Source organism: Bradyrhizobium sp. IC3195, assembly GCF_020193585.1.
GTDB lineage: Bacteria > Pseudomonadota > Alphaproteobacteria > Rhizobiales > Xanthobacteraceae > Bradyrhizobium > Bradyrhizobium yuanmingense.
This window is the reverse complement of the sequence record NZ_JADYVG010000017.1, coordinates 1-55,817: the sequence shown is the minus strand read 5'-3', so window position 1 is coordinate 55,817 and position 55,817 is coordinate 1. Positions and strand designations below refer to the sequence as shown.

Annotated in this window: 55 protein-coding genes (1 of these 55 running past the window's edge); 24 read left to right on the top strand and 31 right to left on the bottom strand. The window is 65.3% G+C overall.

Going from position 1 to position 55,817, the window contains the following annotated elements:
- Positions 1 to 1,091, top strand: partial view of a diguanylate cyclase gene (locus tag I6F09_RS26695; RefSeq protein ID WP_225189446.1) — the 3' portion only. Its footprint begins 613 nt before the window's first position; only the last 1,091 of its 1,704 coding nucleotides appear in the window; its start codon lies beyond the left edge, outside the window; the stop codon is at positions 1,089 to 1,091.
- Between the two features lie 58 nt (positions 1,092 to 1,149).
- Here I6F09_RS26695 and I6F09_RS26690 read toward each other — a convergent pair whose 3' ends face one another.
- Entirely contained in the window at positions 1,150 to 2,196 is a 1,047-nt protein-coding gene (locus I6F09_RS26690; protein WP_225189474.1) for a GGDEF domain-containing protein, read from the bottom strand.
- A gap of 187 nt (positions 2,197 to 2,383) precedes the next feature.
- Here I6F09_RS26690 and leuS point away from each other — a divergent pair, with 187 nt between their 5' ends.
- From leuS to holA, 3 genes are all read left to right on the top strand, one after another.
- The gene (leuS, locus tag I6F09_RS26685; protein ID WP_225189445.1) at positions 2,384 to 5,023 is read left to right on the top strand and encodes a leucine--tRNA ligase; all 2,640 of its coding nucleotides are present in this window, start codon (positions 2,384 to 2,386) and stop codon (positions 5,021 to 5,023) included.
- Positions 5,010 to 5,561 (top strand): LPS assembly lipoprotein LptE, encoded by a 552-nt coding sequence (gene lptE, locus I6F09_RS26680; RefSeq protein WP_036003091.1) that lies wholly within the window; start codon positions 5,010 to 5,012, stop codon positions 5,559 to 5,561. Before leuS ends, lptE begins: the two co-directional genes overlap by 14 nt.
- Before the next feature lie 65 nt (positions 5,562 to 5,626).
- The gene (holA, locus tag I6F09_RS26675) at positions 5,627 to 6,655 is read left to right on the top strand and encodes a DNA polymerase III subunit delta (RefSeq protein WP_036003093.1); all 1,029 of its coding nucleotides are present in this window, start codon (positions 5,627 to 5,629) and stop codon (positions 6,653 to 6,655) included.
- A 195-nt stretch (positions 6,656 to 6,850) separates the two neighbouring features.
- Here the strand turns inward: holA and I6F09_RS26670 are convergent, their stop codons facing one another.
- The 7 genes from I6F09_RS26670 to hemJ all read right to left on the bottom strand — a co-directional run bounded on the left by I6F09_RS26670 (position 6,851) and on the right by hemJ (position 15,592).
- Positions 6,851 to 7,738 (bottom strand): ParB/RepB/Spo0J family partition protein, encoded by an 888-nt coding sequence (locus I6F09_RS26670; RefSeq protein ID WP_225189444.1) that lies wholly within the window; start codon positions 7,736 to 7,738, stop codon positions 6,851 to 6,853.
- Positions 7,739 to 7,875: 137 nt separating this feature from the next.
- The gene (locus I6F09_RS26665; RefSeq protein WP_025033064.1) at positions 7,876 to 8,742 is read right to left on the bottom strand and encodes a ParA family protein; all 867 of its coding nucleotides are present in this window, start codon (positions 8,740 to 8,742) and stop codon (positions 7,876 to 7,878) included.
- Between the two features lie 29 nt (positions 8,743 to 8,771).
- Positions 8,772 to 9,377 (bottom strand): 16S rRNA (guanine(527)-N(7))-methyltransferase RsmG, encoded by a 606-nt coding sequence (gene rsmG / locus I6F09_RS26660; protein ID WP_225189473.1) that lies wholly within the window; start codon positions 9,375 to 9,377, stop codon positions 8,772 to 8,774.
- 191 nt (positions 9,378 to 9,568) lie between these two features.
- A complete protein-coding gene (gene mnmG, locus I6F09_RS26655) occupies positions 9,569 to 11,449 on the bottom strand; it encodes a tRNA uridine-5-carboxymethylaminomethyl(34) synthesis enzyme MnmG (protein WP_225189443.1) in 1,881 nt (626 codons plus the stop codon).
- Between the two features lie 531 nt (positions 11,450 to 11,980).
- A complete protein-coding gene (gene mnmE / locus I6F09_RS26650) occupies positions 11,981 to 13,336 on the bottom strand; it encodes a tRNA uridine-5-carboxymethylaminomethyl(34) synthesis GTPase MnmE (RefSeq protein WP_225189442.1) in 1,356 nt (451 codons plus the stop codon).
- Between the two features lie 300 nt (positions 13,337 to 13,636).
- Entirely contained in the window at positions 13,637 to 14,902 is a 1,266-nt protein-coding gene (gene rho / locus I6F09_RS26645; RefSeq protein ID WP_008133567.1) for a transcription termination factor Rho, read from the bottom strand.
- A 255-nt stretch (positions 14,903 to 15,157) separates the two neighbouring features.
- Positions 15,158 to 15,592, bottom strand: a complete 435-nt coding sequence (hemJ, locus tag I6F09_RS26640) for a protoporphyrinogen oxidase HemJ (protein ID WP_225113153.1) — start codon at positions 15,590 to 15,592, stop codon at positions 15,158 to 15,160.
- A 461-nt stretch (positions 15,593 to 16,053) separates the two neighbouring features.
- Here hemJ and I6F09_RS26635 point away from each other — a divergent pair, with 461 nt between their 5' ends.
- From I6F09_RS26635 to dnaQ, 4 genes are read left to right on the top strand one after another with little or no spacing between them, the layout of a single operon-like run.
- Positions 16,054 to 16,899, top strand: a complete 846-nt coding sequence (locus I6F09_RS26635) for a pyruvate, water dikinase regulatory protein (RefSeq protein ID WP_036003121.1) — start codon at positions 16,054 to 16,056, stop codon at positions 16,897 to 16,899.
- A 9-nt stretch (positions 16,900 to 16,908) separates the two neighbouring features.
- A complete protein-coding gene (locus tag I6F09_RS26630; RefSeq protein WP_225189441.1) occupies positions 16,909 to 17,517 on the top strand; it encodes a Maf family nucleotide pyrophosphatase in 609 nt (202 codons plus the stop codon).
- 23 nt (positions 17,518 to 17,540) lie between these two features.
- The gene (gene coaE / locus I6F09_RS26625) at positions 17,541 to 18,140 is read left to right on the top strand and encodes a dephospho-CoA kinase (RefSeq protein ID WP_036024292.1); all 600 of its coding nucleotides are present in this window, start codon (positions 17,541 to 17,543) and stop codon (positions 18,138 to 18,140) included.
- 29 nt (positions 18,141 to 18,169) lie between these two features.
- On the top strand, positions 18,170 to 18,892 hold the full coding sequence (gene dnaQ / locus I6F09_RS26620; protein ID WP_036024295.1) for a DNA polymerase III subunit epsilon: 723 nt from the start codon (positions 18,170 to 18,172) through the stop codon (positions 18,890 to 18,892).
- On the opposite strand, the gene secB is transcribed toward dnaQ, so the two are convergent.
- Complete coding sequence (gene secB, locus I6F09_RS26615; protein ID WP_036003132.1) at positions 18,883 to 19,371, bottom strand: protein-export chaperone SecB; 489 nt, start codon at positions 19,369 to 19,371, stop codon at positions 18,883 to 18,885. The genes dnaQ and secB overlap by 10 nt on opposite strands.
- A 397-nt stretch (positions 19,372 to 19,768) precedes the next feature.
- On the opposite strand from secB, the gene I6F09_RS26610 reads away from it, so the two are divergent.
- Genes I6F09_RS26610 through I6F09_RS26600 form a run of 3 tightly spaced genes read left to right on the top strand, consistent with a single transcriptional unit; the run spans position 19,769 to position 22,576 of the window.
- A complete protein-coding gene (locus I6F09_RS26610) occupies positions 19,769 to 20,476 on the top strand; it encodes a Tim44/TimA family putative adaptor protein (RefSeq protein ID WP_036003134.1) in 708 nt (235 codons plus the stop codon).
- Entirely contained in the window at positions 20,454 to 21,989 is a 1,536-nt protein-coding gene (locus I6F09_RS26605; RefSeq protein WP_225189440.1) for an MltA domain-containing protein, read from the top strand. The genes I6F09_RS26610 and I6F09_RS26605 overlap by 23 nt, the downstream gene beginning before the upstream one ends.
- Positions 21,986 to 22,576: a Smr/MutS family protein gene (locus tag I6F09_RS26600; RefSeq protein ID WP_225189439.1), complete on the top strand. Its 591-nt coding sequence runs from the start codon at positions 21,986 to 21,988 to the stop codon at positions 22,574 to 22,576. The genes I6F09_RS26605 and I6F09_RS26600 overlap by 4 nt, the downstream gene beginning before the upstream one ends.
- 396 nt (positions 22,577 to 22,972) lie before the next feature.
- Here the strand turns inward: I6F09_RS26600 and I6F09_RS26595 are convergent, their stop codons facing one another.
- The 5 genes from I6F09_RS26595 to hslV all read right to left on the bottom strand — a co-directional run bounded on the left by I6F09_RS26595 (position 22,973) and on the right by hslV (position 27,327).
- Positions 22,973 to 24,097 (bottom strand): hypothetical protein, encoded by a 1,125-nt coding sequence (locus I6F09_RS26595; RefSeq protein WP_225189438.1) that lies wholly within the window; start codon positions 24,095 to 24,097, stop codon positions 22,973 to 22,975.
- A 28-nt stretch (positions 24,098 to 24,125) separates the two neighbouring features.
- Positions 24,126 to 25,430, bottom strand: a complete 1,305-nt coding sequence (gene hslU / locus I6F09_RS26590) for an ATP-dependent protease ATPase subunit HslU (RefSeq protein WP_036003145.1) — start codon at positions 25,428 to 25,430, stop codon at positions 24,126 to 24,128.
- A gap of 49 nt (positions 25,431 to 25,479) precedes the next feature.
- The gene (locus tag I6F09_RS26585) at positions 25,480 to 26,097 is read right to left on the bottom strand and encodes a DUF2585 domain-containing protein (RefSeq protein WP_225189437.1); all 618 of its coding nucleotides are present in this window, start codon (positions 26,095 to 26,097) and stop codon (positions 25,480 to 25,482) included.
- Positions 26,094 to 26,576 carry a GNAT family N-acetyltransferase gene (locus tag I6F09_RS26580; RefSeq protein WP_036024303.1) on the bottom strand — a complete coding sequence of 161 codons (483 nt, stop codon included), beginning with the start codon at positions 26,574 to 26,576 and terminating at the stop codon, positions 26,094 to 26,096. The genes I6F09_RS26585 and I6F09_RS26580 overlap by 4 nt, the downstream gene beginning before the upstream one ends.
- Before the next feature lie 190 nt (positions 26,577 to 26,766).
- Positions 26,767 to 27,327 carry an ATP-dependent protease subunit HslV gene (gene hslV / locus I6F09_RS26575; protein ID WP_036003154.1) on the bottom strand — a complete coding sequence of 187 codons (561 nt, stop codon included), beginning with the start codon at positions 27,325 to 27,327 and terminating at the stop codon, positions 26,767 to 26,769.
- Positions 27,328 to 27,518: 191 nt separating this feature from the next.
- Between hslV and hisB the strand changes: the two genes are divergently transcribed.
- The 8 genes from hisB (at position 27,519) to I6F09_RS26535 (ending at position 32,620) form a co-directional block, all read left to right on the top strand.
- Positions 27,519 to 28,112, top strand: coding sequence for an imidazoleglycerol-phosphate dehydratase HisB (gene hisB, locus I6F09_RS26570; RefSeq protein WP_036003156.1), 594 nt, complete (start codon positions 27,519 to 27,521; stop codon positions 28,110 to 28,112).
- Between the two features lie 64 nt (positions 28,113 to 28,176).
- Positions 28,177 to 28,707, top strand: a complete 531-nt coding sequence (locus I6F09_RS26565) for a DUF2628 domain-containing protein (protein WP_109141959.1) — start codon at positions 28,177 to 28,179, stop codon at positions 28,705 to 28,707.
- Complete coding sequence (gene hisH, locus I6F09_RS26560) at positions 28,704 to 29,354, top strand: imidazole glycerol phosphate synthase subunit HisH (protein ID WP_157285169.1); 651 nt, start codon at positions 28,704 to 28,706, stop codon at positions 29,352 to 29,354. Before I6F09_RS26565 ends, hisH begins: the two co-directional genes overlap by 4 nt.
- Positions 29,351 to 30,088 (top strand): 1-(5-phosphoribosyl)-5-[(5-phosphoribosylamino)methylideneamino]imidazole-4-carboxamide isomerase, encoded by a 738-nt coding sequence (gene hisA / locus I6F09_RS26555; protein WP_225189436.1) that lies wholly within the window; start codon positions 29,351 to 29,353, stop codon positions 30,086 to 30,088. Before hisH ends, hisA begins: the two co-directional genes overlap by 4 nt.
- Before the next feature lie 3 nt (positions 30,089 to 30,091).
- On the top strand, positions 30,092 to 30,865 hold the full coding sequence (gene hisF, locus I6F09_RS26550; RefSeq protein ID WP_018646048.1) for an imidazole glycerol phosphate synthase subunit HisF: 774 nt from the start codon (positions 30,092 to 30,094) through the stop codon (positions 30,863 to 30,865).
- A gap of 97 nt (positions 30,866 to 30,962) precedes the next feature.
- Entirely contained in the window at positions 30,963 to 31,286 is a 324-nt protein-coding gene (locus I6F09_RS26545) for a phosphoribosyl-ATP diphosphatase (RefSeq protein WP_036044993.1), read from the top strand.
- Positions 31,287 to 31,322: 36 nt separating this feature from the next.
- Positions 31,323 to 32,279 carry a type I pantothenate kinase gene (coaA, locus tag I6F09_RS26540; protein WP_036003185.1) on the top strand — a complete coding sequence of 319 codons (957 nt, stop codon included), beginning with the start codon at positions 31,323 to 31,325 and terminating at the stop codon, positions 32,277 to 32,279.
- 101 nt (positions 32,280 to 32,380) lie between these two features.
- Positions 32,381 to 32,620 carry a hypothetical protein gene (locus tag I6F09_RS26535; RefSeq protein ID WP_036003274.1) on the top strand — a complete coding sequence of 80 codons (240 nt, stop codon included), beginning with the start codon at positions 32,381 to 32,383 and terminating at the stop codon, positions 32,618 to 32,620.
- Between the two features lie 45 nt (positions 32,621 to 32,665).
- Here the strand turns inward: I6F09_RS26535 and I6F09_RS26530 are convergent, their stop codons facing one another.
- From I6F09_RS26530 to I6F09_RS26510, 5 genes are all read right to left on the bottom strand, one after another.
- On the bottom strand, positions 32,666 to 33,724 hold the full coding sequence (locus tag I6F09_RS26530) for an AI-2E family transporter (protein WP_225189435.1): 1,059 nt from the start codon (positions 33,722 to 33,724) through the stop codon (positions 32,666 to 32,668).
- A 71-nt stretch (positions 33,725 to 33,795) separates the two neighbouring features.
- Positions 33,796 to 34,425 carry a histidine phosphatase family protein gene (locus tag I6F09_RS26525; protein ID WP_225189434.1) on the bottom strand — a complete coding sequence of 210 codons (630 nt, stop codon included), beginning with the start codon at positions 34,423 to 34,425 and terminating at the stop codon, positions 33,796 to 33,798.
- A gap of 85 nt (positions 34,426 to 34,510) precedes the next feature.
- The gene (locus tag I6F09_RS26520) at positions 34,511 to 36,754 is read right to left on the bottom strand and encodes a PAS domain-containing hybrid sensor histidine kinase/response regulator (RefSeq protein ID WP_225189433.1); all 2,244 of its coding nucleotides are present in this window, start codon (positions 36,752 to 36,754) and stop codon (positions 34,511 to 34,513) included.
- A 228-nt stretch (positions 36,755 to 36,982) separates the two neighbouring features.
- A complete protein-coding gene (locus I6F09_RS26515; RefSeq protein WP_036024312.1) occupies positions 36,983 to 37,450 on the bottom strand; it encodes a hypothetical protein in 468 nt (155 codons plus the stop codon).
- 108 nt (positions 37,451 to 37,558) lie between these two features.
- Positions 37,559 to 39,097 carry a YifB family Mg chelatase-like AAA ATPase gene (locus I6F09_RS26510; protein WP_225157693.1) on the bottom strand — a complete coding sequence of 513 codons (1,539 nt, stop codon included), beginning with the start codon at positions 39,095 to 39,097 and terminating at the stop codon, positions 37,559 to 37,561.
- Positions 39,098 to 39,325: 228 nt separating this feature from the next.
- On the opposite strand from I6F09_RS26510, the gene I6F09_RS26505 reads away from it, so the two are divergent.
- Entirely contained in the window at positions 39,326 to 39,571 is a 246-nt protein-coding gene (locus tag I6F09_RS26505) for a PilZ domain-containing protein (protein WP_018644993.1), read from the top strand.
- A gap of 80 nt (positions 39,572 to 39,651) precedes the next feature.
- On the top strand, positions 39,652 to 40,449 hold the full coding sequence (locus I6F09_RS26500) for a tetratricopeptide repeat protein (RefSeq protein WP_109141931.1): 798 nt from the start codon (positions 39,652 to 39,654) through the stop codon (positions 40,447 to 40,449).
- Positions 40,450 to 40,568: 119 nt separating this feature from the next.
- On the opposite strand, the gene I6F09_RS26495 is transcribed toward I6F09_RS26500, so the two are convergent.
- From I6F09_RS26495 to rsmI, 7 genes are all read right to left on the bottom strand, one after another.
- On the bottom strand, positions 40,569 to 41,858 hold the full coding sequence (locus I6F09_RS26495) for an AAA family ATPase (RefSeq protein ID WP_036003204.1): 1,290 nt from the start codon (positions 41,856 to 41,858) through the stop codon (positions 40,569 to 40,571).
- Positions 41,855 to 42,586 (bottom strand): CpaD family pilus assembly protein, encoded by a 732-nt coding sequence (locus tag I6F09_RS26490; protein ID WP_225189432.1) that lies wholly within the window; start codon positions 42,584 to 42,586, stop codon positions 41,855 to 41,857. Before I6F09_RS26490 ends, I6F09_RS26495 begins: the two co-directional genes overlap by 4 nt.
- A 49-nt stretch (positions 42,587 to 42,635) precedes the next feature.
- Entirely contained in the window at positions 42,636 to 44,153 is a 1,518-nt protein-coding gene (locus I6F09_RS26485) for a type II and III secretion system protein family protein (protein ID WP_225113139.1), read from the bottom strand.
- Between the two features lie 10 nt (positions 44,154 to 44,163).
- Entirely contained in the window at positions 44,164 to 44,985 is an 822-nt protein-coding gene (gene cpaB / locus I6F09_RS26480; RefSeq protein WP_036024324.1) for a Flp pilus assembly protein CpaB, read from the bottom strand.
- A gap of 359 nt (positions 44,986 to 45,344) precedes the next feature.
- Positions 45,345 to 46,289 (bottom strand): glutathione synthase, encoded by a 945-nt coding sequence (gene gshB / locus I6F09_RS26475; RefSeq protein WP_036024326.1) that lies wholly within the window; start codon positions 46,287 to 46,289, stop codon positions 45,345 to 45,347.
- 10 nt (positions 46,290 to 46,299) lie between these two features.
- Positions 46,300 to 46,701: a YraN family protein gene (locus tag I6F09_RS26470; protein ID WP_036003220.1), complete on the bottom strand. Its 402-nt coding sequence runs from the start codon at positions 46,699 to 46,701 to the stop codon at positions 46,300 to 46,302.
- Entirely contained in the window at positions 46,688 to 47,638 is a 951-nt protein-coding gene (gene rsmI, locus I6F09_RS26465; protein WP_225189431.1) for a 16S rRNA (cytidine(1402)-2'-O)-methyltransferase, read from the bottom strand. Before rsmI ends, I6F09_RS26470 begins: the two co-directional genes overlap by 14 nt.
- 354 nt (positions 47,639 to 47,992) lie before the next feature.
- On the opposite strand from rsmI, the gene I6F09_RS26460 reads away from it, so the two are divergent.
- Positions 47,993 to 49,225 carry a penicillin-binding protein activator gene (locus tag I6F09_RS26460; RefSeq protein WP_051056860.1) on the top strand — a complete coding sequence of 411 codons (1,233 nt, stop codon included), beginning with the start codon at positions 47,993 to 47,995 and terminating at the stop codon, positions 49,223 to 49,225.
- A 100-nt stretch (positions 49,226 to 49,325) separates the two neighbouring features.
- On the opposite strand, the gene hemW is transcribed toward I6F09_RS26460, so the two are convergent.
- The 3 genes from hemW to rph are packed head-to-tail and all read right to left on the bottom strand — an operon-like array spanning position 49,326 to position 51,830.
- Positions 49,326 to 50,483: a radical SAM family heme chaperone HemW gene (gene hemW / locus I6F09_RS26455; RefSeq protein ID WP_036024335.1), complete on the bottom strand. Its 1,158-nt coding sequence runs from the start codon at positions 50,481 to 50,483 to the stop codon at positions 49,326 to 49,328.
- Positions 50,470 to 51,105 carry an RdgB/HAM1 family non-canonical purine NTP pyrophosphatase gene (gene rdgB / locus I6F09_RS26450; RefSeq protein WP_225142246.1) on the bottom strand — a complete coding sequence of 212 codons (636 nt, stop codon included), beginning with the start codon at positions 51,103 to 51,105 and terminating at the stop codon, positions 50,470 to 50,472. The genes hemW and rdgB overlap by 14 nt, the downstream gene beginning before the upstream one ends.
- 11 nt (positions 51,106 to 51,116) lie before the next feature.
- Positions 51,117 to 51,830, bottom strand: a complete 714-nt coding sequence (gene rph, locus I6F09_RS26445) for a ribonuclease PH (RefSeq protein WP_036024340.1) — start codon at positions 51,828 to 51,830, stop codon at positions 51,117 to 51,119.
- Between the two features lie 168 nt (positions 51,831 to 51,998).
- Between rph and hrcA the strand changes: the two genes are divergently transcribed.
- Complete coding sequence (gene hrcA, locus I6F09_RS26440) at positions 51,999 to 53,087, top strand: heat-inducible transcriptional repressor HrcA (protein WP_036003234.1); 1,089 nt, start codon at positions 51,999 to 52,001, stop codon at positions 53,085 to 53,087.
- Between the two features lie 94 nt (positions 53,088 to 53,181).
- Positions 53,182 to 53,799, top strand: a complete 618-nt coding sequence (gene grpE, locus I6F09_RS26435) for a nucleotide exchange factor GrpE (protein ID WP_036003237.1) — start codon at positions 53,182 to 53,184, stop codon at positions 53,797 to 53,799.
- A 152-nt stretch (positions 53,800 to 53,951) separates the two neighbouring features.
- Here the strand turns inward: grpE and pncA are convergent, their stop codons facing one another.
- Both pncA and I6F09_RS26425 read right to left on the bottom strand, forming a co-directional pair.
- Positions 53,952 to 54,674: a bifunctional nicotinamidase/pyrazinamidase gene (pncA, locus tag I6F09_RS26430; protein ID WP_225189430.1), complete on the bottom strand. Its 723-nt coding sequence runs from the start codon at positions 54,672 to 54,674 to the stop codon at positions 53,952 to 53,954.
- Between the two features lie 179 nt (positions 54,675 to 54,853).
- Entirely contained in the window at positions 54,854 to 55,795 is a 942-nt protein-coding gene (locus I6F09_RS26425; RefSeq protein ID WP_225189472.1) for a hypothetical protein, read from the bottom strand.
- Between the last annotated feature and the right edge of the window lie 22 nt (positions 55,796 to 55,817).

The window sequence follows — 55,817 nt, the reverse complement described above, 5'->3', positions numbered from 1 at the left end:
TCACTGCGGTGCTGGTCGACAGCGCGGGCACCGTGCTGGCGGCCGCGGCCGATCAGCACAGCGCGGTCGGCCGTCCGCTCGACAACATGCCGCTGATGTCCGCGATCGCCGACAAGGCGCTGCGCTCTGATCAGGATGAGGGTTCGCTGTCCTTTCTCGCCGCCGACGGCTCCCGCCGCGCGGTCAGCTATATCCGCATCGCCGGCACCAATGCCCGCCTGATCGCCAGCATCGACGAAGACAAGGTGTCCGCAGCGGTCAGCCGCGACATCCGCACCGCCTATCTGCAGCTCGCCTTCGTGCTCATGTTCGTCCTGCTCGGCGCGCTGATCGCCGCCGAAAAGCTCGTGATCAAGCCGATCGAGATGCTCGCCGACATGGCCAAGCGGCTCGGCGAGGGCGACCTGTCGGCGCGCGCCGCGCGCAATCGCCTGCCCGCCGAGTTCGTGCCGCTGGCCCGCGCGTTCAACGCGATGGCCGCGCAGCTGAGCCAGCGCGAGCGCGAGCTGATCGCAAGCAACGACCGCCTGACGGTGATGGCTTCGATCGACATGCTGTCCGGTCTCGCCAACCGCCGCGGCTTCCAGAGCCGGCTGGATTTCGAATGGATGCGCGCGCAGCAATATGGCAGCGAGCTGGCGCTTCTGATGATCGACGTCGACCATTTCAAGCTGTTCAACGACACCTACGGCCATCTCGAAGGCGATTCCTGCCTGACGCGGCTCGGCGAATCACTGTCCGGCATCGCCGCCGACACGATGGGCTTCGCGGCCCGCTACGGCGGCGAGGAGTTCTGCCTGCTGCTGCCGAACACCGACGTAACGCGCGCCGTCGCGATCGGCGAGCAGGTGCGTTCGTCCGTGCTGAGGCTCTGCCTGCCTCACATCACTTCGAACCACATGATCGTCACGGTCTCGATCGGCGTCGCCGCGACCAAGCCGAGCGAATCCTTGCGTCCCGGCGACCTGATCGAAGCCGCCGACGCCGCGCTCTACGCCGCCAAGCATCGTGGCCGCAACAATGTCGTCGAGCACGGCGTGCAGGCGATCGCGACCGGCACGGCCGAGATGATGATGGTGGCGAGCGCCTAAAGCGCTGGTCATCACCTCTCCCTGCTTGCGGGGAGAGTGAGCATACCGTCGCTGACCGCTAGCCCGCAGCCCCGGCGCGATCGAGCTCGATCTCCGTCACCACACGATTGCGGCCGCCGCCCTTGGCGAGATAGAGCGCACGGTCGCAGCGTTCGATCAGATCCGTGATCGCCTCGCCGACCCGGTATTGCGCCACGCCGATCGACACGCTGATGCCGGGCAGGGTCTCGCCGGTCGAGCGACGCGTGATCGTGCAATCTGCGATCGCGCGCCTGATCCGTTCGGCGATCTCGGCGCAAGCGGCCAGATCGGCGTCCGGCAGCACCGCGATCAGCTCCTCGCCGCCATAGCGGGCCGGCAGATCTTGCGCGCGAACCTTCTCGCGCAGGACCTTGGCCATCAGGCGCAGCACCTGGTCGCCGACACCGTGGCCGAAATTGTCGTTGAACGACTTGAAGTGGTCGATGTCGAGCATCAGCACGCTGAGCGGCTCGCCCCATTCCGCCGTCGTCTGCGCCTTGCGCAGGAATTCGTCGAGGGCCCGCCGGTTCGCCAGCCCGGTCAGCGTGTCGGTCCGGGCGCGCTGCTCGGATCGCGACAGCGAATCGCGGATCACGTCGAGCTCGCGGGTCTTTTCCGCAAAGCCTGCCTCCAGCCGCGTCGCCCGCGTGGCCGCCCGCGCCAGCTCGTTCATGAGCTGGGCAACCAGCAGCTTTGGATCGACGCCGGCCTTGCCTTGGTCGGCCACCTGGCTGATGACCTGCATCTGCGAATGATTGTCGGCGATCGCCGTCGTCAGAAACTCCTTCGCCGTCCCCATCAGCGCCTGCAGCCGCTCGGACGTGTCGACCACGACGGCACTCACCTGGGGCGCGACGTAGGTCTCGAACAGATCCTGATTGGTTTGGGCGTCGAAGGGACGATTGTGGTCGATCAGGAGATCGATCGCGTTGCGCAGATCGTCATGGCTGCCCGCGAAATACTGGAACCAGACGGCAAAGTTGGCCGGGGTCGGTGCAATCCGCTGTTCGGCCATGCTCCGCATTGCCCGCCCGGCGACGGACGCGGCATAGTCGTAATCGGGATCGTCGAAGCTGGAATCCATGTGCGGTAACGCGGCCTTGTCGGGCTGCAACTTGGCATCGACGCCTTAATCACACCCCAACGCGGACCCTCGTAGTTATGCGGAGGGGTCAAAGTTCCAAAACGCGGCAACCCATTGACCCCTTAAGGGCTTCTATGGCCTAGTCCGCCGTCTTGAGACGGCCGAACCACGAAAACCCAACGATTCCATGACCTCCGAACGCTATAACGCCCGCGACGCCGAACCGCGCTGGCAACGCCTCTGGGACGAGCAGGCGATCTTCGTCTCCAAAAACGACGATCCGCGGCCGAAATATTACGTGCTCGAGATGTTCCCCTACCCGTCCGGGCGCATCCATATCGGCCATGTCCGGAATTACACGCTCGGCGACGTGCTGGCCCGCTTCATGCGCGCCAAGGGGTTCAACGTGCTGCATCCGATGGGCTGGGACGCCTTCGGCCTGCCGGCCGAGAACGCCGCGATCGAGCGCAAGGTGGCGCCGAAGGCCTGGACCTACGACAACATCGCCGCGATGAAGAAGCAGCTCCGCTCGATCGGGCTGTCGCTGGACTGGTCCAGGGAGATCGCGACCTGCGACCCCTCCTACTACAAGCACCAGCAGAAGATGTTCCTGGATTTCCTGCGCGCAGGGCTTGCCGAGCGCGAGAAGCGCAAGGTGAACTGGGACCCCGTCGACATGACCGTGCTCGCCAACGAGCAGGTGATCGACGGCCGCGGCTGGCGCTCGGGCGCCGTTGTCGAGCAGCGCGAGATGAACCAGTGGGTCTTCAAGATCACGAAGTACTCGCAGGAGCTGCTGTCGGCGCTCGACGGGCTGGACCGCTGGCCCGACAAGGTGCGCCTGATGCAGCGCAACTGGATCGGCCGCTCCGAGGGCTTGTTGATCCGCTTCGCGCTGGATGCGGCGACGACGCCGGCCGGCGAGAGCGAGCTGAAGATCTTCACGACGCGGCCGGATACGCTGTTCGGCGCCAAGTTCATGGCGATCTCGGCGGATCATCCGCTGGCACAGGCCGCCGCCGCAAAGAACCCTGAGCTTGCGGCGTTCGTTGCCGAGATCAAGAAGATCGGCACCGCGCAGGAGATCATCGACACCGCGGAGAAGCAGGGTTTCGACACCGGCATCCGCGCGGTGCACCCGTTCGATCCCTCCTGGAAGCTGCCGGTCTATGTCGCCAATTTCGTGCTGATGGAATACGGCACCGGCGCCATCTTCGGCTGCCCGGCGCACGATCAGCGCGACCTCGACTTCGTCAACAAGTACGCTCTCGGCAACACGCCCGTCGTATGCCCGGAAGGCCAGGACCCGAAGAGCTTCGTCATCACCGACACCGCTTATGACGGCGACGGCCGCATGATCAATTCGCGCTTCCTCGACGGCATGACCATCGAGCAGGCGAAGGAAGAGGTGGCGAAGCGGCTCGAGACGGAGCTGCGCGGCAACGCGCCGGTCGGCGAGCGCCAGGTGAATTTCCGTCTGCGCGACTGGGGCATTTCGCGCCAGCGCTATTGGGGCTGCCCGATTCCCGTCATTCACTGTCCGAAATGCGACGTGGTGCCGGTGCCGGATGCCGACCTGCCCGTGAAGCTGCCGGACGATGCGACCTTCGACAAGCCGGGCAACGCACTCGATCATCATCCGAGCTGGAAGCACGTCACCTGCCCGCAATGCGGCGGCAAGGCTCAACGCGAAACCGACACCATGGACACGTTCGTGGATTCGTCCTGGTACTTTGCGCGCTTCACCGATCCCTGGAACGAGGCTTCGCCAACCACGCCTGCGGTCGCCAACCGGATGCTGCCGGTCGACCAATATATCGGCGGCGTCGAGCACGCGATCCTGCATCTGCTCTACAGCCGCTTCTTCACCCGCGCGATGAAAGCGACCGGGCATATCGCGCTGGACGAGCCGTTCGCCGGCATGTTCACGCAAGGCATGGTGGTGCACGAGACCTACCAGAAGGCCGACGGCAGCTATGTGCAGCCGGCCGAGGTGAAGGTCGAGGTCGGCGGCAACGGACGCCGCGCCACGCTGCTGACGACGGGCGAAGACATCGCGATCGGCCCGATCGAGAAGATGTCCAAGTCGAAGAAGAACACGGTCGACCCCGACGACATCATCGAGACTTATGGCGCCGACGTCGCCCGCTGGTTCATGCTGTCGGACTCCCCGCCCGACCGCGACGTGATCTGGAGCGACGAGCGCGTCCAGGGTGCCTCGCGCTTCGTGCAGCGGCTGTGGCGGCTGGTGAACGATGCCGCCACCCTCGGCAAGGCTGCGCCGGCGGCCCGGCCGGCCAGCTTCGGCCCGGACGCCACGGCGTTGCGCAAGGCCGCCCACGGCGCGCTGGACAAGGTCACCGCCGGCATCGAGCGGCTGCACTTCAACGTTTGCCTCGCCCATATCCGCGAATTCACCAATGCCTTCTCGGAGGTGCTCCAGCGCCCCGGCCAACCTGCCCCGGACCTCGCCTGGGCGATCCAGGAGGCCAGCCAGATCCTGGTCCAGCTGTTCTCGCCGATGATGCCGCACCTCGCCGAGGAGTGCTGGCAGGTGCTTTTTGAGAATGGTCTTGGCCGAAAGGGGCTGGTTTCGGAGGCCGATTGGCCGCAAATCGAACGCGATTTGCTGGTTGAAGACAGCGTGACCCTGGTGGTGCAGGTCAACGGCAAGAAGCGGGGTGAGGTCACAGTTGCAACAGCGGCCCAAAATCCGGAAATCGAGGCTGCCGTTTTGGCCCTCGATGCGGTAAAGCTGGCCCTGGACGGCAAGCCCGTCCGCAAGGTGATCATCGTTCCCAAGAGGATCGTGAATGTTATCGGCTAGGACCCGTATCGCAGCCCGCTTGCTGGCAGTTGCCGCGCTGGCGGCGCTGACGGCCGGCTGCTTCCAGCCGATGTATGCCGAGCGCAGCGACGGCACCCCGGGCCTGCGCGAGAAGCTGATGGGGGTCGAGCTGCCCCCGATCAACAAGCCCAATGCTTCCCGCGAGGCCCGCGTCGGCGTCGAAATCCGCAACGCGCTGGCCTTCAAGCTTTACGGCACGGCGACGGGCATGCCGCCGACCCACCGGCTCGACATCCGCTTCACCACCAGCCGCTCCTCCCTGATCGTCAGCTCCGCAACGGGATTGCCGACCAGCGAAAATCTCGGCATCGACGCCCAGTACAATCTGGTCGAAGTCGTAACCGGCAAGTCTGTGATGACCGGCTCGACCTTCTCGCGCGTGTCCTATGACATGCCGGGGTCCTATCAGCGCTTCTCGCGCACCCGCGCCGTGCGCGATGCCGAAGACCGGGCCGCCAACGAGATCGCCGAGAACATCACCACCCGGCTCGCCTCGTTCTTCACCGCGGGAACGTAATACGCTTCCGTCATTCCGGGTTCGCCTTCTGACGAGGCATTCCGGAATGACGAGTATCGGACGATATGGTCGCACTGCGCGGAAAAGAGATCGACGCCTTCCTCGCCCGCCCCGATGCGGGCCGTCCGATCATCCTGCTCTACGGTCCCGATGCCGGCCTCGTGCGCGAGCGCGCCGACGCGTTGATCGCGTCCGGCGTCGACGATCCCAACGATCCGTTCTCGCTGGTCAAGCTCGACGGTGACGAGCTCTCCGCCGAGCCGTCGCGCCTGGTCGACGAGGCCATGACGGTGCCGCTGTTCGGCGGCCGACGCGCCATCCGCGTTCGCGCCGGCTCGCGCAGCTTTGCCTCCGGCATCGAGACTCTGGCCGAGATGAACGTGAAGGATTGCCGCATCGTGATCGAGGCCGGCGAGCTCCGCCCGGAATCGCCGCTGCGCAAGGCCTGCGAGAAAGCCAAGACCGCCGTGGCGATCGGCTGTTATCCCGACACCGAGCGCGATCTTGCCAAGCTGATGGACGACGAGCTGCGGATCGCGAATTTGCGCATCGCGCCGGACGCCCGCGCGGCGCTGATGTCGTTCCTCGGCGGCGACCGTCAGGCCTCGCGCAATGAGCTGCGCAAGCTGACGCTCTACGCCCATGGCAAGGGCGAGGTCACGCTGGATGACGTCATGGCCGTGGTCGCCGATGCCTCGGAGCTGAAGCTCGATCCGATCGTCGACGGTGCCTTCGCCGGGCGGCCCGACATCGTCGAGACCGAGTTTGCAAAGGCAATGATCGCCGGGACCTATCCCGGCGTGATCATCTCGGCCGCGCAGCGCCAGGCCGCGTGGCTGCACAAATCGGCGCTGGCGATTGCCGACGGCACGCCTGCCTCCGCCGTGCTCGACGGCGGCTTTCCGCGCCTGCATTTTTCACGAAAGCCCGCGGTCGAAACCGCGCTGCGCAATTTCAGCCCGGCGCGGCTCGCCGCTGTGATCGAGCAGCTGGCGACCGCCGCCCTCGACACGCGCAAACAGTCCACCCTCGCCGCTGCCATCGCCCAGCGCGCGCTGATGGCAATCGCGGCGAATGCGAAACGGCGGGGCTAGGCCTCCGCTCTCACCACGTCATTGCGAGCGCAGCTCTCTCCACCAGTCATTGCGAGCCGAGCGAAGCAATGCAGAATCTCTCCGCAGAGGGACTCTCGATTGCTTCGCTGCGCTCGCAATGACGATGTGGAAATAGTTGCGCACCGACGCACGCCCTGTCGTCCTCGAAAGCGGGAACGACGCCGAGGATACGGTCTACAGCGCGCCCTTGGCCAGCCGCTTCATCACCTCGTCGAGCTGATCGAGGTTGCGGTAGTTGATCTGCACGGAGCCGCCGGGATCGCGGTGATTGACGGTGACCTTGAGACCGAGCGCGTCGCTGACGCGCTTCTCCAGATCGATCGTGTCGGGGTCCTTCTCCTTGCCCCCGCTGGCGCGCGCCTTTTGCGGCTTGCGCTCCGGCACGCCCTCTTCATGCGCAAGCGCCTCGGTCTGGCGGACGTTGAGACCTTCCTCGACGATGCGCTTGGCGGCGGCGAGTGGATCGGGCACGCCGATCAGCGCGCGAGCGTGGCCAGCCGTCAGCTCGCCGGTCGCGATGAAGGCCTGCACTTCGGCCGGCAGCTTGGTCAGCCGCATCATGTTGGCGACGTGACTGCGGCTCTTGCCGACGACCTTGGCGATGTCCTCCTGGCTGCGTTTGAACTCGTTGGCGAGCGCATGATAGCCCTGCGCCTCTTCCATCGGGTTGAGGTCCTCGCGCTGCACGTTCTCGACGATCGCGAATTCCAGCGCATCGCTGTCGCTGATGTCGACCGGGACGATCGGCACCTCGTGCAGCCCGGCCATCTGCGAGGCGCGCCAGCGTCGTTCGCCGGCAATGATCTCGAAGCGGTCCTGCGTGCCCTTCACCGGACGCACCACGATCGGCTGGATCACGCCATGCTGCTTGATGGACTCCGAGAGCTCCTTCAGCTCGGTGTCCGAAAAGGTGCGGCGCGGGTTGCGCGGATTGGCCTTGATGAATTCGATCGGCACCTTGCGCTGCGCGCGCGGACGATCGACATGCTGAGCCTCGCCGCCGACGTCACCGATCAGACTTGCAAGACCCCGGCCCAGTCGCGAACGCGCTTCGTCGGCCATCGCCAGCTCCCTTGGATTCACGGTGCAGCACTCCAGAACTGAATTATCGTAGGGTGGGTAAAGCGAAGCGTGCCCACCGATTGTGTGCGGAAGACGGTGGGCACGGCGAAGACGCCTTTGCCCACCCTACGGCATTGTCAATGCGTGGTGCGCAACTCGCGCTCGCGCTGGATCACTTCGGTGGCGAGGCGCAAGTAAGCTTCGCTGCCGACGCATTTGAGGTCGTAGACCAGCACCGGCTTGCCGTAGGACGGCGCTTCCGAGATGCGCACGTTGCGCGGGATCATGGTCTTGTAGACCTTCTCGCCCATGAACTGGCGGACGTCGGCGACGACCTGGTTCGACAGGTTGTTGCGCGAGTCGAACATGGTCAGCACGATGCCGTGGATCGACAGGTTCGGATTGAGTGTCGAGCGCACCTGCTCCACGGTCTGCAACAATTGCGACAGACCTTCGAGCGCGAAGAACTCGCATTGCAGCGGCACCAGGATCGCATCGGAGGCCGCCATCGCGTTGACCGTGAGCAGGTTGAGCGAGGGCGGGCAGTCGATCAGCACGTAGGTGTAGTCGGCGTCCGGGGAGACGTTGTTGTTGAGCGCGCCGATTGCATCGCGCAACTTGAAGGCGCGGCCGGGCGTGGTGCCGAGCTCGAGCTCGAGGCCAGAGAGATCCATGGTCGACGGCGCGATGTGCAGCCGCGGCACCGCGGTCGAGACCACCGCCTCGCGCAAGGCGGCCTCGCCGATCAGCACGTCGTAGGTCGAGCAGGAGCGGTTTCGGCGATCGATGCCGAGGCCGGTCGAGGCGTTGCCCTGGGGATCGAGATCCACGATCAGGACGCGCTCGCCGATCGCCGCGAGCGCCGTGCCAAGATTGATCGCTGTGGTTGTTTTCCCCACCCCGCCCTTTTGATTCGCCAGCGCGAGGATGCGCGGATGGCCGTGGGGGACCTCGTCGGTCTTTTGGGCCGTCTGTTCTTGCTGCGGTTCGTCAATCACGCTCATCGGCAATTCCCCACTCACCCCTCAACGCCTCAGCTGCGCCGTTCGGCGGCATCGAGCTCCACGATCCAGCCGTCGCCCGTGCGGCTTTGGTGGAGCTGCGGCCGAATATTCCAATATTTAGCGGCTTCGGTCAATTCAGCCTCTACATCTTGACCCTTGAGAAACAACGCTTTTGCGCCCTGGCGCATCAGCGGCTCCGCAAAGCCGATGAGTTGATGTAGCGGAGCCAGCGCACGCGCGGTGACGCAATCGACGGGGCCGGTGATTCTATCCACATTATCCCCGATCTCAGCGAGATGTACGACTCCCGGAGATGTGGTGACGCGGATCGCTTCGCGCAAAAAAGCGGCCTTCTTGGCGATTCGCTCGACCAGATGGACGCTCGCGCCAGACGTGCCGGCCATGGCGCAGGCGAGCACGACGCCGGGAAATCCGCCGCCGCTCCCGAGATCAGCCCACCGTTTTGCAGCCGGTGCGAGATCGACGAGCTGGAGCGAGTCAGCGATGTGCCGGGTCCAGAGGTTTGGCAAAGTCGATGGCGCGACGAGATTGGTCTTGGCCTGCCACTCCCGGAGTAGCGCGATGTAGCGATCAAGCCGCTCCTCGGTTTCACGTGAAACGGGAGCGAGCTTCATAGCGGCGGTCTTGTCAGCGGCGATGATCGAATCGAGCACCTTGTCGTTGGCCGCGGCCTTGCTGATCTTCGGGCTGGCCACTCCAGGTTCACTTCGCTGCCCGGCGCCCTCACCCGCTCCGGGTCTTCGCGATGGCGGTCGATCTCCGCCCGATCCGCGCTGTTTCACGTGAAACGCCTATGCGATTGGCTTTATGCGATTGCTTTGGAAGTCTTCCGTGCCTCGCGGCGGAGATAGGCCGCGAGAATGCCGAGCGCCGCCGGCGTCATCCCGTCGATCCGGCCGGCCTGGCCGACGGTGAACGGTCGTGCCTTCTCCAGCTTGGCGCGCACTTCATTGGAGAGACCGGGCACGAGCTGGTAATCGACATCCGCCAGCACCATACCCTCGTCGCGCCGGAAGGCTTCGACGTCGGCGCTCTGGCGCTCCAGGTAGACGTCGTACTTGGCGTCGATCTCGAGATGGGTCGCGATGACGGGATCGATGGCCGACAGCTCAGGCCAGATCGCGCGGACCTGGCTCCAGCCGATCTCCGGATAGGCCATCAGCTCGAACGCCGAGCGGCGTTGGCCGTCCCGGTTCAGCGACAGCCCGTGCTTGATGGCTTCGTTCGGGGTGATGGTCAGGGACTTCGACAACGTCCGGGCAGCGTTCAGGGCGTCCATCTTGGCGCGATGATGCCTGATCCGGGCGCTGCCGACACATCCCAGAGCGATCCCTTTCTCGGTCAGACGCTGGTCGGCATTGTCGGCCCGCAGGGTCAGCCGGTACTCTGCCCTGGAGGTGAACATGCGATAGGGCTCGCTGATCCCGCGGGTGACGAGGTCGTCGATCATCACACCGAGATAGCCGTCGGCACGGTCGAACACTGTGAGCGCGGCACCGCTGGCGGAGAGCGCGGCATTCAGGCCGGCGACAATGCCCTGCCCGGCGGCTTCCTCATATCCGGTGGTGCCATTGATCTGCCCGGCCAGGAAGAGACCGCGCAGACGCTTGGTCTGGAGGGTCGGATCGAGCTCGCGGGGATCGATGTGGTCGTATTCGATGGCGTAGCCGGGACGGACCATCCTCACCCGCTCCAGGCCGGGGATGCTGGCGAGGATCGCGAGCTGGACCTCTTCGGGGAGCGAGGTCGAGATGCCGTTGGGATAGACGGTCGTGTCGTCGAGCCCTTCCGGCTCCAGAAAGATCTGGTGACCGTCGCGGTCGCCGAAGCGGACGATCTTGTCCTCGATCGAGGGGCAATAGCGTGGACCGGAGCTCTTGATCTGGCCGGAGTACATCGGAGAGCGATGGACATTGGCCCGGATCACCTCATGGGTCGCGACCGTGGTCCGGGTGATCCCGCACTGGATCTGCGGCGTCGTGATCCGCTCGGTCATCACCGAGAACGGCTCCGGCGGCTCGTCGCCGGGCTGCATCTCGACTGCGGACCAGTCGATGGTAGTGCCGTCGAGACGCGGCGGCGTCCCGGTCTTGAGACGTCCAAGAGTGAAGCCGGCGCGCTCGAAGGAGCTGGAAAGGCCCATCGCAGGCGCCTCGCCGACGCGTCCGGCGGGCCAGTTCTTCTCGCCGAGATGGATGAGACCGCGGAGGAAGGTGCCGGTGGTCACGACAACGGCCCCTGCCCGCAGCTCCCGGCCGTCGGCCAGGCGAAGCCCGGTCACCCGGCCATCGACTACGACCAGCCCGTCGGCTTCGCCCTCGATGACGGAAAGACCTTCGGTCTGGCGGATCGCGGCCTGCATCGCCGCCGCGTAGAGCTTGCGGTCGGCCTGGGCCCGCGGACCGCGGACGGCCGGACCTTTCCGACGATTGAGAACGCGAAACTGAATGCCGCCGGCATCGCCCACGCGGCCCATCAGGCCGTCGAGCGCATCGACCTCGCGGACCAGATGCCCTTTGCCGAGCCCGCCGATGGCGGGATTGCAGGACATCGCGCCAACGGTCGAGAAACGGTGCGTTACCAGAGCGGTCGTCGCACCCATCCGGGCAGACGCAGCCGCGGCCTCACAGCCGGCGTGACCGCCGCCGATGACGATGACGTCGAAGCTCTCTCGCTCTGTTCGCATGGACGGACTTCTAGCTTAGCGGCGAGAAAGCCGGAAGTAGAAACTCTGGGGGCCGTGTTTCACGTGAAACAAGCGCGGGCCCAGGGCGGCAGCACTTTCGCGAAAACAACCCCATGCACAGTAGGAGGGGCATTGAGCCACATCGCGTTTCACGTGAAACGGAACGGGGCCTAATTCCACGACCATCGAACACAACCCCCGATACGTCCCATTGTCTCTTTGGCGGAGCTGCCAGTCGAACGCGGGGCAACCGCGTCATACTCCGTCGTTGCGAGCGCAGCGAAGCAATCCAGAGTCTCGCGGCGGAGACAGTCTGGATTGCTTCGTCGCAAGGGCTCCTCGCAATGACCAGACTCGAAGCACGGCCGTCGCCTCGGCGCTCTCTCTGTAGATCGGAACGGCCGACCGACACGGGCCCCCGGCGCTGTTTCACGTGAAACGACCAGAAACCACCGTGCGGAACCGGAATCCCCGTTTCACGTGAAACAGAAGAAATGGAACCAGCGCTAGTTCTACAATGAAGAACTAGCGCTACTTTCCGATGCAGAACTTCTGGAAGATGGCCCCAAGGACGTCCTCGACGTCTACCCGGCCCAAGAGCCGGCCCAAGGCATAGGAGGCCGCCCGCAGCTCTTCGGCCGCGAGCTCCTCACCGTGTTCTACAAGGTCCAGACTCCGGCGCAAGCTGGCTGAGGCCCGGCTCAACAATTCGCGCTGGCGCGCCCGGGTCACCATGGCGCCCTCGGTGGTTCCGAAGAACTCCGAAGCGAATTTCACCAGCGCTTCGACCAGCTCAGGCATGCCGTCGCCCCGGCTTGCCGAGATCCCGAACTCGCTCGGCCTGGCTGCTCCGACCCTGCCGAGATCAATCTTGTTGCGCACGATCCAGACCGAGCCGCCGGACGGAACAGCACCGTCCGCCAATGTCCAGCGCGAGCGCATTGTATCCGGATCGACGGCTTGTCCACCCTCCACCAGCCACAGCACCAGGTCGGCGTCCTCGGCGCGCGCGCGGGCGCGGCGCACGCCTTCCTGCTCGACCGGATCGTCGGTCTCGCGGATGCCAGCGGTGTCGATGACCGTGACGGGATAGCCGTCGAGATCGAGCTGCACCTCGATGACGTCGCGCGTCGTGCCGGCATGCGGCGAGACGATCGCGACCTCGCGGCGCGCGAGCTGGTTGATCAGCGTCGACTTGCCGACATTCGGCTCGCCGGCGATGGCAACGACAAGGCCCTCGCGCAGCCGTTCAGAATGCCCCTGTGCCGCAAGCACTTTCGTGATTTCGTCGTGAAGCGCTCTGATCGCTTTCACCGCCGGCGCCCGCAGCTCCGCCGGCACGTCGCCTTCATCGGAAAAATCGATGCCGGCCTCGATCAGCGCGGAGGCCTCGATGATGCGCTCGCGCCAGTCGCGCGCGCGGTCGCCAAGCAGGCCCTGCAATTGGCGCAGCGCTTGGCGGCGCTGGCGGTCGGTGTCGGCGTGAATGAGGTCGTCGAGCCCCTCGGCCTCGGTCAGGTCGAGCTTGCCATTTTCGAAGGCGCGGCGCGTGAACTCGCCGGGGTCGGCCGCACGCGTATTCGGGATATCGGAAATTGCAGCGAAGAGCGCCGCCAGCACCGCCCGGCCGCCATGAACGTGAAACTCGGCAACATCCTCGCCGGTGGCGCTGGCCGGTCCTGGAAACCAGAGCACGACCGCATCGTCGATCGGCTGGCCCGCGCCGTCCCGGAGCAGCCGACGGCTCGCCTGTCGCGGCGCCGGCAGCCGGCCCGCAAGCGCGGTCAGCGCCGCGCCGGCTTGCGAGCCGGAGACGCGGACCACGGCGATCGCGCTGGGCGCCCGCCCGGATGACAGCGCGAAAATGGTCTGGTCTCGCGGATGCATAGCCTATTTGTCCGGCTGCGGCCGAAAACGCAAACGTCCGTTCTCGCGAGCCAACTGGGTTTTGCTGCACCGGATTCTGCAGCAAATCCAATATTGCATTGCAACATAACCGCGGCTTTTTGCGGCAGCTTGCCTGATCGCAGGAGGAGAGGCCGACCAAAATCTCAAGCATTATTTTTCGATATCAACAGCTTAAGGAGATACGGAATAGCGGCTGCCGCTCATGCTGCACCTTCGCTGCAGCAAAACCGCAACAAAAAGGGCGCCCGAAGGCGCCCGGAAGTCTTTATTGCAGTGCACTCAGGTATTCATGGAGTCGAAGAACTCCGAATTGCTCTTGGTCGAGCGCAGCTTGTCGAGCAGGAAGTCGATCGCGTCCATCGTCCCCATCGGATTGAGGATGCGGCGGAGCACGTACATCTTCTTGAGCACCTGCGGATCGGTGATGAGCTCCTCCTTGCGGGTGCCGGAGCGCGAGATATCGATCGCCGGGAAGGTGCGCTTGTCCGAGACCTTGCGGTCCAGGATCAGTTCGGAGTTACCGGTGCCCTTGAACTCTTCGAAGATGACTTCGTCCATGCGGCTGCCGGTATCGACCAGCGCGGTCGCGATGATGGTCAGCGAGCCGCCCTCTTCGATGTTGCGGGCCGCGCCGAAGAAGCGCTTCGGACGCTGCAGCGCGTTGGCGTCGACACCGCCAGTCAGCACCTTGCCGGATGACGGCACCACGGTGTTGTAGGCGCGGCCGAGGCGCGTGATCGAATCGAGCAGGATCACGACGTCGCGGCCGTGCTCGACCAGGCGTTTTGCCTTCTCGATCACCATCTCGGCGACCTGAACGTGGCGCACCGCCGGCTCGTCGAAGGTCGAGGACACGACCTCGCCCTTCACCGAGCGCTGCATGTCCGTGACTTCTTCCGGACGCTCGTCGATCAAGAGCACGATCAAATAGCATTCGGGGTGATTGTGCGTGATCGAATGCGCGATGTTCTGCATCAGCACGGTTTTACCGGTACGCGGCGGTGCCACGATCAAGGCGCGCTGGCCCTTGCCGATGGGCGCGACGATGTCGATCACGCGTGCAGACAGGTCTTTCCGCGTGGGATCGTCGATCTCCATGCGGAAACGCTGATTCGGAAACAGCGGCGTGAGGTTGTCGAAATTGACCTTGTGCTTGGCCTTTTCCGGATCCTCGAAATTGAGCGTGTTGACCTTCAGCAGCGCGAAGTAGCGCTCGCCCTCTTTCGGACTGCGGATGTGACCTTCGATGGTGTCGCCGGTGCGCAGGCCGAAACGGCGGATCTGCGAGGGCGACACGTAGATGTCGTCGGGGCCCGGCAGATAATTCGCGTCGGGCGAGCGGAGAAAGCCGAAGCCGTCGGAGAGAACTTCGACGACGCCCTGGCCGACAATATCGGTCTCGGCGAGCGCCAGCTGCTTGAGGATGGCGAACAGCAGCTCCTGCTTGCGCATGGTGCTGGCATTCTCGACCCCATTCTCCTCCGCGAACGAGACGAGCTCGGCCGGCGTTTTGGACTTGAGGTCTTCGAGTTTGATTTCCCGCATTGGGGTGGTCCTGTGGGGTAACCTGAAAAGAGGGGGTGCGAGGAGGCTCTGAAATGCGGACGCGAGCAGGTGCAGGTAAGGTCCGCAGGTCTGGCAAGGTGAACGCCGGTGAGGCTTCAATCCTGATGCGGGGTCCGGCCTCTGGAAGGCTCGGACACAACCACATCCGCCTGCGTTGGGTGGGATATCGATAATATAGAAAATCGCCTGGCGCTCCGCAAGCCGAAGCGCTGAGCTAATCGCCGCGCGGTCTGCCTAGAACGGCTTCACGATCACCATGATGACGATGAAAATCATCAGGACGGTCGGCACCTCGTTGATTATGCGATAGAATTTCTGACTTCGCGGGCGCTTATCGGCGGCAAAATCCTTGACCCAGCGGGAAAAAAAGCCGTGGACCGCCGAGAGCGCCAGGACCAGTGCCAGTTTGACGTGCAGCCAGCCGAACGAGAACCAATGCCCGGACCAGGCGAGATAGAGCCCGGCGAGCCAGGTGACCATCATCGCGGGGTTGATGATCGCCTTGAGCAGCCGGCGTTCCATCACCTTGAACGTCTCCGACTGCTTCGAGCCGATTTCGGCCTCGCAGTGATAGACGAACAGCCGCGGCAGGTAGAGCATGCCGGCCATCCAGGAGATGACGGCGATCACGTGCAGCGCCTTGATCCAGAGATAGACGTCTTCGAACATTTTCGGGGGTCCGGCTTGCTGCCCAGCGCGGGGAACGCTGGGGATAGTAAGAACCCGTTAAGGTCTTACCCCGCACACATATCCCTCCGTAGCGCCTTCCTCAAATCTAGAATCTTAGATTCTTAAGGTTTGAGTCTATGTGACCGTGGATTGGACTCACGCAATTCCGTCCGCGCGTTCACGCGCGCTTGTTCACATCCATCCACATATTCCGGACAGCCTTTGTCGACTTCCGATAAGTCAGCCGGCTTCAAAGGCTTGCGCGATTGTATCGGCAGCTTATCAAGGGACTTGTCCGCGCAATCCCGCTTCCCTCTCGGCGAGGCGTCGGATTTGTCCTGACCGGCAGCGGTGTGAAGAAAATCACGCCTTGTCCCGCCCCTGGTGTCGCACATCCCTTTCCGAGAGGTTAAGCTCCACAGAAATCCACAAACCACCCCAACGAAATTCAAAGGGTTTTTGTGCCGACCTCGAACAATTATTTCCATCTCCACCTGGTCTCGGACTCCACGGGTGAGACGCTCATCACCGTGGCGCGCGCGGTCGCGGCCCAATACGCCAACGTGACGCCGGTCGAGCACGTCTATCCGCTGGTGCGCAGCCAGAAGCAGCTCGACCGCGTGCTTGATGAGATCGAGGAAGCGCCAGGGATCGTGCTGTTCACGCTGCTCGAGAAGGATCTGGTCGCCAGACTCGAGGACAAGTGCAAGCAGATAAATGTTCCGAGCCTGTCGATCATCGGGCCGGTGATGCAGCTGTTCGAGGCCTATCTCGGAGCAGCGACCACCGGCCGTGTCGGCGCCCAGCACGTGCTCAACGCGGAATATTTCAAGCGCATCGATGCCTTGAACTACACGATGATCCATGACGACGGTCAGCATGTCGAAGGTCTCGACGAGGCCGACGTGGTACTGGTCGGGGTGTCCCGGACATCGAAGACGCCGACATCGATCTATCTCGCCAATCGCGGCATTCGCACCGCCAACGTGCCGCTGGTGCCGGGCATTCCGGTGCCCCCGCAATTGGAGACGCTGACGCGGCCGCTGGTGGTCAGCCTGCACGCGACGCCGGAACGCCTGATTCAGATCCGGCAGAACCGCCTGCTGTCCATGGGCGCCGAGTCCAGCAGCGGTAGCGATACCTACACCGACAAGCAGTCGGTCACGGAGGAGGTCGCGTTCGCGCGCAAGCTGAGCGCCAAGCATGACTGGCCGCTGCTGGACGTCACGCGCCGCTCCATCGAGGAAACCGCGGCGGCGATCATGAAGCTGTATAGCGATCGCCAGCGCAACCGGCCGTCCGAGTAAGTGTCGCCGATGAGTCTGTGGCGCGGCAAAAGTCCGTTGATCCTGGCCTCGCAAAGCAGCGCGCGCAAAATGCTGCTGGCCAATGCCGGGCTCGAATTCGAAGCCGTCACCGCTGATATCGACGAGCGTGGCATCCAGGCCGCGTCAAAGCTCTCCAACCCGCGCGAGATCGCCCTGCTGTTGGCCCGCGAAAAGGCCAAGGCTGTTTCTGCCTGCTATCCCGGACATTATGTGATCGGCGCCGACCAGACGCTGGCGCTCGGGGGCCGTCTGTTTAACAAGCCGGCTGGGCGCGCCCAGGCGCTGGTGCAATTGCGCGATCTCGCCGGTCAGACGCACGAGCTGAACTCAGCCGTCGCCGTGGCGCAGGATGGCAGGATTCTCTTCGAGGACGTTTCCGTGGCGCGCATGACCATGCGGGGAATGAGCGAAGCCGAGCTTTCGGCCTATCTCGACGCCGCGGGCGACGCTGTGACCAGAAGCGTCGGCGCCTATCAGCTCGAGGGCCTCGGCATCCATCTGTTCGAGCGCATCGAGGGCGACCATTTCACCATTCTCGGCCTGCCGCTGCTGCCGCTGCTTGCGTATCTGCGCAGCGAGCAGCTAATTGCGGTGTAGATGCGAGAGAAGGCTGGGTGCTGATGCGAATTCTCGGACTGACCGGCTCGATCGGGATGGGCAAATCCACCACCGCGACATTGTTCGCGGAGGCCGGCGTCCCCGTCTACGACGCCGATGCCGCCGTGCATCAGCTCTATGAGGGCGAGGCCGCTCCCGCGATCGAGGCCGCCTTCCCCGGCACCACCGCGAATGGCAAGGTCGACCGGCAAAAGCTGTCGGCGCGTGTCGTGCACGATCCCGCCGCGATCAAGCAGCTCGAGCAGATCGTTCATCCCATGCTCGGCGCGTCCCGGCAGAAATTCTTTGCCGACGCCGAGGCCGCCAAGGCGCCGGTCGTGGTGCTGGACATCCCGCTGCTGTTCGAGACCGGCGGCGAGAAGCGGGTCGATGCCGTGGTCGTGGTCTCGACCTCGCCCGAGCTGCAGCGCCAGCGGGTGCTGGCGCGCGGCACGATGGACGAGGCCAAGCTCGATGCCATCATCGCCAAGCAGATGCCGGATGCCGAGAAGCGCAAGCGGGCCGATTTCGTGGTGGATACCTCACACGGACTTGACCCCGTGCGGGCCCAAATCGCGCACATCCTGGCCGAGGTCGTTAAGATGCCGCAGCGGCGGACCTGATTCGCCGCCTCACACGGCTTCCAAGAGACATGCGCGAAATCGTCCTCGACACCGAAACCACCGGCCTCGATCCGCTGCGCGGCGATCGGTTGGTCGAGATCGGCTGCGTCGAGATCTTCAACCGCATGCCGACCGGACAGACGTATCACGTCTACATCAACCCCGAGCGGGACATGCCGGCGGAAGCGTTCGCGGTACACGGATTGTCGTCCGAATTCCTGGCGACCAAGCCGTTGTTCCACGAGGTCGCCGACGACTTTCTCGCCTTCATCGGCGACGCCCCGCTGGTGATCCACAACGCCTCGTTCGACATCGGCTTCATCAACGCCGAGCTCGACCGCATCAAGCGCGCCGCGATCCCGCGCGAGCGCCTGGTCGATACGCTGCTGCTGGCGCGTCGCAAGCATCCCGGCGTGTCCAACCGGCTCGACGATCTCTGCTCGCGCTATTCGATCGACAATTCACACCGTACCAAGCACGGCGCGCTGCTGGACGCCGAGCTGCTCGCCGAGGTCTATGTCGATCTGGTCGGAGCGCGGCAGTCGCAGCTGCTGCTGGCCTCGGACGCCGAGGAGATCAGGGTCAATAGCGCCGGCGACGCGCCGCGGCGGCAACGCCCGGTGCCGCTCGCGCCGCGGATTTCCGAAGCCGAGCGCGAGGCTCATCGGGCCTTCATCGCAACGCTCGGCGACAAGGCGATCTGGAACGAGTACCTGCCCGCTCCAGTCGCGCTGGCGGCGGCTCAGGCCTGACCGGCCTGTCCGCCCTGAGCGGCCATTTGCCGCTCCATGTTCTGGCGGTAGAGACCGACGAAGTCGACCGGATCCAGCATCAGCGGCGGGAACCCGCCATCGCGCACCGCCGTCGCAATGATCTCGCGTGCGAACGGGAACAACAGGCGCGGGCACTCGATCATGACCAGCGGGTGCAGGTTCTCCTTGGGCACGTTGACGATCCGGAACACGCCGGCATAGGCGAGCTCGAACGAGAACATCACTTTACCGGCGGTCTCGGCCTTGCCCTCGACCGACAACGTCACCTCGAATTCCTGTTCACTGAGATTGTTGGCGTTGACGTTGATCTGGATGTTGATCTGCGGCGGCTGGCTCTGTGGCTGCAGCGAGCTCGGCGCGTTGGGATTTTCGAACGAGAGGTCCTTGGTGTATTGCGCCAGCACGTTGAGCTGGGGAGCCTGGGCCGCCTCGGGAGGGGTACCGTTACCGTTGGTCATGAAAGTGTCTCCTTACCCGATTGGGGCTGAATTTCGCGGCGGTTGGCTAACATAGGGCCGGCTCGTTCCACAAGGACGAACGGTCCCGGACCGGGAATTCGGGCCGCAATCGCGGCTTTGACGTTCCTCCTGCCTTTTCCGCGAAATTTCGCCTTAAACGATTGAAGATGCGCCATTTCCAGGCAGGATCGGGTTTCCCCTTAAGCATAAAACGCGCTACACTTGGCGCTGTGCCAAAAGGCGCCATTGGCCGGGCCAGATTTCGTGCCTACATCCCACGGACCTGACGTGGACCCAAAATGGTGATGTAGACTTGCCGTTTCCGTAAGGAACGGTCTACTGGCCGGATTGATTTTCCCGGCAACGAGCCCTGCAAAGACCAGAAAGCGAATACGACGTGGACATCTACACCATCATATTCCTGGCGCTGGCCGTCTTCATCTTCTTGCGGCTGCGTAGCGTGCTGGGGCAGCGCACCGGCAACGAGCGGCCGCCGTTCGATCGCACCGCCGCCCGCAACGCGCTCGGAGGCGCCCAGGACAACAACGTCGTGACCATGCCGGGGAAGGTGATCGACCAGGCCCCGCTGGCGCCGACGGCCGAGCCGACCGCGCCGTCCGATCGCTGGAAGGGGCTGACCGAGCCGGGCACGCCGCTGGCGCAGGGTCTCGATGCCATCGTCGAGAAGGATTCCAGCTTCGACCCGCGCCATTTCCTCTCGGGTGCGCGCGGCGCCTACGAGATGATCGTGCTGGCTTTTGCCAATGGCGACCGCCGCGCGCTGCGCGATCTGTTGTCGTCGGACGTCTATGAAAGCTTCGACGCTGCGATCAAGGAACGCGAGAAGAACGAGCAGAAGACCGAGACGCGCTTCGTGTCGATCGACAAGGCCGAGCTCGTCGGCGCCGAGTTGCGCGATCGCAGTGCGCAGCTCACCGTGCGCTTCGTCTCGCAGATGATCTCGGCCACCCGCGACAAGGCCGGCAACATCGTCGACGGCAGCGCCGACACGGTCGCCGATATCACCGATATCTGGACTTTCGCCCGCGACACCTCCTCTCGCGATCCGAACTGGAAGCTGGTTGGCACCGGAAGCGCGAATTAAGATCTTCCTGAAGAACGGCGCGACGGCGCTTTGCGCAGCTGCCGTCGCGCTGTCGTCGTTTTCGCTCGGCGCCGAGGCGGCGCGGCGTCACCATCGCAGCCACCACCACCATCTGCCGCGAACGCCTGCCGCTCCGCCACGAGCCTTGCCCTATCCGCAGCTCACCCTGCCCTTCGAAATTCCCGGCGCGCAATATCTGCCGCTGGCCTGGGCGGACGTGAAGGGCTGGGGCGACGACAATCATCTCGCCGCGTACAAGACCTTTCGCGCCAGCTGCAAGCCGATCAATGCGCAGAACGGCGAAGCCAAGGCCGAGCCCAAAGCTTTGGGCACATCGCTGGGTGAGCCCTGCCGCGTCGCTAAAACGCTCGATCTCGCCGACGACGGCAAAGCGAAGACCTTCTTCGAGGAGAATTTCACGCCGCTGCGGATCTCGCGGCTCGGCGAGCCCGAAGGCTTCGTCACCGGCTATTACGAGCCGGTGCTGGAGGGATCGCGAACGCAGACCGACGTCTACAACGTGCCGGTCTATCGCCGTCCCTCGAATCTATTCGTGCGCGGCTACAAGCAGGATGCGCTCAGCCTGCCCAACAAGGGCCCGGTCTATCGCAAGATCGGCCGCCGCAAGCTGGTGCCCTATTACGACCGCGGCGAGATCGAGGACGGCAAGATCGCCGGCCGGGGGCTCGAGATCGCCTGGCTAAAGGATCCGACCGATCTGTTGTTCGCGCAGATCCAGGGCTCGGCCCGCATCAAGTTCGACGACGGCAGCTCGGTCCGGCTCAATTACGACGCCTATAACGGCTATCCCTACACGGCGGTCGGTCGCATCCTGATCGAGCGCGGCATCATCCCGAGAGAGGAGATGTCGATGCAGAAGATCAGGGAGTGGATGGCGCAGAACCCCGACGGCGCCAAGGAGCTGCGCCGCGCGAACCGCGCCTACATCTTCTTCCGCGAGGTCAACCTCTCCGACAAGGAGGAGGCAGTCGGCGCGCAAGGCATTCCCTTGACCGCGGGGCGCTCCATCGCCGTCGACAAATCGCTGCATGTCTACGGCACGCCGTTCTTCATCGAGGGCGAGCTTCCGATCGAGTCAGAACGCGCCAAGACGCCGTTCCGCCGGCTGATGATCGCGCAGGACACCGGCTCTGCCATCATCGGGCCAGCACGGGCCGATCTGTTTTTCGGCGCCGGCACGGATGCCGGCCGTGTCTCCGGCCGGCTGCGCCACCCCATGCAATTCGTGATGCTGGTGCCGAAGAGCCTCGATCCCGCCCCGCGCGCCGCGAAGCTGCCGATCCCGGACCCAAGGCCCGCCGAGAAGATCGCAAAGCTGTTTCCGCAGACCGATCCGGCAAAGACCGGCACGCCCGTCGCCGCGGCGGCGCAAGGCAAGACCGAAACGATTGCCGTCGCCGGCCCGGTTCCGCTGCCGGTGCCGCGTCCCGCGATCGAGCCTGCCCCTGAGCCGCGCCGTCCGGCAAAGAATCGTCCTCATCGCCCGCAATGAAGCGATCGTCCCGTCCGCCCGTGCTGGAGCCTCGCCCCGCGCCGCGCCGTCGCGCGCTGAGCGAGGAGGAGCGCGAGCTGTGGGATCTCGTCGCAAAGCATGTCAAGCCGCTGCGAAAGCATCGCGCGGCCAAGGCGCATGCTATCCCGCGCGCCGAATCTTCGCCCGGGTCCCAGGTGACGAGGACTTCGCCACCGTCAAGGCCGGTTGCCGCTGCACCGGCGCCGCGCGCTGCAAAGCCGTCGATTCCGCCGCTAGCGCCGCTCGGCAAGCGCGAGCGGACCAAGCTGTCGCGCGGCCGCAGCGAGATCGAGGCGCGGCTCGACCTGCACGGCATGACCCAGATGCGCGCCCATCGCGCACTGGCCGGCTTCCTGCACCGCGCCCATCAGGACGGCCTCACCTTCGTGCTCGTCATCACCGGCAAGGGACGCAGTGGCGGCGAAAGCGGCGTGCTCCGCCGCCAAGTGCCGGAATGGCTCAGCCTGCCGGAATTCCGCGCCTTCGTCGTCGGCTTCGAGGAAGCCGCGATCGGCCACGGCGGCGAGGGGGCGCTGTATGTGCGGATCAGGCGGGCGAGAGGGTAGCAGTCTCGGCGCATGCGGCTTCCCTTGCCTCTCCCGCTTGCGGGAGAGGCCGGCGCGCGAAGCGCGGCGGGTGAGGGCTCTTTCCTCTTGGGGAATCGCTCTGCGGAGACACCCTCTCCCCAACCCTCCCCCGCAAGCGCAGGGCAATCGCATATGACTTGTGGCGGCGGTCTGCGCGCACGGCTCGTCCTTCGAGACGGCGCTGACGCGCCTCCTCAGGATGAGGCTAATCGGCGTCAGTGCCCGTTGAAACTGCCACCGCGCACTCCGACCTCATCCTGAGGAGCCCGCCTCAAGCGGGCGTCTCGAAGGATGGCCGCAGGGAAAATCTCAAATGCGATAGCCCTGCCCGCAAGCGGGTGAGGGAGCTCACCTTCTCTGAGGCTGGGTCTACCTCTAAAACGGTCGGATGATTCCGACGCGTGGGATCAGCGTGAGGATCAAACCGAAAATGTTGGTCTGACGATCCTCCGCCGGGATCAGCGCTGCTTCCTGCTTGGCCGGCAGCATCTTCACCGGGTGCAGGATCAGGAACATGCAGACCGCCCAGTTCGAGATCCAGCGTGAATAGTCGAACACCATCGCGAACATCACGAGATAGGCGACACTGATGCCGACCAGTGCTGCGATGACGAGCCGCTTGTGCAGATCGCTGGCGAGCGCGCCGATCAGGCTGGCAAAGAAGCGCCACAGCGGCGCGTGCAGCCAGATCAGAAGCGCGAACACGGGCACGCCGAGGATGTTGTGCGGCAGGCGGCCCCAGGTGTCGGCAACCTCCTTCGCCAGCGGCTGGTACCAGATGTAGGCGAATTGCAAGAGGTCGATGCGCGCAGGATCGGCCATCCGGCTTTTGAGATAGGCGACGAAGTCCGCTTCGGGGACCGGCATCGTTCCCAGAAACTGCGCGGCGAAGAACAGCGCGGAGACAATGGCGAGAGCGACCCCGCCGAAGACAACATTGCTGCGGTCACAACCGTAAGCAAGGTAATGCCGGATCACGACGATGGTGATGATCGTCGGCACGTACATCAAGAGATGGATGTGATGGATCAGCACGAGAACGATCGAGAACAAAGCAGCCGTCGCCACGAAGGCGAGCGAGCTCGCCGGCATCAGCAGCAGGACGATCGCCAGCGCGCAGCCATAGATATCGAAATGGCCGAGCGTGTGCATGAAGTTCTTCAGGAAGAACGGCGAACCCGCGATGAAGACGAACAGAGGCAGCGTTTTCGCAGAGAAGCCGAACGTGTTCTGGAAGAGCCTGGCATAGAGGCCCAGCGTTGCAAGCCACGTCGCCCCGCCGAGCGCGAACACTGGCCATACCGGCACCTTGTCGGTGAACAGCGCGACGATTGCCCCGATCAGCGCGCGCTTGATGAAGCCGAAATGATAGTCGACCAGGAGATGGATGTAGGGGACGTAAGGCGGCAGCTGGATCTTGTGAATGAGCACGCCGACGATGACCGCCGCGTTGATCGCGAGCAGGAGCCGCCAGGGATTTTGCAGGATGCGTACGGTCACGCCGCATCAATAGCGTGACCGCTCCGAATCACAAAATGAAGCGGCTCAGATCCGCATTCTTGGCGAGGTCGCCGATGTGCTTTTGCACGTAATCCGCATCGAGCCGGACCGTCTCGCCGTTGCGGTCGGGGGCGGTGAAGGAGATCTCGTCCAGCACCCGCTCCATCACGGTCTGCAGCCGCCGGGCGCCGATGTTCTCGACCGTTGAATTGACGGCAACCGCAATGTCGGCCAGCGCATCGATGGCGCTGTCGGTGATGTCGAGCGTCACGCCTTCGGTCTGCATCAGGGCGACATATTGCTTGATCAGCGAGGCCTCGGGCTCGGTCAGGATGCGGCGCATGTCGTCGCGGGTCAGCGCCTGCAATTCGACCCGGATCGGCAGGCGGCCCTGCAATTCCGGCAAGAGGTCGGACGGCTTGGCGACATGGAAGGCGCCGGAGGCGATGAAGAGGATGTGGTCGGTCTTGACCGCGCCGTGCTTGGTCGAGACCGTGGTGCCTTCGATCAGCGGCAGGAGATCGCGCTGCACGCCCTCGCGCGAGACGTCGCCGCCGACGCGGCCGTCGCGGGCGCAGATCTTGTCGATCTCGTCGAGGAACACGATGCCGTTGTTCTCGACCGCGCTGATCGCCTCCAGCGTCAGCTGCTCGGTGTCCAAGAGCTTGTCGGATTCCTCGTTGACGAGGATCTCGTGCGAGCTCTCTACCGTCAGCCGGCGCGTCTTGCTGCGGCCGCCGAGCTTGCCGAAGATGTCGCCGAGCGAGATCGCGCCCATCTGAGCGCCCGGCATGCCGGGGATCTCGAACATCGGCATGCCGCCGCCCGACGACTGCGTCTCGATCTCGATTTCCTTGTCGTTCAGTTCGCCGGCGCGCAGCTTCTTGCGGAAGGATTCGCGCGTCGCCGAGCTCGCATTGGCGCCGACCAGCGCATCGAGCACGCGCTCCTCGGCGGCAAGCTGGGCGCGCGCCTGCACATCCTTGCGCTTCCGCTCGCGCACTTGCGCGATTGCGACCTCGACGAGATCGCGGATGATCTGCTCGACGTCGCGGCCGACATAGCCGACCTCGGTGAACTTGGTCGCTTCGACCTTCAGGAACGGCGCATTCGCGAGCTTGGCGAGCCGCCGCGCGATTTCCGTCTTGCCGACGCCGGTGGGGCCGATCATCAGGATGTTCTTCGGCAACACCTCCTCGCGCAAGGAGCCGGTGAGCTGCTGCCGGCGCCAGCGGTTGCGCAGCGCGATCGAGACGGCGCGCTTGGCGTCGCCCTGGCCGACGATGAAACGGTCGAGTTCGGAAACGATTTCGCGGGGGGAGAAGTCTGTCATGTCTGATTAGCTAGGGCGGGAGACGGCCAAGGACAAGCCGCATTTTGGGTCAGATGATCGGCGGGCCGGATTGCCACTGCTTCACGGCATCGATCGGATGGATCAGCATCAGGATATTGAGCGTCAGATTGTCGCGAATGTGGAGCGCCAGCACGATCTCGAAGGCGATGCCGAGCAGCACGGTCGTGGTGACAGGCAGCGCGCGTGCGGCCAGGAACCCCAAGATCATGGCCAGATTGTCCGAGACCGAATTGAGGATGCTGTCGCCGTAATAATCCAGCGAGATCGTGCCGGCGCGGTAGCGCTCGATGATGAAGGGCGAGTTCTCGACGATCTCCCAGGCGCCTTCGATCAGGATGGCGATGATCAGCCGTGCGGGCCAGGAGAGAGGCAGCAAGGGTAACCGCGCAAACAAAAGCCAAGTCAGGCCGTAGAACAGGAAGCCGTGCAGGACGTGTGAGAACGTGTACCAGTCTGCAATCTGCTGTGAATTCTCCGAGCTGTTCACCACGCCGTGCCACAGCTTGATGGTGCCGCAGGCGCAGATCGGCACCCGCCCCATCGCCAGCAGGATCGCGGCCTGCAGCGCCAGCAGCAACAGCGCGATGCCGGCCCAGGCGAGCGGCGGGAATGTGGTCTTGGCGGCGGGGCTTGCGGCGAGCGTCATGGGTCTCGGATCATCAGGAGTGCGGGACCATCGGGCGTGACGATCTCGTGCTGCGGCACGAAGCCAGCTTTCTCATAGGCACGAATCGCGCGCGCATTGGAAGGACTCGGGTCTATCACGATGCGCGGCACACCGCGCGCGAAGAGCTGGTCGATGAAGGCGCGGATGAAAGCGGAGCCGTGGCCGCATCCGAGCATGTCGGCCTCGCCGATGAACTGATCGAGGCCGCGAGTGCCCACGGGCTGCGGGCCGAAGCTGATATGCCAATCGCCGAGCCGGTAGCACTGCAGGTAGGCGGAAGGCCGGCCGTCAAGGCTGACGATGAACTGCGCCAGGTCAGGATGATCGAGGTCGCCGCCGACGAATTCAAGCGTCTCCGGATCATGCCACCATTCGGCAACATGCGGTGCGGCGAGCCAGCGCCGGATCAGCGGCATGTCGGCCGCGGTCATGGGACGGAAGGCGTAGCTTTGCGTCATCTAGCGTCCACAGCGGTGCTGCTCTCCCTCTCCCGCTTGCGGGAGAGGGTTGGGGAGAGGGTGTTTCCGCAATGGGACAATCCCCCAGAGGGAAGAGCCCCCACCCGGCGCTTCGCGCCGACCTCCCCCGCAAGCGGGAGAGGTTGCACCGACCGTGCGGAGAGGCACTCGGACAAATGACCCCTCCGCCCTACCCCGTAGCCAGGCTCTCGATCGTCAGATTCCGGTTGGTGTAGACGCAGATGTCCGCGGCGATGTCCAGGGAGCGGCGGACGATGGTCTCGGCGTCCTTGTCGGTGTCGAGCAGGGCCCGGGCCGCCGCCAGCGCGTAATTGCCGCCGGAGCCGATCGCCATCACGCCGGCCTCGGGTTCGAGCACGTCGCCGGTGCCTGTCAGCACGAGGGAGACGTCCCTGTCAGCCACGATCATCATGGCCTCCAGCCGCCGAAGATAGCGGTCGGTGCGCCAGTCCTTGGCGAGCTCCACCGCCGCCCGGGTCAGCTGCCCCGGATATTGCTCGAGCTTGGATTCGAGCCGCTCGAACAGCGTGAAGGCGTCAGCCGTGGCGCCGGCAAAGCCGCCGATGACGTCGCCCTTGCCGAGCTTGCGGACCTTCTTGGCATTGGACTTGATCACGGTCTGGCCGATCGAGACCTGGCCGTCGCCGCCGACCACCACCTTGCCGCCCTTGCGGACCGTTAGAATCGTGGTGCCGTGCCAGCCCGGCGAGCTGTTCTGGGAGTCCTGCATGAATACCTCACTGTCCGGCCTGATTTAGGCGGTCGAGACCAAGGGCACAACGGGCCGTTCCGGGCCGAATTTCGCTCACCATAGGCAGAAGTAGAGGTCCGGCCGGCCGTTCCCGCAGTAGCGAAGGTGTCATTTGGCTGTTAAGAGACTGGCGTTTTCGGCTCCCTAGCTAGGATGAAAGCCAGCTTTCAATGCGCACCGCGACGATCAAGCGCAAGACCAAGGAAACCGACATCGAGGTCTCCGTGAACCTCGATGGCACCGGCGTGGCCAATATCGCGACCGGCATCGGCTTTTTCGACCATATGCTCGATCTTCTCGCCCGCCATTCCCGCATCGACCTCACGGTCAAGGCGGTGGGCGACCTGCACATTGATTATCACCATACCACCGAAGACACCGGCATTGCGCTTGGCCAGGCGGTCAAGCAGGCACTCGGCAACATGGCGGGTATCACCCGCTATGCCGGCGTGCACATGCCCATGGACGAGACGCTGACGCGCGTGGTGATCGACATCTCGGGCCGCCCGTTCCTGGTGTTCAAGGCCGACTTCCCCCGGCACAAGATCGGCGAGTTCGACACCGAGCTGGTGCGCGAGTGGTTCCAGGCTTTTGCCATCAACGCCGGCGTGACTCTCCACGTCGAGACCCTATATGGCGATAACAGCCATCATATCGCCGAGTCCTGCTTCAAGGGTCTGGCGCGGGCGCTCCGCGCGGCCGTGGCGATCGATCCGAAGGCGGCGGGCGAAATCCCGTCCACCAAGGGCTCGCTCGGCGGCTGACATCTTCCGTCTTGCGGCGAACGCTGCTGGCGGCATCACTGAATTTCGAGAACGGGGCATCACCATGCCTGTCTACACAGTTCACGCTCCCTCACCCGCAGGAGCCGACCCGCGCGCGACCGACAAGTTCGTGTTCGTGCGCGACGGCTTTCATTTCTGGGCGATGATCTTCGGTCCGTTCTGGCTGTTGTGGAATCGGCTGTGGCTGGCGCTGATCGGCTATCTGATCTTCCTGGCCGCGTTCAACGCGGGGCTGTCGAGCCTCGGCGTCGGGCGCTCCTCGATCTTCTTCGCCGATTGCATCGTCGCGGTGCTGATGGGCCTCGAAGCCTCGAGCCTGCGCCGCTGGACCTTGTCGCGCGGAAAGTGGCGGCAGCTGGATATCGTCGTCGCTGATGACAGCGACACTGCGGAGCGCCGCTTTTTCGAACGCTGGAGCCAGAAGCAGAACGGCAGCGCTGGCGATCAATGGGCCGTCGATCGCGGCGGCCCGCCGCCGACCCGCAATGTGCCGGGTCAGCCATTCTCGAACCCGCCGCCGATTCCGGCCGGCGGCATCATTGGGTTGTTTCCAGAACCGGGAGGGTCAAGATGAGCGTCGCCATCATCGATTACGGTTCCGGCAATCTGCATTCCGCCGCGAAAGCCTTCGAGCGCGCCGCGCGCAGCCTGGAGAGCCCGCAAAAGGTCTTTGTTACCAGCGATCCGGACCAGGCTTACGAGGCCGATCGCCTGGTGCTGCCGGGTGTCGGTGCCTTCGCCGATTGCCGCCGCGGGCTCGATGCCGTCAACGGCATGGTCGAGGCCATCACCGAAGCGGTGCGCGTCAAGGCGCGGCCGTTCTTCGGCATCTGCGTCGGCATGCAGCTGATGGCGAGCCGCGGCAAGGAGCATGTCGTCACCGAAGGCCTGAACTGGATCGGCGGCGACGTCGAGAAGATCACGCCGCGCGATGAAAGCCTGAAGATTCCGCACATGGGCTGGAATACGCTCGAGGTGCTCAGGGAGCATCCGGTGCTCGACAAGCTGCCGCTCGGCCCGAAGGGCCAGCACGCTTATTTCGTGCACTCCTATCACCTCAATCCCGCCAGCGAGGCGGACGTGCTCGCGCGCGCAGACTATGGCGGACCCGTCACGGCGATCGTCGGCAAGGACACCGCCATCGGCACGCAATTCCACCCCGAGAAGAGCCAGCGTTTCGGCTTGGCCCTGATCTCGAACTTCTTGCGATGGAAACCGTGATTCTCTTTCCCGCGATCGACCTCAAGAACGGCCAGTGCGTGCGCCTCGAGCAAGGCGACATGGCGCGCGCGACCGTGTTCAACCTCAATCCGGCTGCGCAGGCGCAGAGCTTTGCCGAGCAGGGTTTTGAATATCTCCACGTCGTCGACCTCGACGGTGCCTTCGCCGGCAAGCCGGTGAATGCCGACGCCGTGGAGGCGATGCTGAAGACGATCAAGATCCCGGTCCAGCTCGGCGGCGGCATTCGCGATCTCGCGACCGTCGAAGCCTGGCTCGACAAGGGCATTACCCGCGTCATCATCGGCACCGCCGCGGTGCGCGATCCCGAGCTGGTGAAGTCCGCCGCGAAGACATTCCCCGGCCGCGTCGCGGTCGGGCTCGACGCGCGCGACGGCAAGGTCGCGGTCGAGGGCTGGGCCGAGACGTCGCAGGTCACGGTGCTCGAGATCGCCAAGCGCTTCGAGGATGCCGGCGTTGCCGCCATCATCTTCACCGACATCGCGCGCGACGGCTTGCTCAAGGGCTTGAACTTAGAGGCGACCATCGCGCTGGCCGATGCCATTTCGATTCCCGTGATCGCCTCCGGCGGCCTCGCCTCGATCGAGGACGTGAAAGCCATGCTGACGCCGCGCGCGAAGAAGCTCGCCGGCGCGATTGCCGGGCGCGCGCTCTATGACGGCCGGCTCGATCCCGCCGCCGCCCTCACCTTGATCCGCGACGCGCGCAGGAGCTGACCCATGTTCAAGGTGCGCGTGATCCCCTGCCTCGACGTCAAGGACGGCCGCGTCGTCAAGGGCGTCAACTTCGTCGATCTCAGGGATGCCGGCGATCCCGTCGAAGCCGCCATCGCCTATGACGCCGCCGGCGCCGACGAGCTCACCTTCCTCGACATCACCGCGACCCACGAGAACCGCGGCATCATGCTGGACGTGGTCCGGCGCACGGCGGAAGCCTGCTTCATGCCTGTCACCGTCGGCGGCGGCGTGCGCGAGGTCAACGACATCAAGACGCTGCTGCGCGCCGGCGCCGACAAGGTGTCGATCAACAGCGCCGCGGTGTCGCGGCGCGAATTCGTCAAGGAAGCCGCTGAAAAATTCGGCGAGCAGTGCGTGGTGGTCGCGATCGATGCCAAGCGCGTCAAGCGTCCGGGCGGCGACCGCTGGGAGATCTTCACCCATGGCGGGCGCAACTCGACCGGCATCGACGCGATCGAATACGCGCAGGAGGTGGTTTCGCTCGGCGCCGGCGAAATCCTGCTCACCTCGATGGACCGCGACGGCACAAGGCAGGGATTCGATATTCCGCTGACCCGCGCGATCGCCGACAGCGTTCCCGTTCCCGTGATCGCCTCGGGCGGCGTCGGCAATCTCGACCATCTCGTCGACGGTATCCGCGACGGGCACGCCACGGCGGTGCTGGCGGCTTCGATCTTCCATTTCGGGGAATTCACCATTCGTGAGGCCAAGGAGCACATGGCGCGGCGTGGGCTGCCGATGCGCCTGGATGCCTGACGACTCCGGTTCGTAACGATGCTAACATTGGCGGACGGGGATGGCCGCCGTAATCTGTTGCCAAGCTTGCTTTCAAGCGTGTTTCCGAGTGAGTCCGATGCCGCGTTTCACGATCCATGATCTGGCCGAAACCATCGACGCCCGCGCAGCGTCCGGCGGCGAAGCATCGTATACCCGCAAGCTGCTCGACAAAGGCCCCGAGCATTGCGCCAAGAAGTTCGGCGAGGAAGCAGTCGAAACCGTAATCGCTGCAGTCGAAAACGATCGCGCGCATCTGATCGCTGAAAGTGCCGACCTGCTCTATCATTTCCTTGTGCTGCTGAAGGCGCGCGGCATAAAGCTGGAAGAGGTCGAGGCCGCGCTGGACAAGCGGACCTCGATGTCGGGGCTGGAAGAGAAGGCGTCGCGCAAGGGCGGCTAGGCAAGGGCGAATAGATCGCAACGGAAAGGCGGCGTCATGGATATCCGCGCACCCGAGCAGCAGTACAATCCCTACCGCGTTTATACGCGTGAGGAATGGGCGCGACTGCGCGACGATACGCCGATGACGCTCGAGCCGGGCGAGTTCGACCGGCTGCGTTCGCTGCACGATCGCCTCGACCTGCAGGAGGTCGAAGACATTTATCTGCCGCTGTCGCGCCTGTTGTCGATCTACGTCGATGCCATGCAGCGGCTGTATTACGCCGAGCGCCAGTTCCTCAACATCAGGGACCGCAAGGTGCCCTACATCATCGGCGTCGCCGGCTCGGTGGCGGTCGGGAAATCCACCACGGCACGCGTGCTCCAGGCCCTCTTGGCGCGCTGGTCGCCGCGGCCGAAAGTCGAGCTGATCACCACGGACGGATTTCTCTATCCCAATGCGGTGCTCGAGCGGCACGGCATCATGCAGAAGAAGGGTTTTCCGGAGAGCTACGATCTGCCGATGCTGCTCAACTTCCTCTCCGACATCAAGGCCGGCCGCCGCCACGTCCGTGCGCCGGTCTATTCGCATCTGACCTACGACATCGTGCCGAACCAATGGGCCGAGATCGACCAGCCCGACATCCTGATCGTCGAAGGCGTCAACGTGCTGCAGACCGGCAAGCTGCCGCGCGACGGCAAGGCGGTGCCGGTGGTTTCCGACTTCTTCGATTTCTCGGTCTATATCGACGCCGACGAGGCGGCGCTGCGGCAATGGTACATCAAGCGCTTCTTGGCGCTGCGCGACACCGCATTCACCAATCCAAAATCCTACTTCAACCGCTATGCTCTGTTGTCGGACGAGGAAGCCACCGCGACCGCGATCGCGATCTGGGAGCGTACCAACCTCGCCAATCTCGAGGACAACATCCTGCCGACCCGGCCCCGTGCGACGCTGATCCTCAAGAAGGGCGCCGACCACACGGTGGAGAGCGTGGCGCTCAGGCGGCTGTAATCGCCTTGGTGCCCGGGCCCTGCCCATTCGCGCAGAGTATCTTTTGATGCAGACCAACGATGGGTATTCCGCTATTCCTTGGAAAACGGCGGGGGCACACCATGGTTGATCGTCTCAGGAGCGCTGCGGAGCAGTTGGAAGCTCCGGTCTGCCCGGACTGCCATGTCGAGATGAAGTGGTTCCGCTCGGAATTGCTCACGGACGAGCCGACCCCGGTCATCGCGCATCTCTTCGTGTGCCCCCATTGCAAGCGCGCCGCGCAGGCAAATACCGTCTTCCGGGGAGGCCAGACGACGCCGGACAAGCTGTCTGCACCGCGCTTTATTGTCTCTGCTGCATGAGATTGCGCATCGGCCGGATCGCCCGCTCCAGGCCCGGCATGACGATCATTTCGGGGCCCCCTGTTTCGACTTCGAGACGACGAAGATGTGCCACGTCGTCAGAAACATTGCAGCGACGAGCGGGCCGATCACGAACCCGTTCGCTCCGAACGTCGCAAGGCCGCCCAGCGTGGCGAGCAGCACGATATAGCTCGGCATCTGGATCGACTGGCCGACCAGGATCGGGCGGAGAAAATTGTCCGCAAGGCCGATCACGAAGGTGCCGAAAGCGAGCAGGATGAGTCCCTTCGTGACCGAACCTGCCACAAGCAGGTAAAGCGCAACCGGAACCCAGACCAGCGCGGAGCCGAGCACCGGCAGCAGCGAGAGCAGCGCCATCAGCGCGCCCGCCAGCAGCGGCGCGGTGAGGCCGAGCAGCCAGAAGATGAGCCCGCCGAGTGCTCCCTGTATCAACGCGACGAGAACGATCCCCTTGATCGTTCCACGAACCGCCAGGGTGAAGACATCGAGAATTTCCGCGGTATGGTTCGGGCTCAGCGGGAGCGCCTCGCGAATGCGGGCATTGAGCTCGTCACCGTCGCGCAGCAGGAAGAACAGCAGGTACAGCATCACGAGCAGGCTTGCGACGAACTCCAGCGTCACCTGACCGATGTTGATCGCGTGCCCGGCCAGCTGTTGTCCGGCAGGGACGACCAGACCCGACAGGCGTTCCCTCAGGGCCGAAAAATCGATGCCGGCCAGGCGGTCTCCGAGCGACACAGCCCAGGCGGGCAGCGCGGATTTCAGCTGCTGCAGGGGATGAGAGAGGCTGATCTCCCCGCTCTGAACGCGCTGATACAGCTCCCCGCCCTGGTCGATCAGCGACGCGATGATGATCGCCACGGGGATCAGGACCATGACGACCACCACGATGACGGTGACGAGGGCGGCAAGGTTGTGCTTTTCGGGCACGGATTTCAGGATCCGTCGATAGAACGGGGCGAAGATGATGGCCAGCAGCGTGGCCCACAACACGGCACCGGAGAACGGCCAAAGCACCCAGACGAACGCGACGGAGATCGCGCCGAGCAGGATGAGGAATGAACGGTTCTCCGATGTTCTCACGTGTTCGCCAGCTCTTCGCTCGTTCGCCAGATGATGTCCGTAGCACAACATCGTGGCGGAGCGGCAGGTCCTCACCTGCCCGCCTTTGCGATCCAATCCGCAAGCGTGATGCGCCCTGCGAAGGTGGCGGGACCCGAGCTGCCGGCCTTGTAGACGAAGGCCTCGCCTTCCCCGACGTTGCCGGCGTCCTTGCCGAAGGCATCGGCGATGTTGGTCTTGTGGGTGACCAGGACGGTGTTGGTGCCGGCTTGCGGCGGCGCATCGACGAGCTGACGCACGGCCTGCCCGGCCCTGGCATTGGCGCCGGTCGGGTTTGCCATTCCCGATGCGCTGGCGTTGCTGCTGTCGGTCAGGGCATCGACCGGCTTGACCTCACGGCCGGAGATCAGCTTGCCGGCCTCGACCGCGCGGTTCAGGCGGCTGGTGTAGACGTCGCCGATGGGGATCGCGAGGTCCTTGACCGCCGTCCCGATCTGGCGCGCCGCGTCCCTGCCCTTCTCGCTGAGCTGACGCTGGGCACTCATGTCGTCGAACTTGAAGGGATAGACATCCTTCTGGCTGTCGTCAGTCGCGGTGTGTCGGAAGATCAGGACGTAGCCGCCCTGCTTGAGCGACGAGATGAGGTCCGGTGTGTCGGCGGCTGCGTGGCGGGAGGTTCCAGCCAGGAGAACAATCAGGGCGAGGCGGCAAAGCACGTTCATGCGCAAAATCCTTTGGTTGCAAAATGCCCCCGGAGGGATCGTGACGCGCAAAGCGCTCGATTTCAATTGGGATCGTCAGGCGAGATCAGGTTCCCGTGAGATCCGGAACCGTCTGGTGCCGGGACGCAGCAAGGCCCGCCAGCGCCTCCTCGAGCTTCTCACGGTCGACCGGCTTGATCAGAAATCCGTTCATGCCTGCCTCGAAGCAGGCATAACGATCCTCCAACAGCGTATTGGCGGTGAGTGCCAGGATCGGCGTCCGGGAATCGCCCAGCGCGGCCTCGTGCGCGCGGATGCGCTTTGTCGCCTCGATGCCGTCGAGCTGCGGCATCTGGATGTCCATCAGCACGAAATCGTAGGGCGTGCCGGCCGATGAGGCGGCGAGCCAGGATTCCAGCGCGGCCTCGCCATGGACGGCAATGACGACGCGATGGCCGAGCTTGGTCAGCAGCGAGCGCATCAGCAAGGCGTTGATCTCGTTGTCCTCGGCGACGAGGATCGACAGGCCTTTCGCCGGTGCGGGGCCGGCGGAGGCCGGCGGCGGCTCCGGCGCGAGATCGGGCGAGGCGACCTCCGGCGTCAGGGCAAGGCGTGCGGCGAGCGAGGCCGCGCGCAGCGGCTTCACCAGAAAGCCGGTGAAAGCCGGCGACAGCTTCTCGTGGCGCGAGCTCGACGTCAGCAGAACGAGGCGCTGCAAGGCATGCGCGCGGGCGGCCTCACCGAGCTGATCGGCCGCGGCTGGGCCGATCGCCCGATCGATCAGCACCGTGTGCCAGGAGCGTTCCGGCAGCAATGCTTCGGCGACCGCCGCATCTGCAACCAGGCAGGTCTGGCCGCCCCAGCGTTCGAGCCGCCGCGCGATGAGCGAGGCTTCGATGCCGTCGGCGACGAGGAGCATCGACTTGCCGGTGAGGTCGGGACTCGGAAATGCGGTCTGCCCGGCGCCGCCTTGCGACGGCGGAAGCGGCACCGCGACCTCGAAAGTCGAGCCCTTGCCCGGCTCGCTCGTGAGAGTGATCCGGCCGCCCATACGCTTGACGATGCGCTCGCTGATGGCGAGGCCAAGTCCGGTGCCGCCATAGGTGCGGACGACGCGCTCGTCGGCCTGCTCGAATTCGCGGAAGATGCGCTGCTGGGCTTCGGCTGCGATGCCGATGCCGGTGTCGCGAACCAGGAAGCTGATCTCGTTCGGCCAGATGCCGGGCTCGACGATCAGCGCCACGCCGCCGCTGCTCGTGAACTTGATGGCGTTGCCGGCGAGGTTGAGCAGCACCTGGCGCAACCGCGCGGCGTCGCCGACCACTTCGAGCGGCAGGCGCTCGTCGACATAGGCGGCGATCTCGAGCGACTTCGCCTGCGCGCGGGGCGCGAGCAGCTCGGTGATCTCTTCGACCAGGGTCGAGAGCGCGAAGGGACGTTGATCGAGGTCGAGCTTGCCGGCCTCGATCTTGGAATAGTCGAGCAGCTCCTCGATCAGCGCCATCAAGGCTTCGCCCGAGGTCTTCACCGCCCTGGCATAGGTCGCCTGCTCCGGCGTCAGATCGGTGTCGAGCAACAGGCCGCCCATACCGATGATGCCGTTCAGGGGGGTGCGGATCTCGTGCGAGGCCATCGCCAGGAAGCGCGACTTGGCGCGGTTGGCGGCGTCGGCCTGGTCGCGCGCGTCGGACAATGCGCGCTCGGTCTCGGTGCGGTCGGTGACGTCGCGTCCGACGCTCTGCAACTCGGCGGGCTGGCCGGCATCGAGGCGGACATAGCCCTCGCGCCAGGCGATCCAGCGCGCGCCGAGCGGGGTTGCGATCTTCTGGTCGTGGATGCGCGTGCCGCTGCTCTCGCGGGCACTGTCGCCCTGCTCCAGCACGTCGAAATCGAATCGCGTGCCGACCAGCGCGCTGCGCGCCTGTCCTGCGAGCGCGCAATAGGCCTCGTTGGCAAAGGTGATGCGGCCGTCGGAAGCGCGCAGCACGATGAGGTCGCCCTGCTGCTCGAACAGGCTGCGGGCGCGCTCTTCCGCTTCCTTCAGCTCCCAATTGCGGTCGATCAAGGCTTCGTTGTGGGCGGCGAGCGTCCGCAGCCGCTTATTGACGAAGCGCAGACGCATGCTCAGCGTCGCAAGGCCGAGGCAGGCGAGCGCGAACAGGAAGCTGGCGCCGATCGCAAAGGTGTGGGGATCGTAGCCGGAATTGTCGGACCGGCTGCCGGAGACGAAACCATAGGCGCCGCCAAACGTCGCCGAGAAGATCATGAAGGAGCGGATCGCGAAAGCGAGCCTCGGATGCCGTCGCCTGAAACGACGCATGCGCACCTTGATCCGGAACGTCCGACCCATCGCAACCGACCCTTGGCTGAAACCCCGCCGCCGCGTGCGACGATGGCCCGCCGACCTTGCGAACAAATTGCGGCGGTGGCGCCGCCTCCGAACAGGGTTGACGAGACGTTAACGGGTCAGAGCATGATCCGGACCCGAAGGGCCGCGTTAGCGAAAAGTGTGCAGCGGTTTTCCTTCGCGACAAACGCGGAACGCGTTTGCGCGGAGATCATGCTCAAACACAAAGCTCTAAAGCGATGCCGCCTGGAAGCGGCCATGGCCGCCGCGGGCGCCGACGATCAGCGCCGCCGCCTCGCGCGGCGAGAACGTCTTTGAGCGCACATAGATGCGGTAATCCGCCGGTCCTTCGCTGGAGAGATAGACCACCTGGCCGCCGTCGACCGGCTGCGCGGCGATCGAGACGAGACGCGTCGAAGGGCTGGCCTGGCAGGTGTCAGGCTCGGAGCCGAGGCCGTCGTCGACCACGGCAAAATCCGCGGCGTCGGCATCCTCGGTGATCTGGACCCGCACCGTCGCCTGCGCGGGATCGTCGGTGAAGGCGACATGCACGCCGGCGGTCCAGAACAGCGAGGTGAGCTCGACCGATGTGTCGCCCAGCGCGATGCAGGGATGCGACACCGATCCGATCTCGGCGCGGGCGAACACCGCAGCCGCCAACAGGGGAACAGCCGAGGCCAGGAACTTGAAACGCAACATGACGCTCTACTCGCTAGGCCCCGGGAACTCACAACCGAAACGCGTCGGGCCTTATGGTTTGCAGAGCGTAAAGGAAAGTCGTTACCGCCGGGTTGATGCGCGGAATGATCAAGCCAGCTGGCGCACATCCTCCGCGAGTGCGCGGTACGACAGCGCTTCGGCGAGGTGCAGCCGGCCGATCTTGTCGGCATGGTCGAGGTCGGCCAGCGTTCGCGCCACCCGCAGCACGCGGTGATAGCCGCGCGCCGACAGGCGCATGGTCTCCGCGGCGTCGCGCAGCAGCTTGGCGCCTTGCGCATCCGGCTTTGCGATCTCCTCCAGCACGGAGGCGGGGGCTTCAGCATTGGTGCGGACATGGGGCAGGCCTGCATCCGCATAGCGCGCCAGCTGGATGTCGCGCGCCGCCGCCACGCGGGCGGCGACCTCGGCCGATCCTTCCGACGGCGGCGGCAGGATCAGGTCGGCGGCCGTCACCGCCGGCACCTCGATGCGCAGATCGATGCGGTCCATCAGCGGACCGGAGATGCGCGCCTGGTAATCGCCGGTGCAGCGGTCGATGCGGCCGCGCTTGCAGGCATAGCCGGGCTCAAACGCATTGCCGCAGCGGCAGGGATTCATCGCCGCGACCAGCATGAAGCGGGCAGGGTAGGTGACGCGATGATTGGCGCGCGACACCGCGACCTCGCCGTTCTCCAGCGGCTGGCGCAGCGAATCCAGCACGCGCGGATCGAACTCCGGCAATTCGTCGAGGAACAGCACGCCCTGATGTGCCAGCGAGATCTCGCCGGGCTTGGCGCGCGCGCCGCCGCCGGTGAGCGCGGCCATGCTGGCGGAATGGTGCGGCGAGCGGAACGGGCGCCGCGCCGTCAGCGCGCCGCCTTCGATCTCGCCGGCGACCGAGGCGATCATGGAGACCTCGAGCAGCTCGCTCGGCGACAGCGGCGGCAGGATCGAGGGCAGGCGCGCGGCCAGCATCGATTTGCCCGCGCCCGGCGCGCCGATCATGAGCAGGTGGTGCCCGCCGGCGGCCGCGATTTCCAGCGCGCGCTTGGCGCTTTCCTGGCCCTTGATGTCGCGCAGGTCGAGCGTCGAGGCGGCGGCCTCGTGCACCTTCGGCGTCGGCCGCGACAGCACCTGGGTGCCCTTGAAATGGTTGGCGATCTGGATCAGCGAGTGTGCGGCAATGATCTGGATGTCCGGGCTCGCCCACGCCGCCTCGGAGCCGCAGGACGCCGGGCAGATCAGTCCTTCCTCGCGCATATTGGCGCCGATCGCGGCGGGAAGGACGCCGGCCACCGGCGCGATCGAGCCGTCGAGGCCGAGCTCGCCGAGCACGGTGAAGCCGGTCAGCGCATCGGGCGGGATGGCGCCTATCGCGGCCATCAGCCCAAGCGCAATCGGCAGGTCGTAATGGCTGCCCTCCTTCGGGAGGTCGGCCGGGGCCAGATTGACGATGATCCGCCGCGCCGGCAGCGCCAGCCCCGAGGCGATCAGCGCCGAGCGCACCCGCTCGCGCGCCTCCGACACCGCCTTGTCCGGCAAGCCGACGATGGCAAAGGCCGGCAGGCCAGGCGCGACCTGCACCTGCACGTCGACCGCGCGGGCCTCGATCCCCTCAAAGGCGACGGTAGAAACCCGCTGAACCATGCCGAACCAGCCTGCCCATTGCTGCAATTAGGGGTAGCAGAGCGCGGCCGTTTCCGCAAGAACAATACGGGAACAATCGCTTGGCGGCCGGTCAAATCCTAACCAATCGTAAACGCAGCCCAGACACTACGTCTCGAATGCCGCCTTCTCTCCTCAGCACATTCCAACGAATGTCCGCTACTCCTAGGGCTGCGGGATGGGCCGTGGTCTAACGGGTGAACAGTTCAAATGCTTGCAAATCGCCGGAGAAGCGAACGTCGGGTGTGCAGCCGCCTCGCCAAGATCCATTTTGGCGCGGGCTCGCTGCCGCGGGATTGCACGATCACGGACATTTCGGATGGCGGCGTGAAAGTGGTGGCGGAATTTCTGGAAGTGCCGCCGCAATTCACCATCATCTTCGCGCCTGATTATTCCCGCCAATGCCGCCTGCGCTGGCGCATCGGCTGCGAATTCGGCGCCGAGTTCGTCGACTGAACCTCAACAGGCGCGCCTCCTTAACGGGACTTTAGCGTTAATGGGTAAGCATCTCTGATCAGTTGCCGAGTGATCAGAGTATGCCCAAGCGTTCGTTCCTCGCCTTATCCCCGGCGGGATATCTGTGTTCCGCCGTCCTGATCCTCGCCCTCGGCGGCTGTCAGACGGCCGGCATCGACGACGTCACCGGTGCGCTCGGCGGCAAGCGGGAGTCCGCCGCCAAGTTTGACGGCAAGTCCGACAGCAAGGCCGACCCCACGCCGGAGATGGACGCACTTCGCGAGCGTTATCGCGCCAAGCCGAGCGATCCCGCCATTGCTCTCGAATACGGCAAGGCGCTGCGTGGCAGCGGCCAGCGCGCGCAGGCGGTCGCAGTGCTGGAGCAGGCCGTGCTCGCCCGTCCTGGCAACAAGGCGCTGCTCGCCGGCTACGGCCGCGCGCTCGCCGACAACGGCAATTTCCAGCAGGCCTTCGACGTCCTCGGCCGGGCGCATTCGCCCGAGGATCCCGATTGGCGCATCCTGTCGGCGCAGGGCGCTGTGCTCGACCAGCTCGGCCGCAACGAGGAAGCCCAGCAATATTACGCTGCGGCGTTGAAGATCGTGCCGAACGAGCCGACCGTGCTGTCCAATCTCGGCCTGTCCTACATGCTGCAGAATAATCTATCGAAGGCCGAACAGGTGCTCGGCCGCGCCCATCAGCGCAATCAGAACGATGCGCGGGTCCGCGCCAATCTGGCGCTCGTGCTGGGATTGCAGGGTCGCGAGGCCGAGGCCGAAATCCTCGTCAAGGCAGATCTGCCGCCGGACCAGGCCGCGGCCAAGGTCGCGGCGCTGAAGCAGCTGCTGGCGAAAAAGCAGCAGCGGGCGGACAGGTAGTCCGCCCCAGAGCATGATCCGGACCCGAAGGGCCGCGTCAGCGCAAAGTGTGAAGCGGTTTTCCCTCGCGACAAACGCGGAAGGCGTTTGCGCGGAGATCATGCTCAAATAAGCCGCGCCTACGACGCCTTGCGATGCGGGGCCGAGCTGCGCCCCGACTTGCCCTTCAGCTTCTTCAAAAGCGGCTCGAGCAGCGAGCGCTTCGGCTTCTTCACCTCGCCGCGGCCGGCGAGGCGGTTCGCCATATTCTGGAACAGAACGGTGGTGCGGTGGGTCCTGGAGACCTCCGCGATCATCTGGCCGTTATTGGCCGCGGTCGAGAACAGTTTCGAATCGAACGGGATCACCGCGATCGGCTGGCTCTCCATGGTCTTGGCGAAGGCCTTGACCTCGATCTCCGCACGCTTGTGCATGCCGACCTGGTTGAGGCAGTACAGCGGCGGCCGGTCGTTCGGTCGCGCCGCCTTCAGCACGCTCAGCATGTTCTTGGTGTTGCGTAGATTGGCGAGATCGGGCTCGGCCACGATCACGATGTCGTCGGCGTTCACCAGCGCGCGCCGGGTCCAGCCGGACCATTGATGGGGCACGTCGAGCACGATGCAGGGCGTCGTCATGCGCAGCGTGTCGAACACGGCATCGAAGGCTTCAGCACCGAAATCGTAGACGCGGTCGAGCGTGGCGGGCGCCGCCAGGAGGCTGAGGCGATCGGTGCATTTGGCGAGCAGGCGCTCCATCAGCGCCGTGTCCGGCCGGTCCTGCGACAGCACCGCGTTGGCGATGCCCTGCACCGGATCCTGGTTGTAGTCGAGGCCCGCGGTGCCGAAGGCGAGGTCGAGATCGATCACGACGGAATCGAGCGAGAGATCGCGGGCGATGGTCCAGGCCAGATTATGCGCGACGGTGGACGCGCCGACGCCGCCTTTGGCGCCGACCACGGCGATGACGCGGCCGGTGATGATGGCTTCCGAGGCCGAGAACAGGCTGCAGATCGAGCGGACCACGTCGATGGTTTCGACCGGGCCGACCACGTAGTCGTTGACGCCGCGGCGCACCAGCTCGCGATAGGGCGCGGTGTCGCTGGGGCTACCGATCACGACCACGCGTGTGCCGGGATCGCAGACGCCGGCGAGGTCGTCCAGTCCTTCGAGGATGTCGCGCGTGCCGTCGGACTCGATGACGATCACGTTCGGCGTCGGCATCGATTCATAGGCTTCGATCGCCGCGGCGAGGCCGCCATCCTTGGCGCTGAGATGGGCCTTGGCGAGCCGGCGGTCCTGGCCAGCCGCGGTCACCGCCTTGAGCGTCTGCTCGGTCTCGCAGAAGGCTTGCACCGAAATGCGAGGAACCGGGGCGATGTGTTCCTCGGGATGCTGCGGATCGTCCGCGTCTTCGTCGTGGATGCCTGTCATTTGGCGGTATCGCTGAGTTTGGCCTTGTCGGATTCGGGATAGGTGGTCGTCGTCGTCGTGCCCTTGCGATAGCGATCGAACGCGATCTCGCGCCGTGCGGTATAGGCGGGCGTCTCGGCGCGCGGTTGCTCGAGGTCAGCCGGGTTGTCGATCATCGCGGCGAGATTGCGCTGGCTGGCGCAGCCCAGATTGAAATAGGGGCGGTTCTCGGTGTAGCCGGGGTTGAGGATGTTGGGGCCGACGTCTTCGGGCCAAAGCCCGCAGGGGCCGGCGACCGCGGTGATCTTGGAATAGCTCAGGCGGATGGTGGGCAGCAGCCCGGGATCATCGGGGCGATAGGGCCGCCGGACGATGGCGCGCGACGGCACGCCGCCGGACATGAGCACCGAGCGGATCTCCTGATAGGTTGCGGCGGCCGCGCGCGAATTGGCGGTGTCGACCGGCACATCGACGGCGACCGAGCCGGTGCCTTCGCGCATCCAGTCCCGCGCGATGCCCGCGACGTCCGAATGCTGCGCAGCCGAGAGGCCGCCCCTGCTATTGCCGACGAAGATCACGATCGACTTCTTGCCTTCCTGCACCGCAATCGGATGGCGCTGGCGATAATCGGTCGGCACCGTCTGGGTGACGATCTCGGTGGTGTTGCAGGCGCCGAGCATGACGGAGAGGCCCGTCAGTGCCAGCGTGAGCCGCAAATTGCGCCGTCGATCGGCTGATGTTGTCGTCATCCCCTGATCCCTCCTGCCCCTGCCTTGCCCGGTCCCCAAACCGTTCGTCTCAGTCGATGATGAAGCCGAAATCGCCCGGCGTGCCGGCGACCGGATCGACACGGCTCGCGATGCCATAGAGGCGGTTGACCCGGCCGAGCAGCGCCCTCTGTGCGTCCGAGGCCGGCGCGAAGCCGTCGTCGGGCCGCGACAATTCCTTCTGGGCAACCGCGCGCACCACGTAAGGCGTCACGATCACCATCAGCTCGGTCTCGTTGTTGACGAAGTCCTGGCTGCGGAACAGCGCGCCGATGATCGGCACCTGGTCGACACCAGGCAGTCCGTTGATCGCCTGCTTGGTCTGCTGCTGGATCAGGCCGGCCATCGCCATCGAGCCGCCCGAGGGAATCTCCAGGGTCGTTTCGGCGCGGCGGGTCTGGATCGATGGAATGGTGATCGAGTTGGTCGAGGACCCGGTCACGGCCTGCGTCAACGTGATCGAGTTGGTGTTCGACAGCTCCGAGACCTCGGTCATCACGCGCAGGCTGATGCGGCCTTCGCTGAGCACGACCGGGGTGAAGTTCAGCGAGATGCCGAACTTCTTGTAGGTGACCTGGGTGGTACAGACGTGAGTGACCGGATCGCAGGCGTAGCCCCCGGGAATCGGGAATTCGCCGCCGGCGATGAAAGTGGCGGATTCGCCCGAGATCGCGGTCAGACTCGGTTCGGCCAGGGTCCGCATGACGCCGGCGCTTTCCATTGCCCGCATCGTGGCGTTGACGGTGGCGACGCCCTTGGCGAGGCCGGTGACGCCGAGCCCATTACTGCTGACGATCGGTCCGCCAGAGACCGAGAATGGGTTGGAATTGTTGAAATTCACGACCGCCGTGCCGGCATTCAGGCTGGCGCTGAGATCGACGCCGAGCTGCTTGACGATGTCGCGGCGGACTTCGCCGACCACGACCTTGAGCATGACCTGGTCGCGGCCGCGCACGACGATGTTGTTGACGACCTTGTCCGCGCCGCCGACCAGCTTTGCGGCAACGTCGCCGGCCTGCTGGGCCTCGACCGGGCTCGACACCGAGCCGGTCAGCATCACGCTGTCGCCGACGCCCTCGATCTGGACGCCCGGCAGCGACTGGCGCAGTGCCGAACGCATGCCGTTGAGGTCGCGCTTCACCGCGATGTCATAGGAGGCGACCTGCTGGCCATCGGCCGCGAAGAACACGACGTTGGTCTGGCCGACCTGGCCGCCGATGATATAGGCGCGCTGGGCCGAGCGGATCACCGCATTGGCGATCTTGGGATCGGCCACCAGCACGTCCTTGACCTCGCGCGGCAGGTCGATGACGACGGACTTGCCGATGCCGAGCGACAGAAAGCGCGACCGCGCCGGTGCGATAGTCCCAACCGACGATAAGCCGAGATCCGACGCCTGCATCGGCGCCTGGTCGCCGACCGGCGCCTCCGCAGCACTGAGGACGCCGGAAGCCGCGAGCAGCCCCAGCACCAACATCGTCCCCGCCAGGACCGAGCGCACGCGCTTCCCCCGAATGCGCAAGCCCGTCCGATCACCCCCGTAGTTCATGCTGTCCCCATCACTTCTGTGACGTCAGTTGCCGTGCCTGGACGCCGTAACGGATTACGTTCACGCCGCCTGGGCGCTTGATCGCCTGGTCCTCGGGCGTGCCGTCGACTGCGTTGGCATCGACGATGCTGCGCAGCGCGAGTGTCAGAGTGCCGCCCTGCCGTGCGGCCGAAAGCGTAGCGATCTGGTCGGGCCGCAGCTCGAGCGTGACGGTCTTGCCGACCACCGCGTTCTGGCCCTCCTTTTCCTTCGGGGCCTGGTCGATCGCGAGCACACGGATGTTGGTGAGAATGACCTCGGACAGGATGAGGTCGTTGCCGCCGGTCGGGCCGTTGGTGTTGCCGCCGTCCGGATTCTTCAGCCGGCGGGTCAGGACGATGTCGACGCGGTCATTCGGCAGGATGAAGCCGCCGGCGCCGGTTTCGGCTGAAATCTCGGTGGAGACGGCACGCATCCCGGACGGCAGGATCGCGGCCATGAAGCCGGAGCCTTCGGCCTTGACCAGCTTCTGCTCGCGGATCGGCTCGCCCTGCATCAACGGCACGCGCGCGATCGAGCCCGCGATCTGGGTCGGTGCCTCCGGCCTGCTGTCGCGGCGGATGAAGGCGCTGCTGGCGGTTGCCGCGGGCCAGGCCTGCCATTGCAGGTCCTCGGGCTTCACGGCCTGGCCGAGCTGGATGTCGTTCTTGGCGATGAGGACCTCGACCGTCGGCAGCTTCTCGGCGACGGGCAGGACGGCCGCGGGCGGATTCTGATAGCCGCTCGCCAGATATGCAGCGACGCCGCCGGCGCCGAGAGCGATGACGAGAACGACAATGCGTGCGGTATTCATACGCTTCTACTCTTACGCGGGGCACTCGAACCGCACCTGGCGTGTTCCCCCGCGTCGATGAGTAGGCAGCAAAAGTATAAGGGGTGTTGCGAGGCCGAACGTGATCGCCGGCCGCGATGCTGGTTTTCGGCAGATGGTGAACGCGGCGTTATTGGGTCGGCCAACGACCCCGTAGTTTCACCTACGCGGGCACGTACGTTCGCACGACGCGCGCGGCGTCATGGTGAATACGTCGTTAGCGCGCGAGGTGGCCGCGAGCGTCGTCCGTAGCCGGGATGGAGACCAAGCGTAATCCGGGGCCGGTGCAAGTGGGGGGCGTCAGATTCTCTAACGCTCGATCCGGGCTGCGCGCAGGAGCTCTACTTCTTCCGCTTCGCTTCGATCACGTCCCAGATCTTCGCCGCGACATCCGGGCCGCCGAGCCGCGCGATGGCGCGGATGCCGGTCGGTGAGGTCACGTTGATCTCGGTGAGATTGCCGTTGATGACGTCGATGCCGACGAACAGCAGGCCGCGCTCGCGCAGCGCCGGGCCGACCGTGGCGCAGATCTCGCGCTCGCGCGGGGTGAGCTCCGTCTCCTGCGCCGCGCCGCCGCGCACCATGTTGGAGCGGAGGTCATCCGCGGCCGGCACGCGGTTCACCGCGCCGGCGAACTCGCCGTCGACCAAGATGATGCGCTTGTCGCCGTGCTTCACCTCGGGGATGAATTGCTGGATCACCCAGGGCTCCCTGAACGTCACCGAGAACATGTCGAACAGCGAGCCGAAATTCATGTCCTGCGGCATCACGCGGAATACCGCCGCGCCGCCATGGCCGTGCAGCGGCTTCATGACCACCGCGCCGTACTTGTCGCGGAACGCGTTGATCTCATCGAGGTCGCGCGAGATCAGCGTCGGCGGCATCAGTTGCGGAAAATTCATCACGAACAGCTTTTCCGGCGCGTTGCGCACCGAGGCGGGATCGTTGACGACCAGCGTCTTCGGATGGATGCGCTCCAGGAAATGCGTCGAGGTGATGTAGGCGAGGTCGAACGGCGGATCCTGGCGCAGCAGCACCACGTCGAACCCGTTCAGCGCCTCGCGCCTGGGCTCGCCGAGGGTGAAATGGTCGCCGGGCTCATCGCGCACGGTCAGGAGCTGAACCGGTGCGACCAGCTCCTCGCCGACCATCGAGAGCTTGTCGGGCGTGTAATAAGACAGGCCATGGCCGCGCTTCTGCGCCTCCAAGAGCAGCGCGAAGGTGGAATCGCCCTTGATGTTGATGCGGGCGATGGGGTCCATCTGGACGGCGACGTTCAGTTTCATGGGCTGCCTTTCAGGTCGAGGCGTCGAATGCCGCCAACACATGGCGCGGAAGCGAGCGCGGCGCAATCAGCATGGCGTCGAATCGCAATTCGAATTCGGCATGCTCGGGATGCGCTGCGAGCCAGCCTTGGGCGGCGTCGATGATGCGCTGCTGCTGGCGCGGCGTCACGGCGAATGCGGCCTCGTCCAGCGTGGCGCGGGCCTTAACCTCGACGAAGGCGATCAGGTTGCGGCGCCGCGCCACGATATCGATCTCGCCATGCGGCGTGCGGTAACGTTTGGCGAGAATGCGGTAGCCCTTGGCCATGAGGTAGGCGGCGGCACGGCTCTCAGCGGAAATACCGGTCTGGAACGCTGCGACGCGCTCGGGCGACGCGACCTTCGGTTCCGCAGGAATCTCAGTCTTCGCCATCGCTGCCCCGCGAATCCTTTGCGAGCGCGAGCGCGCGGGCATAGACCTCGCGGCGCGGCCGGCCCGACAACGCGACCGCGTGCGCCACGGCATCCTTGACGCTGTGTGCGGAAAGCTGCTCGCGCAACAGACTATCGAGCGCGTCCGATGTCAGAACCTCGGCGTCGGCCGCGGGCGGAGCGATCACCAGCACGAATTCGCCGCGTGTCTCCAGCGTTGCAGCCTCGCGCGCCAGCTCGCTCAGCGTGGCGCGCGAAATCTCCTCATGCAGCTTGGTCAGCTCGCGGCAGATCGCGGCCTCGCGCGGCCCCATGATCTCGGCGAGATCGGCCAGCGTATCCTGCACTCGGTTGCCTGACTCGAACATCACCAGCGTCGCGTCAATGCGGGCGAGCTCGGCGAGACGGCTGCGCCGCGCGGCTGATTTCGCCGGCAAGAAGCCTTCGAAGAAGAAGCGGTCGGTCGGCAGCGCGGCGACCGACAGCGCGGCCAGCACCGAGGACGGGCCGGGCAGCGCATACACCGCATGGCCGGCGGCGCAGACCTCGCGCACCAGCTTGAAGCCGGGATCGGAGATCAGCGGCGTGCCGGCGTCCGACACCAGCGCGACCGAGCCGCCTTGCCCGAGGGCTTCGAGGATTTTGGGACGCGCGGCCTCCGCATTGTGCTCGTGATATGGCTTGAGCTGGGCCGTGATCGCATAGCGCTTGGTCAGGCGGCGCGTGATGCGGGTGTCCTCGCACGCGATGACATCGACGCCGGCGAGCGTCTGCAGCGCCCGCAGGGTGATGTCGCCGAGATTGCCGATCGGGGTCGCGACCAGATGGAGGCCCGGCGCGGCCTTCGGCGCCGCGAGCCGATGGGCATCGATGGAGAAACCGCGCGAGGCGGCGTCTTGAGCTTCAGGCGTATTTATCGGGGCCGGCTTTGCGCGCATAATGGAGCCAACTTAGGCACGATCGCTAAGGCTGGGAACCGGCTCGCCGAAAAAGATCGTGCCCAAAGATCGTATCCAGGTGAGGGGCGAGGAACGGACGGGAATGTGATCGGTCGAGATCGCGCCGGGAGGCAGGAGGGGCCCTCGCGCCATATTCGCGACGGAAACGCCGCCTTGATGAGTGAATGAGTGACGGCGAAGAGCTGCCGGGACGGGATTGCGGCCGCGTTAAGCGGTTGTTATCCTTTTGTTTTGGTTAACTATTTGCCGACACACTGCCTGAATCCGCGGCCCCCCGTCGCGGAAAGCAATGTCGTGATCAGCCGGCGACGGCGGGTCGGAAGAGAAGCTGCCATGGTCGGCCCGCGTCATCCAAAGTCTCACCTTCCGGGATCCCCATCGCCAGGGGCGACCCGGCGGACTGCGCTCGGCCTGTTGCTCGGCGCGCCCGTGCTGTCGGCCTGCGCCGGCGTGCAGCAAAGCCTCAGCCAGTTCTCCAACCCGTTCTCGAGCTCCGCGCCGCCGGCTCAGCCGGCAGGCCCGCAGCAGCAGGCGACGACCGCCGGCACCGGCGGCGTGAAGGTCGGCCTGATCCTGCCGCTCTCCGCGGCCGGCAATGCCGGGCTCGCCGCGCAATCGATGCGCAACGCCGCCGAGATGGCGCTGGCCGAGTTCCAGAACCCGAACATCCAGCTCCTGATCAAGGACGACAATGGCAGCCCGCAAGGCGCGCAGGCCGGCGCGCAGCAGGCGGTCGACGAGGGTGCCGAGATCATCCTCGGGCCGCTGTTCGCGCAATCGGTGCCGGCGGTGGCGCAGGTCGCGCGCACGCGCGGCATTTCCGTCATCGCCTTCTCGACCGATTCCAGCATCGCCGGACGCGGCGTCTATCTGCTCTCGTTCCTGCCGGAGTCCGACGTCAACCGCATCGTCGAATATTCCGCCGGCATCGGAAAGCGCTCCGTCGCGGTGCTGGTGCCCGACAACGCCTATGGCAATGTCGTCGAGGCCGCGGTGAAGGCGGCGGTGCCGCGGCGCGGCGGGCGCATCGTTGCGTTCGAGAAATACGGTGCCGATCGCGCCACGCCCGCGCGCACCGTGGCGCAGCAGCTCGGCAGTGCGGACGCGCTATTCATTGCCGATGACGGCGATGCCGTCGTGTCAGTGGCGGATGCGATGACGGCCGCGGGCGCGAACCTGCGCAACATCCAGCTGCTCGGCACCGGCCTGTGGGACAATCCGCGCGTCTATGCCAGCGCCGCGCTGCAGGGCGGCCTTTACGCCGCGCCCGATCCGGCCGGCTTCCGCGCCTTCTCCGGCCGCTACCGCACGAAATACGGCGCCGAGCCGATCCGCACCGCGACCCTTTCCTATGACGCGGTCGCGCTCGTTGCCGCGCTGGCGCGCACGCAAGGCGGCCAGCGCTTCTCCTCCGACGTGCTCACCAACCCCTCAGGCTTCGCCGGCATCGACGGCCTGTTCCGCTTCCGTGCTGATGGCACGAATGAACGCGGACTTGCCGTGATGAAGGTGACGCAAGGCGGCGGCGTTGCGGTGGCGGGCTCGCCGAAGAGCTTTGGGGCGTAATGGTTTCGTAGCCCGGATGGAGCGCAGCGTAATCCGGGTTCTGTCCACGCGGTGAGACCGTCCCGGATTGCGCTACGCTCCATCCGGGCTACGAGATCCGCTAAGCCGCCAAATCCGCGACCACGGCATCCAGCACCGGAAAACCGCTGCTGGTCACGCGCAGCCGTCCCGTCGCATCCACGGTGATCGCTCCTTCCTCGCGCAAGAGCGCGATGCGGCGGGGGTCGAGCGGGCGGCCGGCGAGGGCCTTGTAGCGCTCGGGATCGATGCCTTCGGCGAGACGCAAACCCATCAGCAGGAATTCGTCGGCGCGCTCCTCGCTGTTGAGGAGCTCGTCGCTGACGACACCGTCGCCGTTGGTCTCGACCCGCATCAGCCAGGCCTCGGGACGCTTCTCGGTGGCGGTGGCGTGGCGCACGCCGTCGATGTCGAGACGGCCATGTGCGCCCGGGCCGATGCCGGCATATTCCTCGCCGCGCCAGTACACCAGATTGTGCCGGCATTCGGCGCCGCGCCGCGCGTGATTGGAGATCTCGTAGGCGGGCAGCCCGAGCTTGTCGCAGGTCTCCTGCGTGACGTCGTAGAGCGCGCGGGCGACCGCTTCGTCCGGCGTCTTCAGCTTGCCGGCCTGGTGCAGGCCGAAGAAGGGCGTGCCTTCCTCGATCGTCAATTGATAGAGCGACAGATGCTCGGCCGCTTCATCGATGGCGTGCCGCAGCTCGCCCGCCCACATCGCCGGCGTCTGGTCGGGGCGGGCGTAGATCAGGTCGAACGAATAGCGGTCGAACGCGCGGCGCGCGATGGCGACGGCATCGAGCGCTTCGCGCGCGCTGTGCATGCGGCCGAGCGCTTTGAGCGAGGCGTCGTCGAGCGCCTGCACGCCCAGCGAGACGCGGTTGACGCCGGCGATGCGATAACCGGCAAAGCGCGTGGCTTCGACGCTGGTCGGGTTCGCTTCCAGCGTTACCTCGACGTCGCCTGCGACGGTCCAGTGCTTGCCGATCGCGTCTAACACCGCGCCGACGGTGGCGGGCTGCATCAGTGACGGCGTGCCGCCGCCGAGGAAGATCGAGGTGACCTCGCGGCCGGGCGCGCGCTCGGCGGTCGTTGCGATCTCACGCGCGAAGGCGGCGGCGAAGCGCGTCTCGTCGATCGCGGCATGGCGGACATGGCTGTTGAAGTCGCAATAGGGGCACTTCGACAGGCAGAACGGCCAGTGCACATAGACGCCAAACGCATCCTTGTTAGCGCGGCTCAAGGCAGATCTCCGCCAGTTTCCGAAAAGCGCGGGCGCGGTGCGACAGGCCGAGGCCAAGTGGCGGCAGGCCGTGCTTCTCGATGCTGGTCATCTCGCCGAAGGTGCGGCTGTGCCCGTCCGGCAGGAACATCGGGTCGTAGCCGAAGCCGGCCGTGCCGCGCGGTGGCCAGATCAGCGTGCCGTCGACGCGCGCCTCGACCTCCTCGCGATGATCGTCGGGCCAGGCCACACAAAGCGCCGAGACGAAGTGGGCTTTGCGCTTGTCCGGCGTGGTGGCGCCGCGCTCCTGCAGCAGGCGCTCGATCTGCGCCATCGCCGCGTTGAAATCCTTGGATGGACCGGCCCAGCGCGCGCTGTAGATTCCCGGCGCACCGTCGAGTGCGTCGACGACGATGCCGGAATCGTCGGCGAAGGAGGGCAGCTTGGTCGCCTCCGCCGCGGCGATCGCCTTGATCGCGGCGTTGCTGCGGAAATCGTTGCCGGTTTCCTCGGGCTCGTCTAGGCCGAGCTCGCCGGCCGACACCGCCTCGATCCCGTACGGCGCGAGCAGCTCCCTCATCTCGGCGAGCTTGCCGGGATTGTGGGTGGCGATGACGAGCTTGTCGGTGATTCGGCGGTGCATGGGCCTATTGACTACGCCACGGCCAGTTTCTGCAAGTCCACCAGACGCGCAATGCCCTTCTGCGCCAGGGCGATCAGCTTCAGGAACTCGTCCTGCGTGAACGGCTCGCGTTCCGCGGTGCCCTGCACCTCGATGATGCGGCCATCGCCGGTCATGACGAAATTGGCGTCGGTCTCGGCTTCCGAATCCTCGGCATAGTCGAGATCGAGCACCGGCGTGCCGTTGTAGATGCCGCAGGAGATCGCGGCGACGTTGTCGCGCATCACGTTGGCCTTCACCATGTTGCGCGCCTTCATCCAGTTGAGGCAATCGGCAAGCGCGACCCAGGCGCCAGTGATCGAGGCCGTGCGCGTGCCGCCGTCGGCCTGGAGCACGTCGCAATCGACCGTGATCTGGCGCTCGCCAAGAGCTTCGAGATCGACGATGGTGCGAAGCGAGCGGCCGATCAGGCGCTGGATCTCGACGGTGCGGCCGCTCTGCTTGCCGGCGGAGGCCTCGCGGCGGGTGCGTTCGGAGGTCGCGCGCGGCAGCATGCCGTATTCGGCGGTGACCCAGCCGCGGCCCTGCCCCTTCAGCCACGGCGGCAGGCGATCCTCCAGTGTGGCGGTGACCAGCACATGGGTGTCGCCGAATTTAACGAGGCACGAGCCTTCCGCATATTTGACCACGCCGCGCTCCAGCGTCACGGGGCGCAATTCGTCGGGCGCACGGCGGCTTGGCCGCATGGGAAATCTCCAAAACTCACGGGAATAGGCTGTTCGCGGTGCTTGTAGGTGGGGCGGGGGTGGGCGGCAAGGGCTTATTCACCCCCTGACCGTCGGCCTGCAAACGCCACGCTTGTCAGACGCGGCCCGGATGGACAAATTATAAGGATCTGAGAGGAGTTACCGTCTGTGGCCCATCACGATCCGATCCATCTGATCGCGCCGCGCGCAGGCCTTGCCCAGCTCAACGAGCGTTCCCGCGACATCTTTCGTCAAATTGTCGAAAGCTATCTCGCGACCGGTGAGCCGGTCGGCTCGCGCAACATTTCCCGCCTGATTGCGATGCCGCTGTCGCCGGCATCTGTGCGCAACGTCATGGCCGATCTGGAACAGCTCGGCCTGATCTATGCCCCGCACACCTCCGCCGGCCGGCTGCCGACGGAACTGGGCCTGCGCTTCTTCGTCGATGCCCTGATGCAGGTCGGCGACCTCAACGAGGCCGAGCGGCAGGCGATCCAGAGCCAGCTCTCGTCCGTCGGCGAGGCGCAATCGGTCGAGGCGGCGCTGGACCAGGCCTTGATGCGGCTCTCCGGCCTGACCCGGGCCGCCGCCGTCGTGCTGACGCCGAAATCCAATGCGCGGCTGAAGCACATCGAATTCGTCCGCCTGGAACCGGAAAAAGCGCTGGTGATCCTGGTCGGCGAAGACGGCCAGGTTGAAAACCGCGTGTTGACGCTGCCGCCCGGAGTTCCCTCTTCGGCGCTGACAGAGGCCGGCAATTTCCTCAATGCGCGGATCCGCGGCCGGACCTTGGCCGAAGCGCGGCTCGAGCTCGAGACCGCACTCGGCGAGGCCCGTGCCGAGCTCGATCAGCTGACACAGAAAGTGATCTCGGCCGGCATTGCCAGCTGGTCCGGCGGCGAGAGCGAGGACCGTCAGCTCATCGTCCGCGGCCACGCTAATCTGCTCGAAGATCTGCACGCGCTGGAGGATCTGGAGCGGGTTCGCCTGTTGTTCGACGACCTCGAGACCAAGCGCGGCGTGATCGATCTGCTCGGCCGGGCCGAGACCGCCGAAGGCGTGCGCATCTTCATCGGCAGTGAGAACAAGCTGTTCTCGCTGTCGGGGTCCTCCACCATCATCTCGCCCTATCGGGATGCCGCCGGCCACATCGTCGGCGTTCTCGGCGTGATCGGCCCGACGCGGCTGAATTATGCCCGCGTGATCCCGACCGTGGACTACGCCGCCCGCATCGTCAGCCGCCTGTTGGGGGGCTGACCGGCCTTTCTGCCGATCACGGGCGCTTGATTTTCGCGGGCTTAAGCACGATATCCGGGCCAACATCCCTGAAACGAGTTCGAGATCAGAGCCGATGACCGAGCAAGACCGGCAACCCCAAGACACGACTGCAGCGACCGGCGAGCCCGTGGTGTCGAAACCCTACATCATGCCCGACGATCCCGAGCCGGGTTCGGTCGAAACCCTGCAAAAGGAAGCGGCTGAAGCGCGCGACCGCATGCTGCGGACGCTGGCCGAGATGGAGAATTTGCGCAAGCGCACCGCAAAGGAAGTCGCCGACGCCCGCCTCTACGGCATCACCGGCTTCGCGCGCGACGTGCTCGACATCGCCGACAATCTCCAGCGCGCACTCGATGCCGTTCCGGCGGAGGCGCGTGCTGCGGCCGATCCCGGCCTGGTCTCGTTGATCGAGGGCGTCGAGCTCACGGAGCGCGCGCTGCTCAACGCGCTGGAAAAACACGGCGTGAAGAAGCTGGATCCTCAGGGCCAGAAGTTCGACCCGAACTTCCACCAGGCAATGTACGAAGTGCCTGACGCGTCGGTGCCGTCGGGCACCGTGGTGCAGATCATGCAGGCCGGCTACACCATCGGTGACCGCGTGCTGCGCCCGGCGCTGGTCGGCGTCGCCAAGGGCGGCGCGAAGACTGCGCCCGCGGCGAACAACAACGAATCGAGCAGCGCGGCGAACTGAGTGTTGGCGTCATTCCGGGGCTCGACGAAGTCGAGAACCCGGAATCCATTGAACAGCAGAGACAACCGCACAATGGATTCTCAGGTGCGCAAATTGCGCACCATAGCTCGCGCTGAAGCGCGCCCCGGAATGACGGAAGGATAGCGCGCCGCCTACGCGCTCACCGCAATATCCGCAGACTGAATCCGCTTCACGCCCGCCTTGGCCATATCGGCCCAGGCCTTGGCGAGCGAGCCCTGCGTGTCGATGCCGCGGCAGGCGTCTTCCACCACATAGACCTCGAAGCCCGCCTTGCGCCCGTCGAGCGCGGTCCAGGCGACGCAGAAGTCTGTCGCAAGACCAGCGACGAAGACGCGCTTGATCTTGCGGCCCCTCAGGTAGCCGGCGAGCCCGGTCGAGGTCTTGCCGTCGGCCTCGAGGAAGGCCGAATAGCTGTCGACGTTCTTGTGAAAACCCTTGCGGATGATGAGCTCGGCGTGCGGGATCGACAGGTCCTTCGACAGCGCCGCGCCCTCGGTGCCCTGCACGCAATGGTCCGGCCACAGCACCTGCTTGCCGTAGGGAAGATCGACCGTTTCGAACGGCTTCTTGCCGGAATGAACCGACGCAAACGAGACGTGGCCCGGCGTGTGCCAGTCCTGCGTCAGCACCACATTCGCAAATGCCTTCGAGATCTTGTTGATGACCGGCACCACCTGCTCGCCTTGCTTCACCGCGAGGCTGCCGCCGGGCAGGAAGCAGTTCTGCACGTCGATTACGAGCAGCGCGGACGCTTCGTCCGGCTTGATCGGTGCGGCCGCGAACAGCGCGCTTGGCGCGAGCGTCGCCAGCGCCGTCGTTCCAAGCATTGCCAAGACTTGTCGCCGAACCAGCATGTCTACCTCCCCTCCAGGATGATCCAACGGGAGGAAGCCTAGTTCCGTTCGTATACGAACAGAAGCCTGAAAATGCAGCCGGTATTGGTGAGTAATCGAGCTTAAGCCGCAAGCTCAGTGCACCTCTCCCGCCCTCCCCCGCAGGCGGGGGAGGGAGCGCATCTCGTTCGGAGATGCAGCTACCCCTTCGGCTGAATCCCATCGCGCACGGCGCGGAAGCGGGTGAAGGCTGCTTGCCATTGGTCGCGCGGGGCGCTGGCGATGATGCGCAATGATGCGCCGCCCGTCGAGAAGCGGATCCACTGCACCACCGTCACCGGGACCTTGTCCTTGCCGCTGACGCCGTCGATCCGGGTCTCGAAGCCTTGCTGGCCGTTGATGCGGATCGGCTCGGACATGGTGATGCGCGACTCGCGCACGCCGGGAATCTGGAGCGCCGCCTCCTGGGCGAAGCGGGCGCGGTCGTCGGCGGCTTGCGGGGTGGCGCCGATCAGGCCGAGGATCATGAACGGCCTCGCCTCGTAGCCGGCGCTCTCATCGCCGTCGGCCAGGATGATGCTCGAGCCCGGTGCCAGGGTCTTGATGTCCTTGAAGTCGGCGAGATCGGTGATCTTGAACGGCAGCAGTGCGATCTGCTCTTCGGCCGAGACCTGCCTGCGGGTGGTGGCGCTGGCGAACATCTGCCGCACCGCCTCGTCCGTGTAGATCTTGGTCGCATTCTCCGGAATCTGCACCGCGACATACCCGGAGAAGCCGGCGCCGGGCACGATCATCGAATAGCGCTTCACCGGGGTATCGCCGGCCTTGCCGCTTTCGGTGGTGAAATAGGCAAGACCTGCGGGGGTCTCGACCTTGTCCTGCTTGACGCCGCCCGTCCCGCCGGGATTGGAATTGAAGGCGCTCACGACCTCGCCATAGGCGGCCGGCGGCAGCTCGGTGACCAGCACCTTGACGTTGCCGTCCTCGCTCTCGAAGCCCGGAAAGGTCTTGGCCGTGCTGAGGCCGATCAGCGGCACCATGCCGAGACGCAAGCCGGGTGGGAAAACGACGTCGGCGGCGAAGGCCGGAAGCGCTGTTACGGCGAGGAGGGCGAGCGCGGCGAGGGGGCGGATCAGCTTCATGGCGACTCTGATTGGTTCACAT

Coding starts and splice junctions, on each gene's coding strand:
- I6F09_RS26690 (WP_225189474.1), bottom strand. CDS start 2,196: ATGGATTCCAGCTTCGACGATCCCGATTACGACTATGCCGCGTCCGTC.
- leuS (WP_225189445.1), top strand. CDS start 2,384: ATGACCTCCGAACGCTATAACGCCCGCGACGCCGAACCGCGCTGGCAA.
- lptE (WP_036003091.1), top strand. CDS start 5,010: ATGTTATCGGCTAGGACCCGTATCGCAGCCCGCTTGCTGGCAGTTGCC.
- holA (WP_036003093.1), top strand. CDS start 5,627: ATGGTCGCACTGCGCGGAAAAGAGATCGACGCCTTCCTCGCCCGCCCC.
- I6F09_RS26670 (WP_225189444.1), bottom strand. CDS start 7,738: ATGGCCGACGAAGCGCGTTCGCGACTGGGCCGGGGTCTTGCAAGTCTG.
- I6F09_RS26665 (WP_025033064.1), bottom strand. CDS start 8,742: ATGAGCGTGATTGACGAACCGCAGCAAGAACAGACGGCCCAAAAGACC.
- rsmG (WP_225189473.1), bottom strand. CDS start 9,377: ATGAAGCTCGCTCCCGTTTCACGTGAAACCGAGGAGCGGCTTGATCGC.
- mnmG (WP_225189443.1), bottom strand. CDS start 11,449: ATGCGAACAGAGCGAGAGAGCTTCGACGTCATCGTCATCGGCGGCGGT.
- mnmE (WP_225189442.1), bottom strand. CDS start 13,336: ATGCATCCGCGAGACCAGACCATTTTCGCGCTGTCATCCGGGCGGGCG.
- rho (WP_008133567.1), bottom strand. CDS start 14,902: ATGCGGGAAATCAAACTCGAAGACCTCAAGTCCAAAACGCCGGCCGAG.
- hemJ (WP_225113153.1), bottom strand. CDS start 15,592: ATGTTCGAAGACGTCTATCTCTGGATCAAGGCGCTGCACGTGATCGCC.
- I6F09_RS26630 (WP_225189441.1), top strand. CDS start 16,909: ATGAGTCTGTGGCGCGGCAAAAGTCCGTTGATCCTGGCCTCGCAAAGC.
- coaE (WP_036024292.1), top strand. CDS start 17,541: ATGCGAATTCTCGGACTGACCGGCTCGATCGGGATGGGCAAATCCACC.
- dnaQ (WP_036024295.1), top strand. CDS start 18,170: ATGCGCGAAATCGTCCTCGACACCGAAACCACCGGCCTCGATCCGCTG.
- secB (WP_036003132.1), bottom strand. CDS start 19,371: ATGACCAACGGTAACGGTACCCCTCCCGAGGCGGCCCAGGCTCCCCAG.
- I6F09_RS26600 (WP_225189439.1), top strand. CDS start 21,986: ATGAAGCGATCGTCCCGTCCGCCCGTGCTGGAGCCTCGCCCCGCGCCG.
- hslU (WP_036003145.1), bottom strand. CDS start 25,430: ATGACAGACTTCTCCCCCCGCGAAATCGTTTCCGAACTCGACCGTTTC.
- I6F09_RS26585 (WP_225189437.1), bottom strand. CDS start 26,097: ATGACGCTCGCCGCAAGCCCCGCCGCCAAGACCACATTCCCGCCGCTC.
- I6F09_RS26580 (WP_036024303.1), bottom strand. CDS start 26,576: ATGACGCAAAGCTACGCCTTCCGTCCCATGACCGCGGCCGACATGCCG.
- hslV (WP_036003154.1), bottom strand. CDS start 27,327: ATGCAGGACTCCCAGAACAGCTCGCCGGGCTGGCACGGCACCACGATT.
- hisB (WP_036003156.1), top strand. CDS start 27,519: ATGCGCACCGCGACGATCAAGCGCAAGACCAAGGAAACCGACATCGAG.
- I6F09_RS26565 (WP_109141959.1), top strand. CDS start 28,177: ATGCCTGTCTACACAGTTCACGCTCCCTCACCCGCAGGAGCCGACCCG.
- hisH (WP_157285169.1), top strand. CDS start 28,704: ATGAGCGTCGCCATCATCGATTACGGTTCCGGCAATCTGCATTCCGCC.
- hisF (WP_018646048.1), top strand. CDS start 30,092: ATGTTCAAGGTGCGCGTGATCCCCTGCCTCGACGTCAAGGACGGCCGC.
- I6F09_RS26545 (WP_036044993.1), top strand. CDS start 30,963: ATGCCGCGTTTCACGATCCATGATCTGGCCGAAACCATCGACGCCCGC.
- coaA (WP_036003185.1), top strand. CDS start 31,323: ATGGATATCCGCGCACCCGAGCAGCAGTACAATCCCTACCGCGTTTAT.
- I6F09_RS26535 (WP_036003274.1), top strand. CDS start 32,381: ATGGTTGATCGTCTCAGGAGCGCTGCGGAGCAGTTGGAAGCTCCGGTC.
- I6F09_RS26525 (WP_225189434.1), bottom strand. CDS start 34,425: ATGAACGTGCTTTGCCGCCTCGCCCTGATTGTTCTCCTGGCTGGAACC.
- I6F09_RS26520 (WP_225189433.1), bottom strand. CDS start 36,754: ATGGGTCGGACGTTCCGGATCAAGGTGCGCATGCGTCGTTTCAGGCGA.
- I6F09_RS26515 (WP_036024312.1), bottom strand. CDS start 37,450: ATGTTGCGTTTCAAGTTCCTGGCCTCGGCTGTTCCCCTGTTGGCGGCT.
- I6F09_RS26510 (WP_225157693.1), bottom strand. CDS start 39,097: ATGGTTCAGCGGGTTTCTACCGTCGCCTTTGAGGGGATCGAGGCCCGC.
- I6F09_RS26505 (WP_018644993.1), top strand. CDS start 39,326: ATGCTTGCAAATCGCCGGAGAAGCGAACGTCGGGTGTGCAGCCGCCTC.
- I6F09_RS26500 (WP_109141931.1), top strand. CDS start 39,652: ATGCCCAAGCGTTCGTTCCTCGCCTTATCCCCGGCGGGATATCTGTGT.
- I6F09_RS26495 (WP_036003204.1), bottom strand. CDS start 41,858: ATGACAGGCATCCACGACGAAGACGCGGACGATCCGCAGCATCCCGAG.
- I6F09_RS26490 (WP_225189432.1), bottom strand. CDS start 42,586: ATGACGACAACATCAGCCGATCGACGGCGCAATTTGCGGCTCACGCTG.
- I6F09_RS26485 (WP_225113139.1), bottom strand. CDS start 44,153: ATGAACTACGGGGGTGATCGGACGGGCTTGCGCATTCGGGGGAAGCGC.
- cpaB (WP_036024324.1), bottom strand. CDS start 44,985: ATGAATACCGCACGCATTGTCGTTCTCGTCATCGCTCTCGGCGCCGGC.
- gshB (WP_036024326.1), bottom strand. CDS start 46,289: ATGAAACTGAACGTCGCCGTCCAGATGGACCCCATCGCCCGCATCAAC.
- I6F09_RS26470 (WP_036003220.1), bottom strand. CDS start 46,701: ATGGCGAAGACTGAGATTCCTGCGGAACCGAAGGTCGCGTCGCCCGAG.
- rsmI (WP_225189431.1), bottom strand. CDS start 47,638: ATGCGCGCAAAGCCGGCCCCGATAAATACGCCTGAAGCTCAAGACGCC.
- I6F09_RS26460 (WP_051056860.1), top strand. CDS start 47,993: ATGGTCGGCCCGCGTCATCCAAAGTCTCACCTTCCGGGATCCCCATCG.
- rdgB (WP_225142246.1), bottom strand. CDS start 51,105: ATGCACCGCCGAATCACCGACAAGCTCGTCATCGCCACCCACAATCCC.
- rph (WP_036024340.1), bottom strand. CDS start 51,830: ATGCGGCCAAGCCGCCGTGCGCCCGACGAATTGCGCCCCGTGACGCTG.
- grpE (WP_036003237.1), top strand. CDS start 53,182: ATGACCGAGCAAGACCGGCAACCCCAAGACACGACTGCAGCGACCGGC.
- pncA (WP_225189430.1), bottom strand. CDS start 54,674: ATGCTGGTTCGGCGACAAGTCTTGGCAATGCTTGGAACGACGGCGCTG.
- I6F09_RS26425 (WP_225189472.1), bottom strand. CDS start 55,795: ATGAAGCTGATCCGCCCCCTCGCCGCGCTCGCCCTCCTCGCCGTAACA.